The sequence below is a fragment of the Pseudosulfitobacter pseudonitzschiae genome, assembly GCF_900129395.1.
Lineage (GTDB): Bacteria > Pseudomonadota > Alphaproteobacteria > Rhodobacterales > Rhodobacteraceae > Pseudosulfitobacter > Pseudosulfitobacter pseudonitzschiae.
Genome location: NZ_FQVP01000004.1, coordinates 1 through 54,964 on the forward strand (window position 1 = coordinate 1; position 54,964 = coordinate 54,964).

Annotated in this window: 60 protein-coding genes, 1 tRNA gene and 2 riboswitches (1 of these 63 cut by a window edge); of the genes, 36 read left to right on the forward strand and 25 right to left on the reverse strand. The window is 60.8% G+C overall.

Features of this window, described 5'->3' with window-relative positions; genetic code table 11:
• The first annotated feature begins 297 nt into the window (after positions 1-297).
• Positions 298-657, forward strand: coding sequence for a hypothetical protein (locus tag BUC08_RS24925; protein WP_143186729.1), 360 nt, complete (start codon positions 298-300; stop codon positions 655-657).
• Between the two features lie 252 nt (positions 658-909).
• Here BUC08_RS24925 and BUC08_RS11800 read toward each other — a convergent pair whose 3' ends face one another.
• Positions 910-1,134: a hypothetical protein gene (locus BUC08_RS11800; RefSeq protein WP_037922245.1), complete on the reverse strand. Its 225-nt coding sequence runs from the start codon at positions 1,132-1,134 to the stop codon at positions 910-912.
• Complete coding sequence (locus BUC08_RS25110) at positions 1,127-1,393, reverse strand: helix-turn-helix domain-containing protein (protein ID WP_037922247.1); 267 nt, start codon at positions 1,391-1,393, stop codon at positions 1,127-1,129. The genes BUC08_RS11800 and BUC08_RS25110 overlap by 8 nt, the downstream gene beginning before the upstream one ends.
• 86 nt (positions 1,394-1,479) lie before the next feature.
• Between BUC08_RS25110 and BUC08_RS11810 the strand changes: the two genes are divergently transcribed.
• The 5 genes from BUC08_RS11810 (at position 1,480) to BUC08_RS11830 (ending at position 5,659) form a co-directional block, all read left to right on the forward strand.
• Complete coding sequence (locus BUC08_RS11810; protein ID WP_037922250.1) at positions 1,480-2,097, forward strand: hypothetical protein; 618 nt, start codon at positions 1,480-1,482, stop codon at positions 2,095-2,097.
• 54 nt (positions 2,098-2,151) lie between these two features.
• Positions 2,152-2,763, forward strand: coding sequence for a hypothetical protein (locus BUC08_RS11815; protein ID WP_037922253.1), 612 nt, complete (start codon positions 2,152-2,154; stop codon positions 2,761-2,763).
• A complete protein-coding gene (locus tag BUC08_RS11820) occupies positions 2,760-3,284 on the forward strand; it encodes a hypothetical protein (protein WP_143186730.1) in 525 nt (174 codons plus the stop codon). Before BUC08_RS11815 ends, BUC08_RS11820 begins: the two co-directional genes overlap by 4 nt.
• A 67-nt stretch (positions 3,285-3,351) precedes the next feature.
• Positions 3,352-3,843, forward strand: a complete 492-nt coding sequence (locus tag BUC08_RS11825; protein WP_037922260.1) for a hypothetical protein — start codon at positions 3,352-3,354, stop codon at positions 3,841-3,843.
• A gap of 319 nt (positions 3,844-4,162) precedes the next feature.
• A complete protein-coding gene (locus BUC08_RS11830) occupies positions 4,163-5,659 on the forward strand; it encodes a tyrosine-type recombinase/integrase (protein ID WP_051693956.1) in 1,497 nt (498 codons plus the stop codon).
• Here the strand turns inward: BUC08_RS11830 and BUC08_RS11835 are convergent.
• Positions 5,656-6,450 carry a hypothetical protein gene (locus BUC08_RS11835; RefSeq protein ID WP_037922262.1) on the reverse strand — a complete coding sequence of 265 codons (795 nt, stop codon included), beginning with the start codon at positions 6,448-6,450 and terminating at the stop codon, positions 5,656-5,658. The two genes, BUC08_RS11830 and BUC08_RS11835, sit on opposite strands and share 4 nt — an antisense overlap.
• Positions 6,447-6,869: a hypothetical protein gene (locus BUC08_RS11840; protein WP_143186731.1), complete on the reverse strand. Its 423-nt coding sequence runs from the start codon at positions 6,867-6,869 to the stop codon at positions 6,447-6,449. The genes BUC08_RS11835 and BUC08_RS11840 overlap by 4 nt, the downstream gene beginning before the upstream one ends.
• 283 nt (positions 6,870-7,152) lie before the next feature.
• On the opposite strand from BUC08_RS11840, the gene BUC08_RS11845 reads away from it, so the two are divergent.
• On the forward strand, positions 7,153-7,497 hold the full coding sequence (locus BUC08_RS11845; RefSeq protein WP_051693957.1) for a hypothetical protein: 345 nt from the start codon (positions 7,153-7,155) through the stop codon (positions 7,495-7,497).
• A gap of 293 nt (positions 7,498-7,790) precedes the next feature.
• Here BUC08_RS11845 and BUC08_RS11850 read toward each other — a convergent pair.
• A tRNA-Lys gene (locus BUC08_RS11850) sits at positions 7,791-7,866 on the reverse strand.
• 106 nt (positions 7,867-7,972) lie between these two features.
• Here BUC08_RS11850 and dapF point away from each other — a divergent pair.
• Together dapF and mtaB are read left to right on the forward strand one after the other, a co-directional pair.
• Positions 7,973-8,806 (forward strand): diaminopimelate epimerase, encoded by an 834-nt coding sequence (gene dapF, locus BUC08_RS11855; protein ID WP_081855328.1) that lies wholly within the window; start codon positions 7,973-7,975, stop codon positions 8,804-8,806.
• Positions 8,803-10,050, forward strand: a complete 1,248-nt coding sequence (gene mtaB, locus BUC08_RS11860; protein ID WP_037922272.1) for a tRNA (N(6)-L-threonylcarbamoyladenosine(37)-C(2))-methylthiotransferase MtaB — start codon at positions 8,803-8,805, stop codon at positions 10,048-10,050. Before dapF ends, mtaB begins: the two co-directional genes overlap by 4 nt.
• 83 nt (positions 10,051-10,133) lie before the next feature.
• Here mtaB and BUC08_RS11865 read toward each other — a convergent pair whose 3' ends face one another.
• The 5 genes from BUC08_RS11865 to BUC08_RS11885 all read right to left on the reverse strand — a co-directional run bounded on the left by BUC08_RS11865 (position 10,134) and on the right by BUC08_RS11885 (position 14,421).
• Entirely contained in the window at positions 10,134-10,982 is an 849-nt protein-coding gene (locus BUC08_RS11865; RefSeq protein ID WP_081855315.1) for a cytochrome c1, read from the reverse strand.
• A 13-nt stretch (positions 10,983-10,995) separates the two neighbouring features.
• Positions 10,996-12,342 (reverse strand): cytochrome b, encoded by a 1,347-nt coding sequence (gene petB, locus BUC08_RS11870; protein ID WP_037922289.1) that lies wholly within the window; start codon positions 12,340-12,342, stop codon positions 10,996-10,998.
• A 14-nt stretch (positions 12,343-12,356) separates the two neighbouring features.
• Positions 12,357-12,938, reverse strand: coding sequence for a ubiquinol-cytochrome c reductase iron-sulfur subunit (gene petA, locus BUC08_RS11875; protein ID WP_037922291.1), 582 nt, complete (start codon positions 12,936-12,938; stop codon positions 12,357-12,359).
• Positions 12,939-13,131: 193 nt separating this feature from the next.
• Complete coding sequence (locus BUC08_RS11880; RefSeq protein ID WP_037922293.1) at positions 13,132-13,731, reverse strand: glutathione S-transferase; 600 nt, start codon at positions 13,729-13,731, stop codon at positions 13,132-13,134.
• 63 nt (positions 13,732-13,794) lie between these two features.
• Positions 13,795-14,421 (reverse strand): FMN-binding negative transcriptional regulator, encoded by a 627-nt coding sequence (locus BUC08_RS11885; RefSeq protein ID WP_037922296.1) that lies wholly within the window; start codon positions 14,419-14,421, stop codon positions 13,795-13,797.
• Between the two features lie 64 nt (positions 14,422-14,485).
• Positions 14,486-14,634, forward strand: a riboswitch (FMN riboswitch).
• A 75-nt stretch (positions 14,635-14,709) separates the two neighbouring features.
• Between BUC08_RS11885 and BUC08_RS11890 the strand changes: the two genes are divergently transcribed.
• Positions 14,710-15,156, forward strand: a complete 447-nt coding sequence (locus BUC08_RS11890) for a 6,7-dimethyl-8-ribityllumazine synthase (protein ID WP_037922298.1) — start codon at positions 14,710-14,712, stop codon at positions 15,154-15,156.
• On the opposite strand, the gene BUC08_RS11895 is transcribed toward BUC08_RS11890, so the two are convergent.
• From BUC08_RS11895 to BUC08_RS11910, 4 genes are all read right to left on the reverse strand, one after another.
• Positions 15,153-15,845, reverse strand: coding sequence for a thiamine ABC transporter ATP-binding protein (locus BUC08_RS11895; protein WP_037923350.1), 693 nt, complete (start codon positions 15,843-15,845; stop codon positions 15,153-15,155). The genes BUC08_RS11890 and BUC08_RS11895 overlap by 4 nt on opposite strands.
• Positions 15,829-17,388: an ABC transporter permease family protein gene (locus tag BUC08_RS11900; protein ID WP_037922301.1), complete on the reverse strand. Its 1,560-nt coding sequence runs from the start codon at positions 17,386-17,388 to the stop codon at positions 15,829-15,831. Before BUC08_RS11900 ends, BUC08_RS11895 begins: the two co-directional genes overlap by 17 nt.
• A complete protein-coding gene (thiB, locus tag BUC08_RS11905; protein ID WP_037922303.1) occupies positions 17,364-18,350 on the reverse strand; it encodes a thiamine ABC transporter substrate binding subunit in 987 nt (328 codons plus the stop codon). The genes BUC08_RS11900 and thiB overlap by 25 nt, the downstream gene beginning before the upstream one ends.
• A gap of 37 nt (positions 18,351-18,387) precedes the next feature.
• Positions 18,388-18,489, reverse strand: a riboswitch (TPP riboswitch).
• A 37-nt stretch (positions 18,490-18,526) separates the two neighbouring features.
• Entirely contained in the window at positions 18,527-19,816 is a 1,290-nt protein-coding gene (locus BUC08_RS11910; RefSeq protein ID WP_037922306.1) for a hydroxymethylglutaryl-CoA reductase, degradative, read from the reverse strand.
• A gap of 109 nt (positions 19,817-19,925) precedes the next feature.
• On the opposite strand from BUC08_RS11910, the gene aroC reads away from it, so the two are divergent.
• The 5 genes from aroC (at position 19,926) to BUC08_RS11935 (ending at position 24,133) form a co-directional block, all read left to right on the forward strand.
• A complete protein-coding gene (aroC, locus tag BUC08_RS11915) occupies positions 19,926-21,041 on the forward strand; it encodes a chorismate synthase (RefSeq protein WP_037922308.1) in 1,116 nt (371 codons plus the stop codon).
• A gap of 91 nt (positions 21,042-21,132) precedes the next feature.
• Entirely contained in the window at positions 21,133-21,513 is a 381-nt protein-coding gene (locus BUC08_RS11920) for a hypothetical protein (protein ID WP_051693962.1), read from the forward strand.
• A gap of 38 nt (positions 21,514-21,551) precedes the next feature.
• Positions 21,552-22,493 (forward strand): DMT family transporter, encoded by a 942-nt coding sequence (locus BUC08_RS11925; protein ID WP_037922309.1) that lies wholly within the window; start codon positions 21,552-21,554, stop codon positions 22,491-22,493.
• A gap of 3 nt (positions 22,494-22,496) precedes the next feature.
• Positions 22,497-23,090 (forward strand): cob(I)yrinic acid a,c-diamide adenosyltransferase, encoded by a 594-nt coding sequence (gene cobO / locus BUC08_RS11930; RefSeq protein WP_037922312.1) that lies wholly within the window; start codon positions 22,497-22,499, stop codon positions 23,088-23,090.
• Between the two features lie 86 nt (positions 23,091-23,176).
• On the forward strand, positions 23,177-24,133 hold the full coding sequence (locus BUC08_RS11935) for a cyclase family protein (protein ID WP_037922314.1): 957 nt from the start codon (positions 23,177-23,179) through the stop codon (positions 24,131-24,133).
• An 87-nt stretch (positions 24,134-24,220) separates the two neighbouring features.
• Here the strand turns inward: BUC08_RS11935 and BUC08_RS11940 are convergent, their stop codons facing one another.
• Positions 24,221-25,090 carry a branched-chain amino acid aminotransferase gene (locus tag BUC08_RS11940; protein ID WP_037922316.1) on the reverse strand — a complete coding sequence of 290 codons (870 nt, stop codon included), beginning with the start codon at positions 25,088-25,090 and terminating at the stop codon, positions 24,221-24,223.
• A gap of 158 nt (positions 25,091-25,248) precedes the next feature.
• On the opposite strand from BUC08_RS11940, the gene BUC08_RS11945 reads away from it, so the two are divergent.
• The 5 genes from BUC08_RS11945 (at position 25,249) to dxs (ending at position 29,602) form a co-directional block, all read left to right on the forward strand.
• A complete protein-coding gene (locus tag BUC08_RS11945; protein ID WP_143186732.1) occupies positions 25,249-25,761 on the forward strand; it encodes a MarR family winged helix-turn-helix transcriptional regulator in 513 nt (170 codons plus the stop codon).
• Positions 25,758-26,459, forward strand: a complete 702-nt coding sequence (locus BUC08_RS11950; protein WP_037922318.1) for a response regulator — start codon at positions 25,758-25,760, stop codon at positions 26,457-26,459. The genes BUC08_RS11945 and BUC08_RS11950 overlap by 4 nt, the downstream gene beginning before the upstream one ends.
• A 93-nt stretch (positions 26,460-26,552) precedes the next feature.
• Entirely contained in the window at positions 26,553-26,795 is a 243-nt protein-coding gene (locus BUC08_RS11955) for an exodeoxyribonuclease VII small subunit (protein WP_028955764.1), read from the forward strand.
• 3 nt (positions 26,796-26,798) lie between these two features.
• The gene (locus BUC08_RS11960; protein WP_037922320.1) at positions 26,799-27,659 is read left to right on the forward strand and encodes a polyprenyl synthetase family protein; all 861 of its coding nucleotides are present in this window, start codon (positions 26,799-26,801) and stop codon (positions 27,657-27,659) included.
• A gap of 14 nt (positions 27,660-27,673) precedes the next feature.
• The gene (gene dxs / locus BUC08_RS11965) at positions 27,674-29,602 is read left to right on the forward strand and encodes a 1-deoxy-D-xylulose-5-phosphate synthase (protein ID WP_037922322.1); all 1,929 of its coding nucleotides are present in this window, start codon (positions 27,674-27,676) and stop codon (positions 29,600-29,602) included.
• A 7-nt stretch (positions 29,603-29,609) separates the two neighbouring features.
• Here dxs and BUC08_RS11970 read toward each other — a convergent pair whose 3' ends face one another.
• Positions 29,610-30,197 carry an exopolysaccharide biosynthesis protein gene (locus tag BUC08_RS11970; RefSeq protein WP_037922324.1) on the reverse strand — a complete coding sequence of 196 codons (588 nt, stop codon included), beginning with the start codon at positions 30,195-30,197 and terminating at the stop codon, positions 29,610-29,612.
• Between the two features lie 7 nt (positions 30,198-30,204).
• Positions 30,205-31,056: an SDR family oxidoreductase gene (locus tag BUC08_RS11975; RefSeq protein WP_037923365.1), complete on the reverse strand. Its 852-nt coding sequence runs from the start codon at positions 31,054-31,056 to the stop codon at positions 30,205-30,207.
• A gap of 76 nt (positions 31,057-31,132) precedes the next feature.
• Here BUC08_RS11975 and BUC08_RS11980 point away from each other — a divergent pair, with 76 nt between their 5' ends.
• Complete coding sequence (locus BUC08_RS11980; protein WP_037922326.1) at positions 31,133-31,759, forward strand: class I SAM-dependent DNA methyltransferase; 627 nt, start codon at positions 31,133-31,135, stop codon at positions 31,757-31,759.
• Here BUC08_RS11980 and BUC08_RS11985 read toward each other — a convergent pair.
• From BUC08_RS11985 to BUC08_RS12000, 4 genes are read right to left on the reverse strand one after another with little or no spacing between them, the layout of a single operon-like run.
• Positions 31,756-32,535 carry a carnitinyl-CoA dehydratase gene (locus BUC08_RS11985; protein WP_037922328.1) on the reverse strand — a complete coding sequence of 260 codons (780 nt, stop codon included), beginning with the start codon at positions 32,533-32,535 and terminating at the stop codon, positions 31,756-31,758. The genes BUC08_RS11980 and BUC08_RS11985 overlap by 4 nt on opposite strands.
• A gap of 3 nt (positions 32,536-32,538) precedes the next feature.
• Entirely contained in the window at positions 32,539-34,554 is a 2,016-nt protein-coding gene (locus tag BUC08_RS11990; protein WP_037922330.1) for an acetate--CoA ligase family protein, read from the reverse strand.
• A gap of 47 nt (positions 34,555-34,601) precedes the next feature.
• Positions 34,602-35,762, reverse strand: a complete 1,161-nt coding sequence (locus BUC08_RS11995) for an acyl-CoA dehydrogenase family protein (RefSeq protein WP_037922332.1) — start codon at positions 35,760-35,762, stop codon at positions 34,602-34,604.
• A gap of 13 nt (positions 35,763-35,775) precedes the next feature.
• Positions 35,776-36,528, reverse strand: coding sequence for a class II aldolase and adducin N-terminal domain-containing protein (locus tag BUC08_RS12000; protein ID WP_037922334.1), 753 nt, complete (start codon positions 36,526-36,528; stop codon positions 35,776-35,778).
• A 104-nt stretch (positions 36,529-36,632) separates the two neighbouring features.
• On the opposite strand from BUC08_RS12000, the gene BUC08_RS12005 reads away from it, so the two are divergent.
• Entirely contained in the window at positions 36,633-37,553 is a 921-nt protein-coding gene (locus BUC08_RS12005) for a LysR family transcriptional regulator (protein ID WP_037922336.1), read from the forward strand.
• Here the strand turns inward: BUC08_RS12005 and BUC08_RS12010 are convergent.
• Together BUC08_RS12010 and BUC08_RS12015 are read right to left on the reverse strand one after the other, a co-directional pair.
• Positions 37,505-37,942 carry a VOC family protein gene (locus BUC08_RS12010; RefSeq protein WP_037922338.1) on the reverse strand — a complete coding sequence of 146 codons (438 nt, stop codon included), beginning with the start codon at positions 37,940-37,942 and terminating at the stop codon, positions 37,505-37,507. The two genes, BUC08_RS12005 and BUC08_RS12010, sit on opposite strands and share 49 nt — an antisense overlap.
• 35 nt (positions 37,943-37,977) lie before the next feature.
• Positions 37,978-38,403: an arsenate reductase family protein gene (locus tag BUC08_RS12015; protein WP_037923368.1), complete on the reverse strand. Its 426-nt coding sequence runs from the start codon at positions 38,401-38,403 to the stop codon at positions 37,978-37,980.
• An 87-nt stretch (positions 38,404-38,490) separates the two neighbouring features.
• Here BUC08_RS12015 and ade point away from each other — a divergent pair, with 87 nt between their 5' ends.
• The 7 genes from ade (at position 38,491) to BUC08_RS12050 (ending at position 46,028) form a co-directional block, all read left to right on the forward strand.
• Positions 38,491-40,293 carry an adenine deaminase gene (gene ade, locus BUC08_RS12020; RefSeq protein WP_037922341.1) on the forward strand — a complete coding sequence of 601 codons (1,803 nt, stop codon included), beginning with the start codon at positions 38,491-38,493 and terminating at the stop codon, positions 40,291-40,293.
• The gene (locus BUC08_RS12025; RefSeq protein WP_037922344.1) at positions 40,290-41,753 is read left to right on the forward strand and encodes an AMP nucleosidase; all 1,464 of its coding nucleotides are present in this window, start codon (positions 40,290-40,292) and stop codon (positions 41,751-41,753) included. The genes ade and BUC08_RS12025 overlap by 4 nt, the downstream gene beginning before the upstream one ends.
• A gap of 151 nt (positions 41,754-41,904) precedes the next feature.
• Entirely contained in the window at positions 41,905-42,192 is a 288-nt protein-coding gene (locus tag BUC08_RS12030; RefSeq protein WP_028955749.1) for an HU family DNA-binding protein, read from the forward strand.
• Between the two features lie 162 nt (positions 42,193-42,354).
• The gene (locus BUC08_RS12035; RefSeq protein ID WP_037922347.1) at positions 42,355-43,224 is read left to right on the forward strand and encodes a DMT family transporter; all 870 of its coding nucleotides are present in this window, start codon (positions 42,355-42,357) and stop codon (positions 43,222-43,224) included.
• Positions 43,225-43,300: 76 nt separating this feature from the next.
• Complete coding sequence (locus BUC08_RS12040; protein ID WP_037922348.1) at positions 43,301-43,705, forward strand: thioredoxin family protein; 405 nt, start codon at positions 43,301-43,303, stop codon at positions 43,703-43,705.
• 56 nt (positions 43,706-43,761) lie between these two features.
• The gene (locus BUC08_RS12045; RefSeq protein ID WP_037922350.1) at positions 43,762-44,733 is read left to right on the forward strand and encodes a GlxA family transcriptional regulator; all 972 of its coding nucleotides are present in this window, start codon (positions 43,762-43,764) and stop codon (positions 44,731-44,733) included.
• Positions 44,734-44,774: 41 nt separating this feature from the next.
• On the forward strand, positions 44,775-46,028 hold the full coding sequence (locus tag BUC08_RS12050) for a glycosyltransferase family 4 protein (protein ID WP_037922352.1): 1,254 nt from the start codon (positions 44,775-44,777) through the stop codon (positions 46,026-46,028).
• A 4-nt stretch (positions 46,029-46,032) separates the two neighbouring features.
• On the opposite strand, the gene BUC08_RS12055 is transcribed toward BUC08_RS12050, so the two are convergent.
• Complete coding sequence (locus tag BUC08_RS12055) at positions 46,033-47,112, reverse strand: polysaccharide biosynthesis/export family protein (RefSeq protein WP_224769714.1); 1,080 nt, start codon at positions 47,110-47,112, stop codon at positions 46,033-46,035.
• 138 nt (positions 47,113-47,250) lie between these two features.
• On the opposite strand from BUC08_RS12055, the gene BUC08_RS12060 reads away from it, so the two are divergent.
• From BUC08_RS12060 to BUC08_RS12085, 6 genes are all read left to right on the forward strand, one after another.
• Complete coding sequence (locus BUC08_RS12060) at positions 47,251-48,084, forward strand: NAD-dependent epimerase/dehydratase family protein (RefSeq protein ID WP_073194248.1); 834 nt, start codon at positions 47,251-47,253, stop codon at positions 48,082-48,084.
• Positions 48,081-48,719, forward strand: a complete 639-nt coding sequence (locus BUC08_RS12065; protein WP_037922356.1) for a sugar transferase — start codon at positions 48,081-48,083, stop codon at positions 48,717-48,719. Before BUC08_RS12060 ends, BUC08_RS12065 begins: the two co-directional genes overlap by 4 nt.
• 197 nt (positions 48,720-48,916) lie before the next feature.
• Complete coding sequence (locus BUC08_RS12070) at positions 48,917-50,821, forward strand: polysaccharide biosynthesis protein (RefSeq protein WP_037922358.1); 1,905 nt, start codon at positions 48,917-48,919, stop codon at positions 50,819-50,821.
• Positions 50,822-50,957: 136 nt separating this feature from the next.
• Positions 50,958-53,120: a YjbH domain-containing protein gene (locus BUC08_RS12075; protein WP_051693965.1), complete on the forward strand. Its 2,163-nt coding sequence runs from the start codon at positions 50,958-50,960 to the stop codon at positions 53,118-53,120.
• A complete protein-coding gene (locus BUC08_RS12080; protein ID WP_037922361.1) occupies positions 53,117-53,800 on the forward strand; it encodes a YjbF family lipoprotein in 684 nt (227 codons plus the stop codon). The genes BUC08_RS12075 and BUC08_RS12080 overlap by 4 nt, the downstream gene beginning before the upstream one ends.
• A gap of 151 nt (positions 53,801-53,951) precedes the next feature.
• The gene (locus BUC08_RS12085; RefSeq protein WP_037922364.1) at positions 53,952-54,194 is read left to right on the forward strand and encodes a hypothetical protein; all 243 of its coding nucleotides are present in this window, start codon (positions 53,952-53,954) and stop codon (positions 54,192-54,194) included.
• A 73-nt stretch (positions 54,195-54,267) separates the two neighbouring features.
• Here the strand turns inward: BUC08_RS12085 and BUC08_RS12090 are convergent, their stop codons facing one another.
• Positions 54,268-54,801, reverse strand: a complete 534-nt coding sequence (locus BUC08_RS12090; protein WP_037922367.1) for a glutathione peroxidase — start codon at positions 54,799-54,801, stop codon at positions 54,268-54,270.
• Between the two features lie 150 nt (positions 54,802-54,951).
• On the opposite strand from BUC08_RS12090, the gene msrB reads away from it, so the two are divergent.
• Positions 54,952-54,964: the start of a peptide-methionine (R)-S-oxide reductase MsrB gene (gene msrB, locus BUC08_RS12095; RefSeq protein ID WP_037923372.1), read on the forward strand. It continues 437 nt past the right edge of the window; only the first 13 of its 450 coding nucleotides appear in the window; it begins with the start codon at positions 54,952-54,954; the stop codon falls past the right edge of the window.

Below are 54,964 nucleotides of genomic sequence, written 5' to 3' on the forward strand. Positions count from 1 at the left end.
CAAACATGGGCAACGGCGGGATGACCCCCGCCCAGAAACTGAGAATGGCCGCGTAAATTCTACGACCAAGCCCCCGCAAAAACGGGGGGATTACCCCATTTTGGTGAATCGGTTTTCACCATCTTCTCATATCTTGTCTGTATGGAAGAAAAGTGCTTCGCCATCTCAGTCAGGATCGAACACCGCTCGATGGGACGCGCATAATCTGTGCGGTGCCATGATCTGCGTCTCGGTTACGTCCCTGGATATGTCGATCAGGAACGTATTGCAGAGAACTCCACAACCTTGGAACCGGTAATGCCCTCAGCACTGCGGCGGATCTGTTTGAAGGCATGTGAACAGGAAGTCACAGAACAGGTCGAGGGCATCAAAGCTGCTGTGGAGGCCCTAAAAGCGGGGACGGTCACTCGGGGGGAAGATGGCAGGCCTGTGGTGACAGATGCCGCACACGCGGCGATCCTGCGACCCGTGTGGCGGTCTCTTGGACCTCTCGTCATGGCCCTTGCAGATATGCGCGCAGAATTGTCCACCGGCCTGCTGCGCTTCCGTGATCTGTTCCGCCGCAACGAACTGCAGCCCGAAATCATCGAAGACGGCAGGGACCTGTTAGACGGGATGGCCCCGTACCAGCCGATCACCGCCAACAGGTCGCCGTGAGATTGCTTGGGTAGAAAATTCTGAAAATGCAGGCTTGTTGGATGAGCATTTACGCGAGCATCAAGTTGCCGTCATCAAGGCCTGCCCCACATCAGGTATCCTGAGAAGGCCGAAATCCATAGACACACCGCCAAAAAAGTAAATAAACCATAGAGTGCGTTTCCTTCACCACGGCGCGGCCACAGAGCTTGCGAATAAGCTTTCAACTTCGATAGCAGTGCGTTCACTTTCCTGCTTTCCACATGTTTCAGCTTAGAAAATCTTCAACTGACTGTTCTTGAAGTCAGCCAGCGCGGCTCGGAGAGCGTCTTTTCCAGTCTGGAACAACTCATCCCAGACGAAGCTGGTTCCATTCGAATTGACAATTTCGAGCGTCCACGACGTTTCCTGTCCACGGTAAATCTGGATGTTGAAGCGATGTCCCTCCACCGTCACTGACTGGCTAAGCGGGCTCTCGATTATCTTGATGTCAATCATCGCTTGCACCATTTGTCGATGCTGGCGAGGTCACGGCAACACCAGGTCCAGCTGCAACTTCCCCACCGTCTAAGAACTGGATTCCTTGGCCTTCTAGGGCCTTGCGGATCGCATCATGCGTATCAGCGTACCCGGCCAAAGGGCCATTCTTGCTTTCTAGCCGCTGTATGGTTGGGTAGCTGACCCCGCTTACTTCAGCAAGCTTACTTGCTGACCATTTGAGCAAGGCCCTTGCCGCTCGAACTTGTTCGCCTGTCATTCACCTGCCCAACATGATAGAAATTCTATTGACTTCGATTGCGCTCAACTTTATAGTATTTCTATCATCTTAGGAAGGCAATCGCTATGACAACCGCAGCCACATTCAATCGCACCGCCATTATGACCCACGCATGGGAAACCGTCCGCCGCGCCAATGTGGCGCTCTATGGATTGCGCACGATCCTGCGCCGCGCACTTCGTGCCGCATGGAGTGAGGCCAAGCACAAGCTGGCAATCGCGCAAGTCGAACAGCAGTCGAAAGCGCAAAGCCCCGAAGTTGCCCGCACCCGTGAAGCCATTGCTGCGCTCGAAGGCAAGGACCGCTGGACGCAGGCCGACTATGCCCGCATCGGTGTTCTGCGCGCAGCACTTCGCGCCGCCGAGGATCACGAAGCCGCAGCGCCCGACTACAACGAAAAGCGCAACTTGATCGCCTCTGCCGGTGGCCGCTTCTGTGCCGTTACCTTCACCAAGGCAGATGGCACCGAACGCACGATGCAGGTGAAGCCAGCGACCCTGCAACACCACATCAAAGGCGATAATGCCACAGACGCCGGAAAACGGGCCGCACAGACGCGCAAAGCCCGCCACCCTCACCTGCAGCCTGTCTGGGATGCAAATGCCCGTGCGCCCCGATCCGTAAATCTGGCGACTATCTTACGAATCGCGGTTGACGGGATTGTCCACGAATACCGCGCTTAACTTACCAACGACCATACAACCGTGGCCGAACGCTACAATTGAAAGGAAAAACTCATGAGTAACCTTAAACTCGCACTTCGCGCTTTATCCGACGCCCACGCCGCCCATATGGCTGCTATCGTTGCGGAGGAGGCCGAACAGACCGCAAACGGGGACAAGTCCCCACCCGCGAAAGATTTGGCCGTTGCAGCAGCGGCAGAGGCCGTCCGTGACGCAGAACGCGACCTAGAGTTGATCAAGCCGCAAAGTCCCATCGACGCCCTACGCAAAATCAAAGCATTACTTTGCGAAGGCACCACAGATGAAGCGATTGCATCTATCCTAGCAGACATCGAGCGTCTGACCGATCCTGATTGCGACCCACTTGTGCGCCTCGATGCCCGGTGCCGCCCGTTGCGCAAACTCATCAACAACACACACGGCAGTGATCCGCTGCTGGAAGACATGATTGAGGAATTGCACCAGCTCGAAGCCAAAATGCTGCAGCACGTGCCAACCACTGCCGATGGGCTTGCCGCACTGGCCAACTTGCATTGGGAATCAGAGGGGCCATGCTCACATATGGGATCGCCAGATTGGCAGGACTCAATGCGCAATCCTGCCTACATCGCCATGCTCAACCTGCGCACAGGCGCGCGGCTTATCGCTGGGGAGGCAATCCAATGACCATGACCCTCACGCAAACCATTGCCAGTGCATACGACGTCAGCAGCCTGTTGCGTGTCTGCATTCGTTCCCTCGAATGCGGTGCTACGGACTTGCCCGGCGACGGAGGGGCAACAGCAAACACCGTGAAGATGGCAAGTGACAAGACTGATGGCCTGATCCTCGCGCTCGAACAGCTGGAAGAAACGGCAAATCGCCGGATGCGAGACAACAGCCATGCTGATGGTGCAGCCAAGCTGTTCGGCCAATGGAAAGCCGCCCGCACAGGCCGTGACGCCGTTCTCAAAGCTTTTGTGCCGAAGCACTCGGGTGAGCCAGAAGAACTCGTGGTAATTGACGAGCTAATCGGGCGGCTGGGTGAGCAAATTGCATGCTCCACACCTCAAAGCGACGCAGACGCTGCGGCCATGTTGCAATGGTGCGTGGAAGACTGTGCAGGTGAGTGCTTTGACCCTGATTACTCGAAAGCACTGCGGGCCGTGCTTGCCTACCTGAGAAAGGAGGGAGCAGAGGCCAACTAAACCCGCCCTTCGACGCCCGCACCCTATTTGATGGTGCGGGCGATTACCGCGACAGGATTTTGAAACAATGAATTGCTACACCCACAATCGGAATTGGTCCGACAGGTTTTTGCCTGAAATCAAGCAACTGATCGGGGGCTATCTGTTGGAGACGGCCCCCGATCCTGCTGACCACTTCCATGCCACCGACCTGATGATGTTGGATGCCCGCGATATGCGGGTTGCAGCACGTGTTCGGCGTCCAGGCTATGCACAGCGGTATCCCCACCAGTTCACTATCCGCTCAGCGGTCTCATCAGGGGCGCAGACAGAGCTTTCCAAGATTGTGAACGGTAACGGCGACTGGATGTTCTACGGCCACTCCAACGCGTCACAGACGGGCTTGGAGGCATGGTCACTGATTGACCTGCGGGCGTTCCGGGCAGGGCTGATCCGGCACCGCGCCAACGCGCCCAGCATAGTTATGGGCGACCAGCGCAACGCAGACGGGACGCGTTTCAAGTGGTTCGATATGAGGTCGTTTCCAGCAGATCCACCCTTGGTGGTGGCGCACAGTTGATTCTCTTTCGGAGCCAATTGAATGGGGTTTACCATTTGGTAACCTTTTTCGCTGACCATGCCCTTTTCAAGGAGGCGCAAGGTGACCCAAGCAAAGCGGATAAGAATGCTCGAAAGAGCTTTGATAAGGTACGTCGAAATGTATGGATTAACTGAGGAGGCGCGGGTCTATTTCGAACTCCCCTCGCAGCCGACGCAGACGGCGCGGGAAAGGCTTCTGAACTTTGTTTGGCGCAGAAACCGTACTTCGTGAAGCCTCGCATATCTTTTAGCGCGAGTCTGCGGCAGGCTTCGTCAGCTTTCCACTCTGGAGCCTGACAATGATGAACACCCTTGAGCAGACCGCCCACGCAACTGGTGAAAATGGCACCGTAACAAACTGCCCTTTTCAATCGACCGCACAAATCACCGGCCTTGATCACAGAGAATATCCGTACTGGCATGTGTTGCTCAAAGGCAGGCACATCGGGGTACACAGGCCTGACGACAGAATCTGCAACTGGGTTGCTCGAACGCTGCGCACTGATGGCAAATACCGTCAGAAATGCCTCGGCCCCGCGCTCGACCTGAGTAAGCCGTCAATCACATATGACCTGGCAATCTCACGTGCGTTCGAGTGGTTTGAAACCGGTGCCGTATCCGCTTTGTCCGTGACGCCAGAGCAAGTGGGTCGCGTCACGAGACTTTGCGTCTGCCCAATCGGAGATACCTATACGGTAGGTCACGCGATGGCAGATTATTTGGAATGGTCAAAGCTGGCCCGCTCACCAGGGGGCCACTACAATAATTTGACCCTGATGAATTACCATCTGGTGCCCGAAATCAGCGGCATCCCAATCGAAGAATTCAGCGCAAGGCACCTTCAAGCATTAGCACAAACTGTGCTGGAGCGCCCGCCCAAGCGCGGCTTCGAAAACCCTCGCTCAAGAGTTGACCCGGACACGCTCACAACTGATGAGATCCGAAGGCGCAAACGCACATTCAATTCGTTAGTCACGATTCTTAGGACCGTGTTCCGATATGCTTGGGAGAGCGGACGCCTGCAATCGGAACGCTCATGGAAATGCCTCAACAGGGTCTCCGTGAATCATCAACCGCGCACCATCTTTCTGACGCGAACCGAGTGCGCCAGCCTTATCGAAGCCTGCGGTCCCTCATTGCGTCAACTTGTGCTGGCGGCACTCTACACCGGTTGCCGCGTGGGTGAGCTTGGCGAGTTGCGGGTCGAAGACGTGGCGCGGGATGGATTCGGCATATCCGTGAAGGCGTTCAAGAGAGGCCCGGCAAGGTTTGTGTTTTTGCCCGCTGAAGGCATGACCTTCTTCCTGAACGCCTGCCAAGGGAAAGACCCCATGAGCCACATTTTCTTGTCCACAGAGCAAAAGCCTTGGAAGCGGCAGCACACCTTACAGTTCCGCACCGCAGTCGCGAAAGCGAAGCTCCCAAAGGAATTCGTGTTTCATGGCCTCCGACATACCTATGCCAGTGATCTTGTTGCTAACGGCGCGTCGCTCGACACAGTTGCCAAACAGTTGGGGCATGCCAACACGTTGACCGTGATGAACACATATGGGCACCTCGCTGAGGCGGTGAGAGAAATGCAGGTTCAGCAGTGCTTCTCACAGCTGTCGCCTGAGCGTGATGATTGTTCAGAGCAAAACATTGCGAGATTTAAAGCGATTCGTGATAAGGAGGACCCAAAAAACTGGCGGGAGAAAGGAAGACCAACAACCGACACAACTCTCCCCAGATCCCCTCTTGCAAGGCCAAGTGCTGAGGTCATGCAGGTATTCTCTAAGCTACCGGGTGAGCATTAGCATTTTTTTGGCGGCAGGTTAGCTTCGATGGATAGTTCAATAGCACGTTTTAAGCGAGGATCGGATATACCATCCAATATAAAATACGACTGCGAAAGGTTGTTGTAAGACGCCCATTCGCTCTCCAAAGTCGCGAAGAACTGCTTTGAGAGATATTCGAATTTTGTCTCTACGGTACAGAAGGTTCCCCCAAGAGGCCGACTCATCTCCTTGGAGATAATGTCCCCTAAAACATGCAAGTTTCGGCACATATCCACAGCGATAGGGAGTGGCTTACCATCGATATGAGCAACAAGCGCGGTCCTCCCAGCTTCGGGTATGCTGGTTTCTATGAATTCAACTTCACATTCAATTTCAAGGCGGGCCTTCGCGAGTGCAACGAACTCTGCAGGATCACGACAAATCAAATCAGTCGGAGGAAGTATATAAAGGTTAACATCAGCATGCAGAAATGCGTGGAGGTAATTTTTCCAATAGCCCGATGCCAACGCTTGCAAAACTGCCACTCTTTGGCGGCAAACGACGAAGAGGTAAGGCCAAGATAGACCAATGAAAAAAATTGACACTTTAAGAAGGAAGTCTTGAAGGTCTTCGTCAACCCTAAGCTGTCTCTCCAAAGTAGCAGAGAGAGATGACGCCCAAACCAGCCCCGATCCATCTAAGAGCCTCACGGTATAGGCGCTGATAGATACGACGAAACCTAGCACTGCGAAGGTAAGCAAGGCCAACCAAATCAGGCGTTGGAGCTTCAGCCATTCGGAAGCCCTACAGAGACGCGCCGAAAAACTCACAGTACCTTCATGACTAAATCGAACTTTCCAGGACGGCTTTCGTCCAGATAACAGTCGCCATACTGCCTTCCCAACCTTTCAACTACAGCCTTCAAACTTTTGCGCTTTTTAGCATATGCGTCAACTACTTCGGCCCTTTCAGATGAAACAGAAGCAATGCTTGTCATTCTCACAATTTTTTGGGCTATGGTCGTATCAAAATCGGCCGCCGCCACCTCAAATGCTCTCACCAAGTAATCAAGGCCTTCTGGCGGGTAGACCATTCCGCTTATCCAAATCTCGCCACTTCTCGCTTCAGGTTGGAAGCTGAGGAAAAGCCCATCCTCTCCCACGGCAGAAAACTGCAGTGAAAAGTCATCCTGTCGGTACCTGATGCTCGGATCAAATTCTGACGTGATCCACGGAAAGTTAGATGTCACAGCTTTCGGCCTCGATGAGAGTACTGGGTGAACGAAGCAGCCAAGAATGGAAACAGGGCCGTTTTGACAGAAGCATACGAACACTACCCAGCCTTGTCATCCTTCGCATGGCTGGACAACTACGCAGCTGAGCATGGTTGTCTTCATGTGTAGCTTCTCAGGTTCCGACACAACAGATCAGCGCCGTTGGCCATAGTCGCATTGCATTGGTGATGGCTTACGTAGTTTAGTGCCTTTATCCAATATGACATATTGGGACCCATCCAACTGCGATTGAAAAGACATGACCAACAATCCAGACAAGCTACTGCTCAAGAACGGAGAGCCGCTCTCGCTGATAACCATCGATGGTGTGAAAGATTGGCTCGCAAAAGGCATACGGTTCCATTGCGACTATGATTTGATCGGCTTCACGCAAGATGGCAAGCCCCGGTATCGGTGCATTTATGTGCTGCCCGATGCTGACAAACCCTTCGTCCTGGTTACGACGCGTATTGGGAAACACGGCCCAGAAGTCCGACTATTCAACATTTGGCCTGGCCTGTTCAAGCACCATCATGAGTTCGGTGACGGGCGCATGATTTGCTTCGATGGGAGTTTTGGCCTAGCTCTCGCACAAGTCGACTAGCCCTAATTGCGTAAGCATTGTCGCCAGCTCGTTTCTGATTGACGAAACGTCCCGTGCCAAGACAACTGCCCAACGCAGCGCACGACGGAAGCCCATGTGTTAATCTGAAATGCAAAACCCGCATTCGTCCATCTATGAAGCGCCTAACTGGACCTGATTCGTCGCGTGCAGATCAAAACCGATATACCCGGGCATAATCCCACCACTTGTCCCCCATATGTCCCCCAAACAGCGGTGCATGGCGGATTGGCATCAGCTAGCACCCCGTAAGGGATTGATATGGTGGGAGAAAGTGGTGAGCCGTGTTGGGTTCGAACCAACGACCTACTGATTAAAAGTCAGTTGCTCTACCAACTGAGCTAACGGCCCACTAGGCGGCCTAACTAGAAAGAGTTGGCGGGGTGGTCAAGCCCTATTCACCAACTTTATTTGCCGAGTACTGGATTCATTTCAGGTGCGGGGTTATATGCGCGAAATGGCACAGGATTCTCGAACAAATTTGCCCTTCATGAAGATGCACGGGCTGGGCAACGACTTTGTGGTTGTTGACGCGCGTGCGCATGACATGGCGATCACGCCTGCATTGGCCCAAGCCTTGGGTGACCGGCACCGTGGTGTGGGATTCGATCAGTTGGCCGTGATCGGCAACGGGGCGGGTGACGCGCACCTGACCTTTTACAATTCGGACGGATCGCTGTCCGCCGCCTGCGGCAATGCGACACGCTGCATCGCGCGCTACCTGATGGACGAATCCGGCGCCAAGACACTGCACCTGACCACGGATCGTGGCGATCTGGCCGCGCGCGACATGGGCGACGGAATCACCTCGGTCAACATGGGCCACCCACAACTGGATTGGACCGAGATTCCGCTGGCCCACGAGATGGACACGCTGGAGCTGCCAATTGATGGCACGCCCACGGCCACCGGCATGGGCAATCCGCACTGCACCTTTTTCGTGGACGACGCCGAAGCCGTGGATCTGACGGAACTTGGCCCCCGCATCGAACACCACCCGCTGTACCCGCAACGCACCAACGTCCAGGTTGCGCAGATCACCGGTCCCGACCGCATCCGTATGCGTGTCTGGGAACGTGGCGTGGGGCTGACACTGGCCTCTGGCTCATCCTCCTGCGCCACCGCAGTGGCAGCGGCACGTCGTGGCCTGACAGGGCGTGATGTGGTCATTGACCTGGACGGCGGGCAACTGCGCGTCGAATGGCGCGACGATGGCGTCTGGATGACCGGTGCCACCATGCACGTCTTTTCGGGCGAACTGACGCAGGCGTTTCTGGACAGCCTGACATGAGCGCCCCGATCTTCTCGAATCACGGCTGCCGCCTGAACGCTTACGAACTTGAGGCGATGAAGGAACTGGCCGAGGGTGCAGGGCTGCAAGACGCCGTGGTGGTCAACACCTGCGCCGTCACCGCCGAGGCGGTGCGCAAGGCCCGTCAGGACATCCGCAAGCTGCGCAAGGCCAATCCGAACGCCCGCCTGATCGTCACTGGCTGCGCGGCCCAGACCGAGCCAGACACCTTCGCCAACATGGCCGAGGTCGACGCGGTGATCGGCAACACCGAGAAGATGCAGGCGAACACATGGTCCGGCCTTGCCGGCAACTTTGGCACCGAACCTGTGCAGGTTGACGACATCATGTCGGTGACCGAAACCGCAGGCCACCTGATCGACGGCTTTGGCACCCGCAGCCGCGCCTATGTGCAGGTCCAGAATGGTTGTGATCACCGCTGTACCTTCTGCATCATCCCCTACGGTCGCGGCAACTCGCGTTCGGTGCCTGCGGGGGTCGTGGTGGACCAGATCAAGCGTCTTGTGGACCGCGGCTATAACGAGGTGGTGCTGACTGGCGTTGATCTGACGTCCTGGGGCGCCGACCTGCCTGCCGCGCCACGTCTGGGCGATCTGGTGATGCGTATTCTCAAACTGGTCCCCGACCTGCCCCGCCTGCGCATCAGCTCGATTGATTCGATTGAGGTGGACGAGGCATTGATGCAGGCGATTGGCACGGAACAGCGGTTGATGCCGCACCTGCACCTGTCGCTGCAACACGGCGACGACCTGATCCTGAAACGGATGAAGCGCCGACACCTGCGCGGTGATGCCATCCGGTTTGCCCAAGAGGCGCGCGCACTGCGGCCAGACATGACCTTTGGTGCCGACATCATCGCGGGCTTCCCGACCGAGACCGAAGCGCATTTTGAAAACGCGCTGGCACTGGTCGAAGAATGCGACCTGACGTGGCTGCATGTCTTTCCCTATTCGCCGCGCCCCGGAACCCCTGCGGCGCGGATGCCGCAAGTGAACGGCCGCGCGATCAAGGAACGTGCCGCACGGCTGCGAGAGGCCGGTGCAGCGCAGGTTCAGCGCCACTTGAGCGCACAGATGGGCCGCACCCACCAGATCCTTATGGAAAGCCCGCATATGGGCCGCACGGCGCAATTCACCGAAGTGCATTTCGACGCGCCCCGGACCGAAGGCAGCATCGTCACCGCCCGCATCACAGGTATGGCGGACAGTCACCTGCTGGCCTGACACACCTCACCGAACGCCAGACAACGAAAACCCCCGCCCTGTTGCCAGCGCGGGGGTTTGTCATGTCGTCCAAGGCGTCAGGATCAATCCTTGCGCTTGTACTTTTTCTTGACCGGCGCCCAGATGCGCTTGTTGGTCAGGTACAGCAGAACCGACAGCAGCGTCAGGAACACAACGCCGACAAAGCCAGCCTGTTTGCGCTGCGACAGCTTGGGTTCAGCGGTCCACATCAGGAACGCCGCAACGTCCTGCGCTTCGTGGTGCAGTTCGTTCGAGTGGCCATCGGCAAACTCGACATCCTCGCCGCTCAGCGGTTGGGCCATGGCGATCCAGCTGCCCGGGTACATATGGTGCCCGTCCTCGTCCTTGCACTCTTCCGGATAACCACCTGCCGTAAATGCGGTGTTGTAGTGTCCGGGGAAATCCGCAGGGGCGCAGCTGGGTGCGTCTTCGTAGCTGATCAGCAGGGTGGCAATATATTCAGGGCCACCGATGCCGTTCATCAACTGGTTGATCCCCAGGTTATAGGGACCATGGAACCCCGCGCGCGCCTTGGCCATCAGGCTCAGGTCGGGCGCGTTCTCCAATGCGGATACGGGGAAGTGATCCACCGGCTTGCCGGGGCGCATGTCGTCCAGTTCAGGATCAAAAACCTCGAACTGTTCGGAATAGGCGCGCACCTGATCTTCGGGCAGATGAGGCCCGCCCTCATCCGCCAGGGTCCGCAGCGGCACGAACTTCAGACCGTGACAGGCCGAGCATACCTCGGTGTAGATCTGAAGGCCGCGCTGCAGCTGGTTGGTGTCGTAGGTGCCAAACGGACCGTCGAACGGGAAATCGAAGTTCTCGACATGCCCTCCGCCGCCAGCGGCATAAGCGCCCCCTGCCAGACCAAAGGCCACAGCAGCGCCAAGTGCGATTTTCTTGAACATGGTGCTCATCCTCTTATTCCGCAGGCTGCGACGCGGCGTCGGCCTTGGCCGAACCGGTCTTGGCCACTTTTGCGGCAAAGTCGTCTTCGATTGTCGCGGGCTGTGCATCGGGTTTTTCAATCACACCCAGCAGCGGCAGGATGATCAGGAAATAGGCGAACCAATAGGCCGACGCGATCAGCGAGAAGCTGGCGTAGGGTTCTTCCGCAGGCATCGACCCCAGCCACATCAGTGCGAGAAAGTCGACGACCAACAGCGCGAACCACATCTTGAACATCGGGCGATAGCGGCCCGACCGTACCGAAGATGTATCCAGCCACGGCACCAGCGCCATAACGGCAATCGCACCGAACATCGCCAGAACACCAAAGAACTTGGCGTCGATGATGCCGCCGGTCACGAAGGACGCGATCTGAACGACCCACACTTCCGAAGTGAACGCCCGCAGGATCGCGTAGAACGGCAGGAAGTACCATTCGGGCACGATGTGCGCAGGTGTCGAAAGCGGGTTGGCTTCCAGGTAGTTGTCCGGGTGGCCCAGGTAGTTCGGCATAAAGCCGACGACCGCAAAGAACACCACCAGAATGACGGCCAGCGCGAACAGGTCCTTGATCACGAAATAGGGCCAGAAGGGCAGCGTGTCTTTCTCGGCTTCTTCTTTCGATCCTTTGCGCACATCAACGCCCGTGGGGTTGTTGTTGCCGGTCGAATGGAAGGCCCAGACGTGAACGATGACCAGACCCGCGATCAGGAACGGCAGCAGGTAGTGCAGGCTGAAGAAACGGTTCAGCGTGGCGTTGTCCACCGCAGGCCCGCCCAGCAGGAAGGTTTGCAGACCTTCACCAATGAACGGAATCGCGCCGAACAGGCCGGTAATAACCGTGGCGCCCCAGAACGACATCTGACCCCAGGGCAGAACATAGCCCATAAAGCCGGTTGCCATCATCAGCAGATAGATCAGCATACCGATGATCCATGTGATCTCGCGCGGGGCCTTGTAGGACCCGTAGTACAGACCGCGGAAAATGTGGGCATAAACAGCCACAAAGAACAGCGAAGCGCCGTTTGCGTGCAGGTACCGCAGCATATAGCCGCCGTTCACGTCACGCATGATATGCTCGACGCTGGCGAATGCCATGTCGACGTGCGGTGTATAGTGCATCACCAGAACGATACCGGTGACGATTTGCAAGACCAGGCAGAACACCAGAACGATGCCCCAGATCCACATCCAGTTCAGGTTCTTGGGTGTGGGGATCATCAATGTGTCGTACAGCAAACCGACAACGGGCAGACGGCTGTGCAGCCATTTTTCTCCGCCGGTTTTCGGTTCGTAATGGTCGTGAGGAATTCCAGACATTGCGTTCCCTTCCCTTAACCCAGTTTAATCGTGGTTGCGTCCACGAATTCAGCCACAGGAACCGGAAGGTTCTGCGGTGCTGGCCCTTTGCGGATACGGCCCGCTGTGTCGTAGTGTGAACCGTGGCAGGGGCAGAACCAGCCGCCAAAGTCGCCCGCGTCGCCCAAGGGCACACAGCCCAGGTGCGTGCAAACGCCCATCATCACCAGCCATTCGCTGTCGGCATTTGCGTCGCCGCCGACCGGAACCAGCGACCGGTTCGGGTCGGTGGCGGGCGCATCAGCCGCGATGTTCGCGTTGCGCGCAATCGGATCGGGCAGCGTTGCCGGATCAACCTCGTTCGCCGCGGCCACTTCGGCCTCGGTGCGCAGACGGATGAACACGGGCTTGCCCAGCCATTTCACGGTCAACTGTGTGCCCGGCGCCACGCCTGACACGTCCACGCGAATCGACGACTGCGCCTTAACGTCCGCCGAGGGGTTCATCTGATTGACCAGCGGCCAGACGGCAGCACCTACCGCTACTGCACCTGCACCCGCCGTTGCGTAGTACAGGAAATCGCGCCGGTTGCCGTCGTGTTCATCTGTGTGGGACACGGGGTTTTCTCCAACTCTCTTGACCCTCGGGGGTCATTCGCCAATGGGGCCACGCAACAAAGCGCGGCCTTCCTCGGGGCGTATCTAACGGGGTGAACCTGTCCAGTCCAGCATCATTGATGTCGCATGTCGCCACATGTGGGAACTTTATCAGCCTGTGACGCACAGAAACGCAGGATTCGCCCCTTGTGCCTTAGGGTACAGTCGCTTGCATCGAATCGCGCGCGTTGAATTTGGCGGCCCAAGCGGCCAAAGCATCGCGGCCCTTGCGCCAGTTGCGATCCTCGTGGCGGAAGTCCAGATAGCCCAGCGCACAGCCGACTGCGATATGACCAATATCCAATGGCCCGTGCAGATGCGCCATCCAGCGGTTGTCCAGCGCATCCAGCCCGCGCGACACCTTTTCCCACTGGTTTTCGACCCATGTGTCCGACTGCTGCGCGGGATCGCGCAGGCGCCGCTCGTAAACCATGCTGACCGCTGCTTCCATGATCGCGTCGCCGGTGGCTTCCAGCGTCAGCGTCTCCCAGGGGTTTGTCGCGGGATAGAGGCCCGCCTTGGCCCGGTCGTCCAGAAACCGCGTGATAACCCGGCTGTCATACAGCGTCGCACCGCCGTTGCGCACCAGCGCCGGGATCTTGCCAATCGGGTTCGCCGCGGCCAGTTCGGCAGGCGTGGCACCGGGGGCAGTGGTCACATTGACGATCTCGACATCGTCCAGTTGCTGCGTCTCGCGCAACACCACCAGGACCTTGCGGACAAAGGGCGACGCCCCGGACATCAACAGCTTCATTCGGCTCTCTCCCTTGAATGTTGCGTCACCCTAACGAAGGCCGCGCGACAGTCAAACGCGCATCTAATCACCCGAGCCCGCACCACGCATCAGCGCGGCCAGTACCGCCAGATCGCTGCCCACGCCAAAGGCCTCGACCCCGCCCGCTGCGCGCAATCGCACGTCATCAGGTTTGTTCTGGCTCAACTTCCATGTGCCATCCACACCGGTTACCGTGATCCGGCATGGCACGATCTGGCGCATCATCCGCTCCAGCGCGGTGGCGTCCATCTTGTCCGTGGTCCAGGGTGCCTTGGGCTGCAACCGATCTTCGAAATGCGCCGACTGTAGGTCCAGCAGCGCGCGCAGCTCGTCCTGCGGGCGCAATTCCAGCATTCCAGTCAGATGCACGGCGACGTAATTCCACGTCGGCACCTGATCGGGCACCTCGTACCAGTCGGGCGACACATAGCTGTCGCCACCACTGACCGCCAAACGCACCGGCTGCGGGCTGGCCAGCAGCCGCGCGATGGGATTGGAGCGCACCAGATGCAGTGCCACGCTGGCCCCGTCATCGGACAACACGAAAGGTACGTGGCTGATCAGCGGCCCGTCGGGCGCATTCATCGCCAGCACGCCAAAACCACGGTCACGGGCAAAGGCCAGATTGCGCGCCGCGTCAGCGTCGTGAAAAACCGGATTAGGGTGCATGAATAACGTCCCGTTCAAAAGCCACGGTTCCTATTGCAGCCTTTGCCTGCTTTTGACAATCTAACCCTGTTCTCAGGGCGGGGTGCAATTCCCCACCGGCGGTATGCGGGCATGACCCGTAAGCCCGCGAGCGGCGCTTGCATCGCAGGCGTGTCAGCAGATCCGGTGAGATGCCGGAGCCGACGGTCATAGTCCGGATGAAAGAGAACGTGTCATGTCTGTGCTCTGTGGCGCAGCTGTGGCATGTAATCGCCTTGGGTGACGTGTCTGTTACGATAGGAGATTACTATGACACACACCCGCATCGCTTATGTTCAGGCTCGTTGGCACGCCGATATCGTCGACCGCGCGCTGGACGGATTTTCCGAGGTTATCCCCCGCGCCCAGATCGACGTGATCGACGTGCCCGGCGCGTTCGAGATGCCGCTGATGGCGCGCGATCTGGCAGCGACGGGCCGCTATGATGCCGTCGTCTGTGCCGCGCTGGTGGTGGACGGTGGTATATATCGTCACGACTTTGTCGCCAGCGCCGTGGTCGACGGGCTGATGCGCGCAGGAATGGACACCGGTGTGCCCGTCCTGTCGGTGTCGCTGACGCCACACCACTTTCAGGAAACCGATCATCACAAGGCGATCTACGCCGATCACTTCGTGTCCAAGGGCCGCGAGGCCGCGCACGCAGCTTTGGGCATCCTCAAGGCGCGCAGCAGCCTGCGTAGTGTCGCGGCGGCTTAGCCCAGATAGGCCCTCAAAGCAGGCGGCGGGTTGTCCATCAACGCCCCCGCTGCCTGTGGTGCATGGGCCATGCCCCCTTCGACAAAGATCACATCATCGGCAAAGCGGCGCACGTCTTGTGGCGCGTGGGTGACCATCATGACCGCAGCGCCCGTGTCGGCGGCGACGGTGCCGACCAGATCCAACATTTCATCCCGCAACGCAGGCCCGAGTGCCGCGAACGGTTCGTCCAGCAGCATCAGCGGCTTACCCTGCACCAACATCCGCGCCAGCGCCGCGCGGCTTTGCTGACCCCCGGACAGGTTGGCGGGCGTGCGATCCTCGAACCCCGCCAGCCCGACCCGCGTCAGCGCATCGCGCACCTGCCCCTGCTCCTCCGCCGTCAGGCGCAGCGCGGGGCGCAGGCCCAAGCCCACGTTCTGCGCCGCCGTCAGATGCGGGAACAGGTTGCCGTCCTGAAACAACATCGCCATGCCACGTTTGTCGGGGGCGACATGCGTCATATCCTTCCCCTGCATCGTCACGGTGCCCCGCGCCAGCGGCACGAAGCCCGCCACCGCCCCCACCAGTGTCGACTTGCCCGCACCCGATGGCCCGATGATCGCCACCTTGCGCCCCGCAGGCACCGACAGGTCGGCTCGCAGGCTGAAATCGCCCAGTTCGATCAATACGTCATTCAGATACAGCACCACGTCGCCCCCAAGCATCACACATCCAGAACGCCCCGAAGGCGAGCAATATCAACAACAGCGCGGCCCCCGCCGCCGCCTGCATCTGATAGGCCCCCATCAGACGGTACATCTGCAAGGGCAGCGTCGCATGGTCCTGATCGGCAAACAGGGCGATCACGCCCAGATCCCCCATCGACAGCGCCGCCGCCAGCCCCGCGGCAAAGCCCACTTGCGGGCGCACCCCCGGCAGGATCACCCACAGCCACAGCCGCCAGCCGCGCAGGCCCAGCGCCGCGCTCAGCCGCCCTTGGGTCGCCAAAACGTCACGCACCCCCGGCACCAGTATGCGCAGGGCGAATGGCAACGCCATCAACGCGTTGACCAGCGCAGTGACTGGCAGGGCCAGCGATGCCGGCGCGGCAAAAGGATAGATCAGGATAAACCATCCGGTCCCGATCATCAGCGGCGACGCGGCAAAACCGAGCAGCCCAGCCGCCTCGACCCCGCCGCGACGGCTGGTGCCGATCCAGCCCGCCATCGGCAGGGCCAGCGCCAGAAGCACGCAAACGCTGACGCAGGACACCCAGATCGAAGACCACGCCGCGCGATACACATTCGCGGACAATGCCGTGATCCCCGGTAACCCGGACAGTACGACAGACAGCAGTGGCACCAGCAGGAACCCCGCCGCCAGCCCGATCAGCGCCGCATCGACCCAACGCAACACCCCCGTCGGTGCATCCCAACGGCGTACCATCCGGCCCATACCTCCCGTCAGCGACACTTGCGGCACCAGCCACAGCGCCAAAACCGCTGCGGCGCCCGCCATGCCAAGCTGCATCAGCGACAACATCGCCGCTCGGCCAAGGTCGAAATCGAACAGAAACGCCTGATAGATGGCCAGCTCGATCGTGGTCGCGCGTGGCCCTCCGCCCAGCGTCAGCGCCACGGCAAAACTGGCCAGACAGATCACGAATATCAAAGCCAGCGCGCCCGGCACCACGCGCAACAGCACCGGCCATTCCAGCACCCGGAACACCATGCGCGGGGTCAGCCCCAATTGCGCCGCCAACCGGAAGCGTTCCGCCGGAATGCCTTGCCAGCCTTGCAGGATCAGCCGCGTCGCCAGCGGCAGGTTGAAAAACACATGGGCCAGAAGCACGCCGCCCAACCCGTAGATCGACAGCGGAGCGAAACCCCAATGCCCCAGCAGCTGGTTCACCCAACCGCCACGACCAAAAACCGCCAGAATCCCCAGCACCGCGACAATCACCGGCAGGATAAACGGAGCACCCAGCAGGGCAATCAGCACCCCGCGCCCGGCAAACCGCCGACGGGCCAGCGCGCGCGCCACCGGCACCGCCAGCGCGACCGAGATCAGCGCCGACAGAAACGCCTGCCACAGGGTGAAACGCACCGCAGCCCAATCGGCAGGCCCAAGGGAATATCCCCCCTCGGCCCGCCACGCCACCGCGCCCAGCGCGGCAGCGATCAGCGCCACGACCAATGTCGCAGCGCCAATACCGCCTGTGCGGCTTATTTGGACAGGGCTTGCAGCCATTCCTGCAACGCTTCGTCCCGCAGTGCAGGCGCTTCATCCGACGGCACCAACAACGCCGTTTCGGGGGTGATCAGTGTTTCAAACCCTTCGGGCAGACCGTCCTTGGGCGTTACAGCGGGATACATCCAGTTGGTGGTGGGAATGGCAGCCTGAAAGGCATCCGTGACCATGAAATCCAGAAACTTATCTGCCAGCTCCGGCTGGTCGCTTGCGGCCAATTTGCCCGCCACTTCGACCTGCAGGTAATGCCCTTCCGAGAACGAAGCTGCCATTTTGGTGGCGTCCTCTTCGGCAATCAGGTGATAGGCAGGCGACGTAGTGTAGGACAGCGCCATATCGGCCTCGCCCTCAAGAAACAGACCATAGGATTCGGACCAGCCTTTGGTCACCGTCACGATGTTGTCGGCAAGCCCGGCCCAGATTTCAGGCGCCTCGTCGCCATAGGCCGCCTTGACCCACATCAGCAGGCCCAGACCGGGCGTGGACGAACGCGGGTCCTGAATGACGATCTTCAGGTCGCTGTCCGCCAGTTCGCGGAAATTCTTGGGCGGCGTGATCCCGTCGTTATAGACAAAGGCAAAATAGCCCCAGTCGAAAGGCACGAAATTCGGGTCTGTCCATTCCATCGGCACGTCATAGGCCACATCGACCGAATGCGGCGCAAACAGGCCCGTGGCGGTGGCGGCAGCGGTCAGGTTAGTGTCGAGTCCCAGCACGACATCAGCATCCGACCGCGCACCTTCCAGCTTGACCCGCGCCAACAGCGCGGCGCCGTCGCCCGTACCCACGAACTGCAAATCGCAGTCGCACACCTCTTCAAAGGCTTTTTCGATCACGGGACCGGGGCCCCAGTCAGATACAAAGCTGTCATAGGTATAGACAGTCAGAACAGGCGTTTCGGCCTGCGCCGTGGTGGCAACGGTTGCTGCAAGAACTCCCGCTGCAAGATGGATCGGCTTCATGGCATCCTCCAATTTGCTGGCGAAAGGGCAAAGCGTGGAGTGATGTCCAGACCTTCCCTCCGCCGGTGTTAACCGGTTCAGGTTCAACGGGTCCGCGATCATTCGCATCTCAGCCACAATGGCCCCCCGAGGTGTTGCAATAGCTAGGGTGTGTGGGCTGCCGAGGCAAGCCGTATTCAGGTTTCGTCCAGAATGGTGCGTGCGTGGTCTACCGTAATGTCACCTGCCGCGACGATGGCACGGGCCACACGGTCGATGTCTGCACCGGTCGCCCCGGCGGTGATCGCGATGTTGCGCGCATGCAGCGCCATGTGCCCACGCTGGATGCCTTCTGTCGCAAGGGCCCGCAGCGCCGCCATGTTCTGCGCCAGACCCACGGCGGCAACCAGCTGCGCCAGTTCGGTTGCCGTCTTGACCTTCAGCAACCGCAACGCCGCCTGCGCCGCCGGATGGGTGCGTGTGGCCCCACCCACAAGGCCCAGCGCCATCGGCAACTCGATACTGCCACTCAGCCCGCCGCTGGCGGTGCGCTCCCACCGTGTCAGCGCGGTATAGCGTCCGCTGCGCGCGGCAAAGGCATGTGCCCCCGCCTCGACCGCGCGCCAGTCGTTGCCGGTGGCGATCACCACCGGATCAATGCCGTTCATGATCCCCTTGTTGTGGGTCGCTGCGCGGTACGGATCAATCACCGCCAAGGCACAGGCCTCGACGATACCTTGCGCCACATCCGCGCCGTTCAGAACATCGGTGTCCAGCGCGGCCGCTTCCAGTTCAACACGCGCCCGAACCAGCCGCAGATCGGCCAGATTGGACAGGATGCGCAGCCGCACGGTGCCGCCCGTGATCGTCTCGACCTTGGGGGCCAGCAGTTCGGCCATGGTGTTGACCGTGTTCGCCCCCATCGCATCGCGCACGTCGACGATCAGATGCAGCACCACCATCGGTCCCACCGGCGTGTCGTCAAACACATGCACCTCGATGTCCTTGCAGCCGCCGCCCAGACCGGTCAGCACCTTGTCCTTTGAATTGGCCAGCGCCATCAGCTCGTCGCGGTGTTCCAGAATCCGCAGCCGCGCCGCCGCAGGGTCGCTGACACCCAGCACCTGCACCTGCGCGCGCATCACCGGATCATCCGCCGAAGCATGAAAACCGCCCCCGGCCCGCGCAATCCGTGCCATGTAGGACGCCGCCGCCACCACAGATGGTTCCTCGACCACCATGGGAATCAGGTAATCCTTGCCGTTGACGCAAAAGTTGGTCGCGACGCCCATTGGCATCTCGAACTTGCCCACCACGTTTTCGATCATCCCGTTGGCGGTGGCCAACGGCAGCGCCCCCGCGCCCGACAGCAGCGCGCGGTCGCTCTGATCCAACCCCGCCGCCGCACAAACCGCGTCCAGCCGTGCGGATGGTTCAAGATCGCGCAGCCCGGCAATGCGAGCATTTACAGGTGTGGGTTTTGTCATAGCGTCCTCCCGATGGCGTTTCAGAACGGTACAGGCTGAACCGCACCGGTCAATCACTCTTGAGCCGATGCGCGCGTGCCGTTATGGCCTTGGGCCAAAGGAGACCGCGATGTCGATCAACAGCTTTGGCCACCTCTTCCGCGTCACCACATGGGGTGAAAGCCACGGACCTGCCTTGGGTGCGACGGTCGACGGCTGCCCTCCGGGCGTGCCCGTGGACGCGGCGATGATCCAGCACTGGCTGGACCGCCGCAAACCGGGTCAGAACAAGTACACCACCCAGCGCCGCGAGGCCGACGAGGTCCGCATCCTGTCAGGCGTGTTCGAAGGCCAGACCACAGGCACGCCGGTGCAGCTGATGATCGAGAACACCGACCAGCGGTCGAAAGACTACGGCGACATCATGGACAAGTTCCGCCCCGGTCACGCCGACATCACCTATTGGCAGAAATACGGCATCCGCGACTATCGCGGTGGTGGCCGGTCGTCCGCCCGCGAAACCGCGTCGCGCGTGGCGGCGGGCGGTCTGGCACGCGAGGCGATCCGGGCGATTGCCCCGGACGTGCAGATCACCGGCTACATGACCCGAATGGGCGCCCACGAGATCGACCGCAGCCGGTTCGACTGGGACCAGATCGAACAAAACCCGTTCTGGTCTCCCGACGCCCAAACCGCCGCTGATTGGGCCGACTACCTTGACGACCTGCGCAAATCCGGCAGCAGCGTCGGTGCGATCATCGAAGTGGTCGCGCGCGGCGTACCCGCAGGCCTTGGCGCGCCGGTTTACGGCAAGCTTGATACCGATCTGGCCGCCGCCATGATGTCGATCAACGCGGTCAAAGGTGTCGAGATTGGCGAAGGCATGTCCGCCGCGATGCTGACCGGCGAGCTGAACGCCGACGAGATTTTCATGGGCAACGACGGCAAGCCGTCTTATTCCAGCAACCACGCGGGCGGCATTCTGGGTGGGATCAGCACCGGACAGGACATTGTCGTGCGCTTTGCCGTGAAACCGACCTCGTCGATCCTGAAAACCCGCAAGACCATCACCAAGGCCGGCGCGGAAACCGAGATTATCACCAAGGGCCGCCATGACCCCTGTGTCGGCATCCGCGCCGTACCGGTGGGCGAGGCGATGATGGCCTGCGTACTTCTGGACCATATGCTGCTGCATCGCGGTCAGGTCGGTGGGCAGATCGGCGAAAACCGCGGGCGCATCGGCTGAAATGTCACAGTATGGACGAACTGTGGGCGGCATCTGGGAATCTCTCAGGGCTGCACTACATATGTTCAAAGTTGTGTCGAAAGGATGCATCATGAACCGTCGATTTATCACCACCGCACTTGCCATCTGCGCCCTGCTGCCTGCGGCGCTGCCTGCATTCGCGCAGGACACGTCTGGCCGAGAAGGCACCTTTCAGGGGCGCAATGGCGTGACCGCCAGCGGCGTTGTCGTTGTGACGAACGCAGGTGTGTCACTGATGCGCGACTTTAAACTGGACGGCGCGACGGACGCACACGTGGGCTTTGGCCGCAACGGAACCCTCGACGCCGATACCGACATGGGTGCGCTGCAATCTGTCGAAGGCTCCCAAGACTATTCCGCCGGTCAGTCGTTCAATGTTTCGGACTATGACGAGGTCTGGATCTGGAACCCCGCCGACAACTCCGCACTGGCTGTCGCAAAACTAAACTGACCCTTGCAAACGGGTCACTGACCCATCAAGGGTGTCGCATGCCGATACCCTTGATCGAACATCGCCCCGGAACAGCTGTAGCATTGAAACTGCTGTCCGTTTTCCTGTTCATGGTGATGTCCGCAATGATCAAGATCGCGGTCCGCGAAGTGCCGTCGGGCGAAGCCGTGTTCTTTCGCTCGTTCTTCTGCATTCCGGTCATTCTGGCGTGGCTGTGGCAAACCGGCGAATTGCGCCACGGGCTGGTGACAAAGAACCCCATGGGACACGTCTGGCGCGGCCTGTTCGGCACGGCGGCAATGACGCTGACCTTTACCGGCCTTGGCCTGCTGCCCCTGCCCGAAGTGACCGCCATCGGCTATGCCACGCCGCTGTTCACCGTCCTGTTTGCGATTTTCCTGCTGAACGAGAAAGTACGCGCCATCCGCATGACCGCTGTCGGTCTGGGCTTGGTCGGGGTGCTGATCGTGATCTGGCCAAACCTGACGTTGGGTGCCGGCGACATGAGCCACGCAGCCCTGATGGGCGTTCTGGCCATTCTCGGCGCATCGCTGGTGCGTGGGTTGGTGCAAATCCACATCCGCCGTATGGTCCAGACCGAACACACCGCTGCCATCGTGTTCTACTTTTCCCTGACCGCCACCGTGCTGTCGCTGCTGACTGTGCCCTTTGGCTGGGTCATGCCGTCACCTGAAAACATCGCACTTCTGGTCGGCGCGGGCCTGATTGGTGGCGTTGCGCAAATCCTGATGACCAGCGCCTTCCGTTTCGGGGCGGCCTCGATGCTGGCGCCTTTCGACTATTCCTCGTTGATTTTTGCCACCGCCATCGGCTTTGTCATTTTCAGCGAAATCCCCACATGGTCCACGGTGGCCGGTGCAATGCTGGTGGTGACTGGCGGCGTGCTGATCATCTGGCGTGAACGACAACTGGGTCTCGAACGTGGCCGCGCCCGCGCCGTGACCGATCCAAAGGGCTAAGACATGACAGACGACCACAAATCCAAGATGCAGGAACTGCAAACGAAGCAACGCGAAAAGATCGCCCAGACCGAAGACCCCGGTCGCGGCCTGATCCTGGTTCACACCGGTGACGGCAAGGGCAAATCCTCGTCGGCCTTCGGCGTTGCCATCCGCGCGCTTGGCTGGGGCAAGACCGTCGGCGTAGTGCAATTCATCAAGGGCAAGTGGATCACTGGCGAACGCCAGTTCTTCAAGAAGCTACCCGAAGTGACATGGCACACCATGGGCGAAGGTTTCACCTGGGACACCCAGGACCGCGACCGCGACATTGCTGCCGCCACCGCTGCCTATGACAAGGCTTGCGAAATGATGGCCTCGGGTGACTATGACCTGATCCTGCTGGACGAAATCAACATCGCTTTGCGCTATGATTATCTGGACATCAACGCGGTCATCGACGGACTCAAGGCTCGCAGCGACCGCACCAGCGTGATCCTGACAGGCCGCGATGCCAAGCCTGAATTGATGGACTATTCGGATCTGGTCACCGAAATGACCGAGGTCAAACACCCCTTCCAAGCGGGGATCAAGGCGCAGCGCGGCATCGACTTCTGACGCTGCGTTACGTCGCCCGTAGATCAACCTGTGATAGGCTTTCCTGGCGTCACACGATTCTCGTGACGTTTCAGGGAGGACTAACAATGCAATTTAAAACAACATTTGCCGCTGTGGCAGCACTGGCGCTGACGGCAACAAACGTGCTCGCGGACGCCCACAGCACATGCGCCCCGTCGAAATGGGGTGCAGAAGACACCATCGGCGCCGCCAATCACATCAGCGCCGAACGCACGCTGGAAGCGGCCAAGCTGATCAAACAGGGCAAATCCATGCCGCTGGGGATCACCATTGACGCCAAGACACCCGCCTTTGCCCCGCGCTCGCTCAGCCTGCAAGTGGTGCAGCCGAACCAACAGGGCGGCGTCAAGCTTGAGGCTTTCGGCTATCCCGGAAACTACAACGACGACATCCTGTACACCTGGATCGGTATCGGGTCACAGCTGGACGGGCTGGGCCATCTTGGTGAAAATGGGCTCTACTATAACTGCCTGGACGAAAAAGAGGTCAGCGTCATCACCGGCCTGACCAAACTGGGCACCCATGACGTGCCGCCGCTGGTCGCACGCGCCGTGATCGTCGACATGGCCAAACACTTTGGCACCGACGTGATGCAAGCCGGTCAGGGCTTTGGCTCCGAGGACATCAAGGCCGCGATGGAGGCGCAGAACGTCACCATGAACCCCGGCGATATCATCATGTTCCACACCGGCTGGACCCAAGGCATGTTCGAACAGGACCCCACCGCCTGGGTGTCCGGTGAACCCGGCCTGACCAACGAAGGCGCGGAATATGTGGCGTCGCTGGACCCGATGGCTGTGGGCGCGGACACCTGGGGGCTTGAGGCCGTGCCAGCCGTAGAAGGCGATGGTACATTCTATGGTCACGTCATCTTCTTGCAAAAGAACGGGATCTACATTCTCGAGACGATGAACACAGGACCGATCCTGGACGACGGCGTGAATGAATTCATGTTCGTGCTGGGCCAGGCCCGCATCCGTGGCACAGTTCAGGCGATGATCAACCCCGTCGCCCTGTACTAAATTAAAACGGGCGCGGCCAAACCAATGGCGCGCGCCCGCATCTTCATCTTGCCGGATAAACTCCGGGGGCAGCGCCCCCTTAGGCGCTTAAGCGCGCACCAGCTTTTCGTAGCCTTCCGCGACTTCGCGGGTCAGCGCACCAACTTCAAAGTTGTAGTCGCCAATCTGGCCCACGGGGGTCACTTCGGCCGCCGACCCGGTCAGGAAACACTGTTCGAACCCTTCCAGTTCTTCGGGCATGATGTGGCGTTGGTGCACCTTGATCTGGCGGTCTTCCAACATGCCGATCACGGTCTGGCGCGTCAGCCCGTTCAGGATCGAATCCGCCAGCGGCGTATGCACTTCACCATCCTTGATGAAGAAGATATTCGCGCCGGTCGCCTCGGCCACATAGCCGCGATAATCCAGGAACATGGCGTCCGAACACCCTTTGGCCTCTGCCGCGTGTTTGGACATGGTGCAGATCATATACAGACCTGCCGCCTTGGCTGCGACGGGGATTGTTTCGGGGCTGGGGCGTTTCCACTTGGCGATGTCCAGCTTGGCGCCTTTCATCTTGGCGTCGCCGTAGTAGTTGCCCCACTCCCAGGCGGTAACGGCCATACGGATCGGGTTGCGCGATGCGGCAACGCCCATATCCTCGCCCGCACCCCGGAACGCCACGACGCGCAGATACGCATTGGTCAGCCCATTGGCATCCAGTGTCGCACGCTTGGCGGCTTCGATCTCGTCCACCGTATAGGGGATCGCCATATCCATCAGCTCGCCCGACTTCAGCAGGCGCTGCGAATGCTCGCGGCTCTTGAAAACCTTGCCGTCATAGCACCGCTCGCCTTCAAAGACCGAGGACGCATAATGCAACGCGTGGGTCAGAATATGGACATTGGCGTCGCGCCATTCGACCAGCTTTCCGTCCATCCAGATCTTGCCGTCACGATCATCATATGCGCCAGACATCGGTCACATCCTTTTCCTATTTTTCCTAATATTGCGATTTTACGTCCGGTGTGGACATTTTATTGCGCAAAACATGCGATTCGATAGCCCTTGGCACTTGGAATGTCAACAACACTGACGTAAGCTGCCCACGACACAGGACGAGCGAGGCCACGAATATGCGTGACACCGGCATGGGTGCGGGACTGGGCGGCGAAAGCCTTCTGTTCCTGACAGACGAACAATTGCGGCAGGGCATTGAGGCAATGTTCTTTGCCTATCGCGGGTTTACGGCCGATCCTGATCGCATCTTGGCGGACCTTGCCTATGGCCGCGCCCACCACCGCGCGGTCCACTTTATCAACCGCGCGCCGGGCACCACGGTCAACAACCTGCTGAACATTCTGGGCGTCACCAAACAGTCTTTGAACCGCGTCTTGCGCACCCTGATTGCCGACGGCCTGGTGGAAAGCCGCGTGGGCCAGCATGACAAACGCGAGCGTCACCTTTTCCTGACCGAGGATGGCCACGCCCTGGAACAGAAACTGTCCGATGCCCAACGCGCCCGTATGCGCACCGCCTTCCGCGAGGCCGGACCGGACGCCGTCGGCGGCTTTCGCCGTGTGCTCGAGGCGATGATGGACCCCGAAATGCGCCGCGCCTATGCCCGCCTGAAGGAAAACGGCGCATGAGCGATTTTGACGCGCATTTGCTGGTTGTCGATGACGATGAACGCATTCGGACGCTGTTGCAGAAGTTCCTGATCCGCAACGGCTTTCTGGTGACCGCAGCCCGCGATGCACAACACGCGCGGCGCATCCTGACGGGGCTGGACTTCGACATGATCATTCTTGATGTAATGATGCCGGGCGAAGATGGCCTCAGCCTGTGCCGGTCGCTGCGCGAAACCAAGACGACACCGATCCTGCTGCTGACCGCGCGCGGCGAAACCGACGCCCGCATCGAAGGGTTCGAAGCCGGGGCCGATGATTACCTGCCAAAACCTTTTGAACCCAAGGAACTGTTGCTGCGCATCAATGCCGTACTGCGACGTATGCCCGACACGCCTGCGCAGGACAGTATGCCGAAAATCCTGCAACTGGGCGACATCCGCTATGACATTGAACGCGGTGAGATGTGGCAAGGACAGGACATCGTGCGCCTGACCGGCACCGAAATGCTGCTGATGAAGATTTTTTCCGCCCAGCCCGGCAACCCCATCAGCCGTGCCAAGCTGGTCGAGGAACTGGGCCGCGACCGGGGACAGGCGCAAGAGCGCGCAGTCGACGTGCAGATCACCCGCTTGCGCCGCAAGATCGAAAGCGATCCGAAACAGCCGCGCTATCTGCAAACCGTGCGCGGCGCGGGCTATATGCTGGCTCCGGACTGACGGCAACTTTCTGCACAAAAACTGCGGTCCCGGCGTCTGGCATCGGGTGGCGAAGGCCGCTATGCTGACGCTTGCACAACCATGAGGCCCGCGATGACCGACACACCCGTGACCGAGATGAGCTTTGAACAGGCGATGGCCGAACTGGAACAGGTTCTGGGCCAGCTTGAGCGCGGCGACGTGGCGCTGGATCAGTCGATCACGCTGTACGAACGCGGTGCCGCCCTCAAGGCCCGCTGCGAGGCCAAGCTGAAAGAGGCCGAGGAAAAGGTCGCCGCGATCACGCTGGACAGCGACGGCAACCCCACGGGCACCACCCCCGCCGACATTCAGTAACCCATGTTCTCCGACCGGCTGGCGCAGGCCGCCACGCAGATTCAATCGCAATTCGACACCGTTCTGAACAGTCTGGACGATGTGCCCGTCACCCATGCGATGGCGCATGCCACCCAGGGCGGCAAACGGCTGCGCGGCTTTCTGGTGCTGGAATCGGCGCGGCTGCACGGGCTGGACGCCGCCACGGCAATATGGCCCGCCACGGGGATCGAGGCGATGCACGCCTATTCACTGGTCCACGACGATCTGCCCTGCATGGACAACGACGACATGCGCCGGGGCCAGCCCACCGTGCACGTCAAATGGGACGAGGCCACCGCCATGCTGGCCGGTGACGCGCTGCATGCGCTCAGCTTCGAACTGGTTACCCACGACACGGTCGGCCCGGCCCGCGCCGATCTGGCCCATACGCTGGCGCTGGCCGCCGGACAGCGCGGCATGGTGCTGGGTCAGGCACTGGACATCGCCGCCGAAACCGCCGACGTGCCGCTGACGCTGGACCAGATCGAATACCTGCAACGCGGCAAGACCGGCGCGCTGATCGAATGGTCGGCCTGTGCCGGTGCACGCATGGCCGGCGCAGACACCAGCCCGCTGCGGACCTATGCACAAGCGATGGGGCTGGCGTTCCAGATCGCCGACGATGTGCTGGACGTGACCGGCGATGCCTCCACCGTGGGCAAGGCCACCGGCAAGGACGCCGATGCCGGCAAGGCCACATTCGTGTCGCTGCTGGGTCTGGACGGGGCGAAACGCCGCGCGGCAGAACTGGTGCAATCTGCCTGCGACGCCCTAGATACATATGGACCGGATGCCGACGTGCTGCGCGAAACTGCCGCATTTGTCATCCGCCGCGAGAAATGACAGAAGGCCGCCCCATGACGGACCGTCCAAACACCCCGCTGCTGGATACCATCCAGCGCCCCGCTGACATGAAACACCTCAGCGACGGCCAGCTGTTGCAACTGGCCGACGAGCTGCGCCGTGAAACCGTGTCTGCGGTGTCGGTCACCGGCGGCCATCTGGGCGCGGGTCTGGGTGTGGTCGAGTTGACCGTGGCCCTGCACGCCGTGTTCGACACGCCACGCGACAAGATCGTGTGGGACGTGGGCCACCAGTGCTATCCGCACAAGATCCTGACCGAACGCCGCGACCGCATCCGCACCCTGCGCCAAAAGGACGGGCTGTCCGGTTTCACCAAGCGCAGCGAATCGCCCTATGACCCGTTTGGCGCAGCGCATTCCAGCACCTCGATCAGCGCCGCCCTTGGCCTGGCCGTGGCGCGTGATCTGGGCGGTGTAACGCCCGAGGGACTTGGCGACGCAATTGCAGTGATCGGTGACGGCAGCATGAGCGCGGGCATGGCCTATGAGGCGATGAACAACGCGGGCGATCTGGGCAAGCGTCTGATCGTGATCCTGAACGACAATGAAATGTCCATCGCCCCGCCCGTGGGCGCGATGTCGTCCTATCTGTCCCGCCTTTACGCCGAGGAGCCGTTCCAGGACCTGAAAGCCGCCGCCAAAGGGGCGGTCAGCCTGCTGCCGCCCCCCTTCCGCGAAGGGGCACGCCGGGCCAAGGACCTGCTCAAGGGCATGACCGTGGGCGGCACCCTGTTCGAACAGCTGGGATTTTCCTATATCGGCCCCATCGACGGGCACGATCTGGACCAGCTTCTGCCCGTGCTGCGCACAGTCAAGGCGCGCGCCACCGGCCCGATCCTGATCCATGTGCTGACCAAGAAGGGCAAGGGCTATGGCCCCGCCGAACAGGCTGCCGACAAGGGGCACGCCCGCGCCAAGTTCGACGTGATCACCGGCGAACAGAAAAAAGCACCCAGCAATGCGCCCAGTTACACCAGCGTCTTTGCCCAGCATCTGCTGAAAGAGGCCGCCGCCGATGACCGGATTTGCGCGGTGACTGCTGCCATGCCCGATGGCACCGGGCTGAACCTGTTTGCCGAACGTTATCCCAGCCGCTGCTTTGATGTCGGCATCGCCGAACAGCATGGCGTAACCTTCTCGGCCGGGTTGGCTGCGGGCGGTATGAAACCGTTCTGCGCGATGTATTCGACATTCCTGCAACGCGGTTACGACCAGGTGGTGCACGATGTGGCGATCCAACGCCTGCCGGTGCGGTTTGCCATCGACCGTGCGGGGCTGGTGGGCGCCGACGGGGCCACCCATGCGGGCGCCTTTGACGTGGCATTTCTGGCGAACCTGCCCGGTTTCGTGGTGATGGCCGCCGCGGACGAGGCAGAGCTGGCGCATATGGTCGCCACCGCCGCCGCCCATGACGACGGCCCCATCGCTTTCCGCTTTCCGCGAGGCGAAGGCACCGGCGTCGAGATGCCAGAACGCGGCACCCCGCTTGAGATCGGCAAGGGACGCATGATCCGTGAAGGTCGGCGCGTGGCGATCCTGTCTTTTGGCACCCGCCTGAGCGAGGTCGAAGCCGCCTGCGAAAGCCTGGCTGCCAAGGGGATCACCCCCACCGTCGCAGACGCCCGTTTTGCCAAGCCACTGGACCGTGACATGATCCTGCAACTGGCCGCCGATCACGAGGCGCTGATCACCATCGAAGAAGGTGCCGTTGGCGGCTTTGGCAGCCATGTCGCACAGCTTTTGTCGGACGAGGGCGTGTTCGACGATGGGTTAAAGTTCCGGTCGATGGTGCTGCCCGACATCTTCATCGACCAGTCCAGCCCTGCCGACATGTACGCAACCGCACAACTCAGCGCCAAGGACATCGAGGCCAAGGTGTTGAACGTTCTGGGCGTGTCACAGATCGGTGCGGAACGGGCGTGAACAGGCTTTACCCCGGCCTGGCCCAGACCGCGATGCTGGCCAGAACCGCAACCTGCACATAGCCTGCCAGCACCCACAGACCGTCGCGGGTGATGACGCCGAATGCGATCATCGCAATCGCGCCGGCGCAGAATGACGACACAAAGGGCAGGATTTCCAGAAACGGAAAGGTCGCAGCTGTCAGCATGCAGACCACCAAGGTTAGCGGTCGCAGCATACCAGAGGTCAGGACCCGCAAACGGGGCCGCGAATGTGCATCCAGCCAGGCACAGGGCCTGCGCAACCACCCCGTCGCTGTCAGAACCCGATGCGCCGCCAGCTCGCGCCGCAGCAGGATCTCGGGCAGCCACAAATGCCGCCGCCGCCCAAAAGCTTGCGCCATCAGCACCAGCAGGATCACCGACGACAGCGTCGGCACCGTGGGAATGCCCGACAACGGGGACACGATCAGGATCGAGACCGCCAGCACCAGGGGCATGATGGACCGGTCACCGATGGCGGCCAGTATCTCGCGCATGCACACAACTGTCCCGTCCGCAGCCTCGTCAATCGCATCCAGCAGATGCGTCAACGTCTTGTCATTGGATTTCGACATTCCAGAATCAGCCGTCTTTCAAAAGGGCGGCCAGTCCTTCGCGGTATGTGGGATAGCGCAGCCGTACACCCAACGCAGACTTGATCCGTTCGTTCCGCACGCGTTTGCTTTCCGCATAGAAACTGCGCGCCATCGGGGTCATTTCTGCCTGTTCGATGGGAATTGCAGGCGGCACAGGCAGCCCCAGCAGCGTCGCGGCATGGGCGATCACCTCTTGCGGTGGCGCGGGGTCGTCGTCACAGACGTTATAGGCCGTGCCTGGCGCAGGTCGGGCAATCGAGGCCGCCAGAACCTGTGCGATATCCTCGACATGGGTGCGGGAAAACACCTGACCCTGCTTGATGATACGCCTTGCCGTGCCCTGGCGCACCTTCTCGAACGGTCCGCGACCGGGGCCATAGATGCCAGCCAGCCGGAAGATATGCAGGGGCAAGCCGGGGATCGCGCGCCATGCCTCCTCTGCGTCCTTGCGCATCTGTCCGCGTCTGGTGGTGGGGGTCAGCGGCGTTTCCTCATCCACCCAATCGCCTGCGTGGTCCCCATAAACGCCCGTAGTCGACAGATAACCCAGCCATTCCAGTTCGCTGGCCTTGGATGCGATTGCCGCGTGCAACGCGTTCAAAACCGGATCGCCATCCGCCGTCGGCCCTGCCGAGATCAACACATGCGTGGCCTCGGCCAGCGCGGGCATCACATCCCCGCCCGGCCAGATCAGCGGCTCAACACCTGTCGCCGCGATAGCATCGGCCTTTTCCGCGGTGCGCGTGGTGCCGATCACCCGCCATCCCTGCGGAATCAGCACCGCCGCCAATGCCTGCGCCGAATAGCCGTGTCCGAATGAAAGCAATGTCTTGTTCATCTGCAATAGGTGCCCCGCCACAGTGCCACGTTCAAGCCCCTTGCACCCAAAGCACGCGCACGCCAGCATGTACCGCATGAGCGATGATCCAGACCTGAACGCCGCCTATGCCCTGCAAACACCCGAGGATTCGCGGCAACTGTATGCCCGCTGGGCCAAAACCTATGACACCACATTCGCCAGCGCGAGCGGCTATGTTTTGCACATGCAAGTGGCCTCGCTGTTCGTGCTTCACGGCGGCACGGGGCCGGTTCTGGACGTGGGCGCAGGCACCGGCCTGTGCGGTGCGGCACTGACGGCCCAGGGAATCACACCTGTCGATGGCACCGACATTTCGCCGGAAATGCTGGAAGTTGCGGGCACCAAGGGCATCTATCGCAAGCTTTTCACCGGCGACATTCTGAAGGGGTTGGATATCGCCGACGCCACCTATGCGGGGGCCACCAGCAGCGGCACCTTTACCACCGGCCACGTCGGCCCAGATGCGTTGGACGAGGTGATACGCGTCGTCCGACCCGGCGGCCGCATCACCCTTTCGATCAACGCACAGCACTTTGCAGCCCAGGGCTTTGCCGCGAAATTTGCCCTGTTAGAGCCTGATATTCAGGATCTGACCCTGACAGACGTCCCGATCTACAGCCCAGAGACCACCGGCGTCCACGCCCGCGACATCGCCCGCGTCGCCAGCTGGATCAAGCGTTAGCGCCCCTTCCAGACGGGATCACGCTTCTCGGCAAAGGCTTTCGCCCCCTCAAGCTGATCCTCGGAGGCATAAAGTGCATCCACCGTGTGCAACTGCCGACCCGTGATCCGGTTCATCGCATCCTGGAACTTGGCATCCTCGGCATCGCGCACGATTTCCTTGATCGCGGCATAGACCAGCGGCGGGCCTGACGCGAGCAGCCGCGCCAGCTCCCATGCGCGGTCCGCCAGCGCATCGGCGGGCAACACCTCGTTCACGATCCCCCAACGATGCGCCTCGGCCGCATCAAACCAGCGCCCGGTCAGCAGCAGTTCCATCGCGATATGATAGGGAATCCGCTTGGGCAGTTTGACGCTGGCCGCATCCGCAACCGTGCCAGACCGGATCTCGGGCAGCGCAAACTGCGCATGATCCACCGCCAGGATCATGTCGGCACTCAGCGCCAGTTCCAGCCCGCCACCGCAGCAAATCCCGTTCACGGCTGCAATCACCGGCTTGTTCATCCCGCGCAGCTCCTGCAAGCCGCCGAAGCCACCGACGCCATAGTCCGCGTCCACGGCATCCCCGTCCGCCGCCGCCTTCAGGTCCCAACCGGGGCAAAAGAACTTGTCCCCGCCGCCAGTGATGATCGCGACACGCAATTCAGGATCATCGCGGAAATCGGCGAAGACATCCCCCATGATCCGGCTGGTCGCCAGATCAATTGCATTGGCCTTGGGGCGGTCCAGCGTCACGTGCAGAATTGCGCCTTCACGGCGGGTCTTGATCGGGTCCATTGGTCAGTCCTTTGCAATTCGGATCAGCGCGTCGGCAGCAACGGCGCGTGTCGGGGTACAGATCAGCGGGTTGATCTCAACCTCGCTGATCACATCGGCCTGTGCAATCACATAGGATTGCACCGCCATGACAGCGGCCACGATGCTGTCAATGTCAGCGGCAGGTTTGGCACGATAGCCAGACAGCAACGGGGCACATTTTAGCTTTGTTAGAGCCTGTTTCACTGCGCCTTCGTCCGAAGGCACCAGCAAGGAAACGGTATCGGCCAGTATCTCGGTAAACACGCCACCGGCGCCCAGCGTCAGAACAAACCCGTGCGCCGGATCTCGGGTCACCCCCACCAACAACTCGGCCACACCATCGGTCACCATCTCTTCGATGATTGCACCTGTGCCCGGCAGGTCCGCAAGGACCGCGCCCACCTGCTCCGCGGCTACGTTCAACCGCACTGCGCCTGCCTCGGTCTTGTGGGCCAGCCCCAGCCCTTTGACGGCAAAGGGTGGGATCAGCCCGGTCAGATCAGGGACAGATTTCCCTTGTGCAGAGACTGATTTTGGCACAGCCACGCCGTGCTCGGCCAGGGCCACCTTGGCCTGTGCCTCGCTCAATGTCTCTCCGTCCCGCGCGGCCCCGGATCGCAAAGGGACCACCGCAACAGGCGCGCCCAGATGCGCCGCAATCTCGGCGGCGGCTATTGCCTCGGTCAGCCCGTTCATCGGCACGACCCCACCTGTTATCAGTCTCTGCGCGACTTCCAGCGGCATCAGCTCGGGCAAGGTCGCAACCACAGCCACGGGCCGTCCCGTCTGTGCTCGCACGCCCAAAGCCGCAAGCGTCGCGCATTCCCAATCCTTCGCATCGGTGTGCGGATAATCCACGATCAGCAGGGTCAGCCCGATATGATCCGCCGCCATCGGTGCCCAGGCCCGCGTCATAGCCTGCGCATCGCGCCAGATGTACGTGTTGTAATCCAGCGGATTGGACAGCGCGACCATCGAACCCAATGCCTGTTGCAAAGCGGACCTTTGCCCCTGTGTCAGAGCCGGAAAGGATACCGCTCGGCCGTGCGCCGTATCGGCGGCCAGGCTCGCTTCGCCGCCAGAACAGCTGACAGACGACAGCGTCGGCGCATCCAGCCGCCCCGCCACATGCAACAGCTTCAATGTCTCGACAAAGGTCGGCAGATCGCGCGCGCGCCCGATCCCCAACCGCGCCAGCAAGGCCCCGGCGCCCGCATCGCCCCCCGCAAGCGACGCCGTGTGGGACACCGTCGCCCGCTGCGCCTGCTCGGACGCGCCGACTTTCAGCGCAATCAGCGGCACGCCGCGTTCCGCTGCCAGAACAGCCAGCCGATGCCACGCAGCGGTATCACCGAACCCTTCGATATGCAGCCCGATCGCCGTCACACGCGGATCATCCAGCAACCCCAGCGCAATTTCGGCCTGCGTCGTCTGCGCCATGTTTCCACAGGCCACGACATAGGACACCGGCAACCCGCGCTGCTGCATCGTCAGGTTGATCGCGATATTCGAACTTTGTGTCAGGATCGCCACACCGCTGTCCACGCGCGGACATCCATGTTGGTCAGGCCACAACAACGCACCGTCCAGTGCGTTGATGTAGCCATAACAATTCGGCCCTAACACGGGCATATCACCCGCTGCGGCCACCAGTTGCGCCTGTAAATCCGTCCCGCTGGCATCCTCTGCCGCGGCCTCGGCAAAGCCTGAGGCAAAGCATACCGCCCCGCCCGCGCCCATCCGGGCCAGCCGCCCCACGACGTCAATCGCAACATGCCGGTTCACACCCACGAAAACCGCGTCAGGCACCTGTGGCAAATCCTCGACCGTAGGCACCGAAGCGATCCCCTCGATGACCGCTCCCCTGGGGTGAACGATATGAATATCGCCCGAAAACCCCATAAGCAGAGACTGTTTTACGACCTGCGCGCACCAGGCGCCACCGCCCACGACGGCAATCGACCTTGGTCGCAACAACCGCGACAGATCACGCGCCATACTGCACCCTCTTTTGTCTGGATGTACCCCGGGGGCCTGCCCCCCGTTTACGCACCCAGGGCACGCAACAGCTCGCGGCTGATGATGTGACGCTGGATCTCGCTTGTCCCGTCCCAGATCCGTTCGACCCGCGCGTCGCGCCAGAACCGTTCCAGCGGATAGTCGTCCATCAACCCCATCCCACCGTGCACCTGTATCGCGGCATCTGTCACCCGCCCCAGCATCTCGCTGGCGAACAGCTTGGCCGAGGCGATCTCGCGGTTCGCAGGCAGCCCCTTGTCCAGCCGGTCGGCGCTGGCGAGTGTCAGCAGGTCGGCGGCGTCGATCTCGGTGATCATGTCAGCAAGCTGAAAAGACACGCCCTGAAACTTGCCGATCTTCTGCCCGAACTGTTCCCGCTCGGCGGCGTAGTTCAGCGCATAGTCGAACACGCGCCGCGCGCGGCCCACGGACATGGTCGCGACGGTGATTCGGGTGGCGTACAGCCAGGTGTTCATCACCTCGAACCCGCCATGCACCTCGCCCAGCACCTGCGCGTCGGGCAGCCGGCAATCGTCGAACTCGAGGATCATGTTCTTGTAGCCGCGATGCGAGACCGATTTATAGCCATCGCGAATGGTGAAACCCGGCGTTCCCCGATCCACCAGAAAGGCCGTAATCCTCTTTTTAGGGCCTTTTGGCGTCTGGTCCTCGCCCGTGGCGATGAACACGATGATGAAATCCGCATGGTCCGCGCCCGAAATGAAATGTTTGGTGCCGTTCACCACCCAATCACCGCCATCGCGCACCGCGTTGCACTTCATCCCGCGCACGTCCGACCCGGCCCCCGGCTCGGTCATCGCCAGCGCGTCCATGCGTTCCCCACGCACGGCGGGCATCAGGTAACGGTCGATCTGCTCGCCTTCGCAGGCCATCAGGATGTTCTGGGGCCGCCCGAAGAAATGGTTCAACGCCATCGACCCGCGTCCCAACTCGCGCTCGACCAGCGCAAACTCAACATGGTTCAACCCCGCGCAGCCGACGCTTTCGGGGAAGTTGCAGGCGTAGAATCCCAGATCCAGTGTCTTTTGCTTGATCTCCTGCGCAATCTCGGCGGGCACTTCGCCCGTGCGCTCCACCAGTTCCTCGTGCGGGTAAATCTCGTGCTCGACAAAGCTGCGGACGGTGTCCGCAATCATCGTCTGCTCGTCCGTCAGACCGTAAATCATGTGTGTATTCCTATCAGCTCGCGTAGTTCGAGCCTTCTTCGTCAAGGATGGCTTTCAGCTCGGCCAGATGGCGCAAATCCTGCTCGGGATAGTCTTCGACCTCTTGAGCAGTCTTTTCCGCGACCTCATCCGACAGAACCCGCAAGGGCTGTCCGGTTTGCAGCGCGCGAATATAGGTTTCGGCGGCGCGTTCGAAGTAATAGAGCCTGTTAAAGGTTTCCGCGACTGTATCGCCAATGATCATCACGCCATGGTTGCCCATGATCATGACCTTTTTCTTCGGATCATCAAACAGGCGCGCACAGCGTTCGCCTTCGTCCTCGAATGCCAGGCCGTTATAGCCATCGTCGATCACATAGCGGTTGAAGAAAGTCGCACAGTTCTGGTCGATGGGCGGCAGGCGGCTGTCGGCCAATGATGCCAGCACCGTGGCATGGATCGAATGGACGTGCATCGCGCAGCGTGCGTGCGGGCAGTGACGGTGGATGCCGCCATGCAGGCCCCAGGCGGTCGGATCTGCATCGACGCCGACCATGCTGTCGGGATCATTTGCATCCATCTCGATCAGGTCCGACGCTTTGATGCGTGAAAAATGCATCTGGTTGGGGTTCATCAGAAACTTTGTCCCGTCGTCGTTCACTGCCAGCGAAAAATGGTTTGCCACCGCTTCGTGCAGGTTCAGCCGCGCGGTCCAGCGAAAGGCGGCGGCAAGGTCCACGCGCTCCTGCATGTGTTCCATATTGGGGCGTATCTGGGTGACGGACATGGGTCAGTTCTCCGGTTGTGGTTTTGCGTATGGTGGCGAGGGCGGGACCGGATGGCCAACGAAAAAACTGTCGCCATAGCATTAGCAATGCTAATGACTGGATTATGAATACCCGCGCCCTGCCCCCTCTGAACCAACTGCGCGCCTTCGAGGCGGCGGCGCGGCACCTGTCGTTCACCGCAGCGGCGGGCGAGTTGAACATGACGCAAAGCGCGGTCAGTCAGCAGATCAAATCGCTTGAGAGCTATCTGGGACAGCCGCTGTTTTATCGCCGCCCACGGGCGCTGGAACTGACGGTGACCGGGTTGAATTACCTGCCCGTTGTGCGCGACGCCTTTCAGACGCTCAGCCGGGGCACGCGGATGCTGGTCGATGGCGATGCGCGGGATGCCTTGCAGGTCCAGTGTAACCTGACCTTTGCGACCTGCTGGCTGGCGCCACGCCTGCCACGCCTGTATGCGCGCCACCCCGACCTGCACATGCAAATCAACACCGCGATCTGGGACCCGATGGAACGCGGTGACATGGCAGATATCGAAATCCGGCTCCTGATGGCCCCCGCCCGCGACCGGCCCGCGACGCGGCTGACCTGGGACCGTTTCTACCCGGTTTGCGCGCCCGGTTATCAGGTGTCGCTGGCCGATATCACCCGGCACCGCCTGTTTTACTGCACCGCGATGCTGACCACATGGGACGCATGGGCCGAAGGCGCGGGCCTGCCCACCGCGCAGGGTCCGCGTGTCACCCATGCGCAGGTTCTGGCCACCGCCATGGCCGCCGCCGAAGCAGGCGCGGGACTGGCGATGACCCATGATTGCGCCGCGTCCCACGCGATTGCACAGGGCCGCCTTGTGCGTCCGTTTGCCGAATCTGCACGGATGCACGAGGCCTACTACCTGTCACTGGGGCCGCAGGCGGAGAACAACACGCAGGCGCACGCCTTTGCCGCGTGGATCAAGGCAGAGATGGCTGCAGATTACCCTTTGTCAGGCTCTGATATCGGCCCCGACGGCACCCAGGCATAGCCGTCGGCGCACAGGATGTATGCCTCGCGCAGTCCGTGTGGTTTGTCGGTCGCGGGTTGCAGGATCGTGGCCCCGACGCCCTGCGCCCGCAGAACAGCCGCATCCGCATCGGTGTCGTAGAGACGGATTTCCAACCCTGCGCCGCGCGGCGGGTTCTCGGGCAAAAGCCCTTGCAGCGGGTTGGAATGATAGGTGCCGTCACTGTGCAGCTGGAACAGCTGGTCACCGTATACCATGATCGCGAAATCACTCGAAACACGGTGCGCAGTCATTTCGAAAACAGTCTCTAAGAAGGCCACATGCGCCCGCACATCCCGCACCAGCAGGTTCAGGCCCATGCCCCGCAAGCTGCGGCCAAAGGTGTCGGCGTCAACGGTTTCATAATCCATACCGCACCGTCACCAAGCCGCGCCGACGCGTCAAGTCATTCCGGAAGGCGCACACCGTCGGCGTCGATCAACATATCGCCGTTTTCCTTGGCATAGGGTGCGTGTGGCCAGTTGGGCAGCAGGTCCAGAACCTTACCGGATGGACGGCACAGCCGCACGCCGCCCGCGCAGGCAACGATGGGGCGATTGACAAGGATCGGATGGGCCACCATCGCGTCCAGCAACGTGTCGTCGCTGACCCCATCCTCAAGCAGCCCCATTTCAGCCGCCGGAGACTTGGACACGCGCAACGCGTCACGCGGCGTCAACCCGGCAGCGGCAAATAGCGCCAGCAGTTGCGGGCGGGTCCATCCGGCGTCGAGATATTCGATGACGGTCGGGTCATAGCCCGCATCACGGGCAATCTGCACCACATTCCGAGAGGTGCCACAGGCGGCGTTGTGAAAGATGACGATATCCATGAACAGCCTTTGCCGCAGTTTCATGACGTTTTCAAGAATGCGAATACAGCCCCTTGCACCCGCCCGCGACTTTGGAACAAATGGGGCATGGAACATATCCCCTTCCCCTCATGGCCCGATGTGGCCGCCGACCTGATCGCCGTGGCCGCGGGCCGCACGCCTGCGCAGACCGTTATCAAGGGTGGCAAATGGGTCAACGTCCACACCCGCGAGGTTCTGGATGGTCATGACATTGCCATCACCCACGGACGCATCGCCTGTGTGGTGCCCGACGCCAGCTATTGCACCGGCCCCGACACGGAACTGATCGAAGCCAACGGGCGCTACATGATCCCGGGCCTGTGTGACGCGCACATGCACATCGAAAGCGGTATGCTGACGCCAGCGGAGTTTGCTCGCGCTGTCATCCCGCACGGCACCACCAGCATGTTCACCGACCCGCACGAGATTGCCAACGTGCTGGGCCTGGAGGGCGTGCGGATGATGCACGACGAGGCGCTGTTGCAGCCGGTGAACATCTTTACCCAGATGCCCAGCTGTGCGCCCAGCGCACCGGGCATGGAAACCACCGGCTTTGAAATCTCGCCCGAGGACGTGGCCGAGGCGATGGCGTGGCCTGGCATCATCGGTCTGGGCGAAATGATGAACTTTCCGGGTGTCAGCAATGCCGACCCCAAGATGCTGGCCGAGATTGCCGCAACCCAGCGGGCGGGCAAGACCGTCGGCGGGCATTATGCCTCGCCCGATCTGGGGCCGGCCTTTGCGGGCTATGTGGCGGGCGGCCCGGCCGACGACCACGAGGGCACCTGCGAGGCGGACGCGATTGCGCGGATGCGGCAGGGGATGCGGTCGATGATCCGGCTGGGCAGCGCGTGGTACGATGTGCAAAGCCAGATCACCGCGATCACCGAAAAAGGGCTGGACCCGCGCAACATGATCCTGTGCACCGACGATTGCCATTCCGGCACGCTGGTGAACGACGGACACATGAACCGCGTTGTACGCCATGCCATCGCGTGTGGATGCGATCCGCTGGTGGCCTTGCAGATGGCGACGATCAACACCGCCACCCACTTTGGCCTGGAGCGCGAAATCGGCTCGCTGACGCCAGGGCGGCGGGCGGATGTGATCCTGACGTCGGACCTGAAAACTCTGCCGATTGAACAGGTGATCGCGCGGGGCAAAACAGTCTCTATCAATGGTGAAATCACGGTTGATTGCCCGCATTACGACTGGCCTGACACCGCACGACAGACGGTGAACATGGCGCGCGACCTGACTGCGGATGACTTTCGCATTGCCGCCCCCAAGGGTGCCAATGCTGTCACTGCCAACGTGATCGGCGTGGTCGAAAACCAGGCCCCGACCAAGGCCCTGCAATTCGAACTGCCGGTCACCGAAGGTCGGGTTCAGGCCACGGGTGAGGTGTGTCAGATCGCGCTGGTCGAACGACACCGGGCTACCGGCGGTGTGGTGAACGCTTTTGTCTCGGGGTTTGGGTACGCGGGTCCAATGGCCATGGCATCGACCGTGGCACATGACAGCCACCATATGATCGTGGTCGGCACCGACGCCGACAACATGGCACTGGCCGCCAACCGCTTGCGCGAGGTTGGGGGTGGTATCACCGTGTTCAAGGACGGCACCGAACTGGCGCTGGTGGATCTGCCGATTGCCGGTCTGATGTCCGACAGCCCCGCGCAAGAGGTCGCCGCCAATGCCGATGCGATGATGGAGGCCATGCGCGCCTGTGGCTGCACGCTGAACAACGCCTATATGCAGCATTCGCTGCTGGCGCTGGTGGTGATCCCCGAACTGCGCATTTCGGACCGTGGCCTGGTCGATGTGCGTACCTTTGAATTCAAGCCCGTGATAGAGACACATACATGACCCGCATTCTGACACCGGACGATGGCCACCCGCGCAGCTTTACCGATGCGACCGCCGCCGTGGACTATCTGCAAGAGCTGTACACCACTGCCACAACCTTCCTGCGTGCGCAGTTCCTGAGTGCGATGTCCGACGGAGCACCCGATGCGCGCGTGCGGGCGTTCTACCCCGAGGTGCGCGTGACAACGCTAAGCTATGCCCAGATCGACACGCGGCTGAGCTTTGGCTACGTCCCCACGCCTGGCACCTATGCCACGACGATCACCCGGCCCGACCTGTTCCGCAATTACCTGATCCAGCAGATCGGCCTGCTGATCGACCATCACGGCCAGCCCGTGCACATCGGGGCATCGGACACGCCGATCCCGGTGCATTTCGCCGTTGGCTCGGATGCCGCCATTCAGGTGCCGCAACAGGGGGCGGCCAGTTTCACTCTGCGCGACGTCTTTGACGTACCGGACCTGTCGACCACCAGTGACGACATCGTGAACGGCACCTTTGCCCCCAGCGATGGCGTCGGCCCGCTGGCCCCGTTCACCGCACAGCGCATCGATTATTCGCTGGCGCGGCTGGCCCATTACACTGCAACCGATCCCGAGCATTTCCAGAACTTTGTCCTGTTCACGAACTACCAGTTCTATGTCTCGGAATTCGAAGCCTTTGCCCGCGCGCAACTGGACGACCCCGACAGCGGCTATACCGCCTTTGTCTCGACCGGCAACGCCCAGATCACGGCGGGTGACCAGCCGCTGACCGAACCGGCCAAGCTGCCGCAAATGCCGACCTATCACCTCAAACGGAAGGACGGCAGCGGCATCACGCTGGTGAACATCGGCATCGGCCCCTCGAATGCCAAGACCGCCACCGACCATATCGCGGTGCTGCGTCCGCACGCGTGGCTGATGGTCGGGCACTGCGCCGGTTTGCGCAATTCGCAGGCCTTGGGTGATTTCGTGCTGGCCCACGCCTATCTGCGCGAAGATCACGTGTTGGACGACGATCTGCCAGTCTGGATTCCGATCCCGGCGCTGGCAGAAATCCAGATTGCGCTGGAACAGGCGGTGGGCGAGGTGACCGCGCTGGAAGGGTTCGACCTGAAGCGGATCATGCGTACTGGCACCGTTGCAACCATCGACAACCGCAACTGGGAACTGCGCGACCAATCCGGCCCGGTCGCCCGCCTGTCGCAATCGCGCGCCGTTGCGCTGGATATGGAAAGCGCCACGATTGCCGCCAACGGCTACCGGTTCCGCGTGCCTTACGGCACCTTGCTGTGCGTGTCGGACAAGCCCCTGCACGGCGAGCTTAAGCTGCCCGGCATGGCGTCCGAGTTCTATACGACACAGGTGCAACGCCACCTGATGATCGGAATTCGCGCCATGGAACGGTTGCGCAAGATGCCCTTGGAACGTATTCACAGCCGGAAATTGAGGTCTTTTGACGAGACCGCCTTCCTCTGATCGGCGAAATCCGGGGAAAATCGGCAGAAACAAGCGAAAAAAGAACGATTACCGCTTGTCTTGAACCGCTATTCGTTGTGTTCATATACAACATTCCGTTACTCTACGGGCGTGAGGCCCTATAATTCGGGCGGACGAAGGAGACCATAAAATGGCAAAACCAATGACAAAGACCCAACTCGTCGCCGCACTGGCCGAGGACATGGGGACAGACAAGAAATCCGCAGGCGCAGCACTGGATGCAGTTTGCGCGCTGATCACACGTGAAGTGTCCGGCGGCGGTGCCGTCACCCTGCCCGGCGTTGGCAAAATCTATTGCCGCGAGCGCCCCGAGCGCATGGTGCGCAACCCTGCCACCGGCGAGCAGTTCAAGAAAGAAGCCGACAAGGTTGTCAAAATGACAATCGCCAAAGCGCTGAAAGACAGCGTGAACGGCTGATCTTGTCTGAGACATGATTTCGGCAAAGGGTCGCCCTCGGGCGGCCCTTTGTTGTTTCGGGGCATAAGGCATCAAACTGCATTACTCAGCCTGCGCCTTGCCCCTTGGCCGCAATTGGGAAAAGGTCGCCAGAACGGACAACCACAGGACGCGACACCCAACATGGACTTCAAAGCAATCCTGATGGGCGTCGTGTTCGCCTTTATCTGGTCCTCGGCCTTTACCTCGGCGCGGATCATCGTGACCGATGCGTCACCGCTGGCGGCGCTGTCGTTGCGGTTCTTTCTGTCAGGCATCATCGGCGTGATCATCGCCCGGATGATGGGCCAAAGCTGGAACCTGACCCGGAACCAGTGGCGGGCAACCTTTGTGTTCGGCCTGTGCCAGAACGCCATCTATCTGGGGCTGAACTTTTACGCGGTGCAGACCGTGCAGGCGTCGCTGGCGTCGATCATCGCGTCGACCATGCCCCTGATGGTCGCGGCGGCCGGCTGGATCGTGTTTCGCGACAGGCTGCCGCTGTTCGGGGTGATCGGGTTGCTGATGGGCATTGTCGGCGTCGTCATCATCATGTCGGCACGCATGGACGCCGGTGCGGACATGCGCGGGGTCGCCTTGTGCATCCTCGGAGCCGTCTCGCTGACCGTCGCCACGCTGTCGATGCGCGGCGCGTCGTCGGGCGGCAACCTGATGATGGTCGTCGGCCTGCAAATGTTCGTGGGCGCCGGTGTGCTGGCCGTGGCTTCGGCACTGACCGAAACGCTTCGATTCAATCCGACACCCCAGTTCTTTGCCGCGTTCGCATACACCATGTTCGCGCCCGGGCTGCTGGCCACTTACATCTGGTTTTCGCTGGTCCAGCGCATCGGTGCCGTCAAGGCGGCAACCTTCCATTTTCTCAACCCGTTCTTTGGCGTGGCTGTCGCCGCTGTCCTGCTGGGCGAAAAGCTGGGCGCGCATGATATTCTGGGTGTGGTGATCATCGGACTGGGCATTCTTGCGGTACAACTGTCACGCGCGACAAAAACCTGATCCGGCTGTATTGCGCACCATTGAGCCCCGCGCGTCGCTGCCGTTAGACTGTTTGCGTATTCAACCGGAGCCTTTGATGAACCGCCGCGCCTTTCTGACCGCCACTGCTGCCACATTTGCCTTGCCTGGCGTCGCTTCTGCCTTTCAGGTCCGCACCTTCAGCCCCGCGCTGTGGGACGAAGTGCGCGCCAGCGATCAGGTGGTGATCCTGAATTTTCGGACGAACTGGTCCCTGACCTGCCAGATCAAACAGGAGCTGATTGCCGAGGCGATTTCGGAAAATCCCGAATACAGCGCCCTGCAGTTCATTGACGTAAACTGGGACACCTATGGGCGTTCGCGCATGGCCGAGCGGATGAAAGTCGCGCGACGGTCTACCCTGTTGGTGATGAAAAACGGCAACGAAATCGCGCGTTTGGTGAACGAACCCGACGCCAGGAAGATCCGCGGCCTGATGGACGCCGCCCTGGCTGCCGGTTGAACCATAGGTCGTTTTCAGAACAGTCACCGCCCTGATGCCCGCGCTAGCGTCGGGTCATGACAATCGTTCCACGGCGCTATGTGTTCCTGCTGATCCCTGGCTACAGCCAGCTTGGCTTTGCCTGCGCGCTCGAGGCGCTGAGTCTGGCCAATCTGCACCCATCGGGACAGACCTATTACACGTGGATGGTGCTGAGCGCCGATGGCGCGCCGGTGCCTGCCTACAACGGGATCACCACCGTGGTGGACGGTCCGCTGACCGAACTGCACCACGACGATACGCTGGTGGTCTGCGCTGGCGAGCATGCGGGCGCGGGCAGCACAAAAGCCGTGCTGAACTGGTTGCGCCGCGAAACCCGACGCGGCATTGATTTCGGCGCGCTGTCGTCAGGGGCCTATACGCTGGCGCTGGCCGGGCTGCTGGCAGGCAAACGGGTGGTCACCCACTGGCAGTACCGCGATGCGCTATGCGAACTGCTGCCCGATGTGACCATCGAAAAGGGTCTGTTCGCGATCGACGGCCGCGTGTTCACCACTGCGGGCGGGGCCGCGTCGATGGATATGATGCTGGCGCGTATCCGCGAAGAATACGGGCAGGATTTGGCGACATGGGTGGCCGATCAGATGGTCTATACCCATCCACGCCAAATGGAACATGCCCAGCGCATGTCGGCAGGCGGTCCGGCCGAGGCGCGCAATCCCAAGCTGGCGCTGGCCTTGCAAGCCATGGCCAACAACCTTGAGGACCCGCTGCGCCCCGACGAGATTGCCGATCTGGTTGGCCTGTCCACCCGCCAGCTGGAGCGGCTGTTTGCAAAATACCTGTCCGTATCACCCAAGCGGCATTACCTCAGCCTGCGACTGGAAAAGGCGCGTGGGCTGTTGCGACAGACCTCCATGACCGTCACGGACATTTGCGTGGCTTGCGGGTTCCAGTCGCTGTCGCATTTCTCGAAATGCTACCGCAGCAACTTTGGCCTCAGCCCCGGTCAGGAAATGCGGGGGAGCCATTTGTTGTGGACCTCGTGAAGCCACGCTAAACCTTGGGGGAACAGACCCAAGGTATTTCAATGAAACTGCTTTTTGTGCACCAGAACATGCCGGGCCAATACCGCGAATTTGTCCAGTGGCTGGCCGACACCCGCGATCACGATATCATTTTCCTGACCCAGCGCCGCAAGCCGCCCTTGATGAAGGGTGTGCGCGAACTGGTTTACAAGGCTCACCATCAGGCGTCCGATGACACCTATGGGCTGGTCAAGACGTGGGAAAATGCCGCCGGTTCCGGCTTTGGCTGCGCGATGGCCGCCCAAGGCTTGCGCGACAAGGAAGGGTGGACTCCCGATATCATCATCGGTCATGTCGGCTGGGGCGAGTTGACCTTTATGAAGGAAATCTACCCCGATGTGCCGATCATCGGCTTTTTCGAATATTACTACAGCGTCACCGGCGGTCCCGTCGGCTTTGATCCCGAAAGCCCGGTCAGCGACCATGCACCCTTCATCATGCAGGCACACAACACCGTGCCGCTGGTCAACATCGACCGCGTGGATCTGGCGCAATGTCCGACGGAATGGCAAAAGAACCGCTTTCCAACTGCCTTTCATGACAAGATGTACGTCTGCCATGACGGCATCCGCACCGACACGCTGCTGCCAAATCCTGATGTAGAGCTGCGCCTGGGCCGGATCGACCGTCCGCTGACACGTGCCGATGAAATCGTGACCTATGTGGCGCGCAACCTGGAAACGACCCGCGGTTTTCATCAGTTCATGCGCGCGCTGCCGGGCATCCTCGAGGGGCGGCCCAACGCCCGCGTGATGGTGGTGGGCGGCAACGACACGTCCTATGGCGGCAAGTCCGAGCACCCCAACGGCCTGCGCGGTCAGATGGAGGCCGAAGTCGGCGATCGCGTGGATTGGTCGCGTGTGCATTTTCTGGGGCAGGTGCCCTATGACGCCTATCAAAAGCTGATCCAGATCAGCCGCTGCCATATTTATCTGACCATGCCCTTTGTGCTGTCATGGTCGCTGCTGGAATCCATGTCGATGCAGGCCACCATCGTGGCCAGCGACGTGGCCCCCGTGCGCGAGGCGATCACCCACGGGGAAACCGGGATGCTGGTGGATTTCTTCGACCCCGAAGCACTGGCGGCGCAGGTCGTTGATGTGCTGGCGCGCCCAGATGCCTATGCGCATCTGGGACCGAACGCGCGGGCGCATGTGGTGAAAACCTATGATTTTCTCACTGTCTGCCTGCCCGAGCACCTGCGCCAGATCAACGCGCTGGTGCCAGCGGACAAGGCCATAGCCCTGCCCGCCTAGATCATCAGTTGGCGGCGTTGTTGGCGGTGTTGAAGACGCCAAAGACCGAACCAACGAGGCCCAGAACCGTGCGGGCACCGTTGATCGGGCTTTCGGTGACCAGAACCACGTCGCCCGAGTTGATGCTGAAATTGCGAGCCGAAAACAGCCCGTCGGCATTGGTCAGGTCCAGTGTGAACACGACGCGCGGCTGACGCGGCCCGCGCACACCGGGACGTACGGCGCTGGCCGGATATTCACGCAGGATCAGGATGCCCTTGGGGTTGGCCCGTGCCGCGTTCACGCCGCCCAGAATGGCCACGGCATCCGTGGCCGAAATCTCGTCCTTGGTGAACGGGTACAACGACTGTGTGCCCGCAGCCCCCATCGACACGAAATACCGTTCATCTGCCTCGACGATAACCTTGTCGCCACCGCGCAGCCGCGTGTCGTGGCCCGGGTTTTCGTACAGGCGGTTAATCGATGTGCCATACATCTTGCCGCCCCGCATCAAACGGATCTGCGGGTTTTTCAGGCCACTATCGACGCCACCGCCGGCGGCAATCAACGACAGCACCGAAAAGTTCTGGTCCGGCATCGGGAAGGAACCGGGCGCACGCACGCCGCCCACCAGATCAACGGAGTTCATCCGCCCTTCGGCCATCGAGACCTGTACCTGTGCCGATGGCACAACTGCTTCGAGGCTGTTCTGAATGGCGGACCGGGCGCTGTCGGGCGTACGGCCCGCCACGTTGATCTTGCCCACGTAGGGAATGAAAACAGTGCCTGCACCGGTGACGCGCACCTCGGTCAGGTCGGCGACCGGCGATCCGGGACCGGTCAGAAGCGAGTTTTCGCCCGAATCCCAGATGCGGATGTTCAGCGTATCGCCCGGCGAAATCACCTGCGAGCTGTACCCCTTGGTCGCACCGATCCAGTTGTACTGTTCGTCGCCGACCTTCGGCCAGCTTGCGATCGACGGCAAAAATGCCCGCGTGACGGGGTAAATTGCAAAATCGGCTTCAACGTCGCTCGAGGTTTTTAGAATTTCCTTGTCGACGGCAGCGCCGCGCGGCAGCTGCGAACAGGCCACCATAAACATCATGACACAAAGCCATCCGATAACGCGCAAATGTACGGTCATGCTTGTTTGCCCCCAGGCAGCTATTTTTCTTTCGGATCAGCTGGCAGATTAACGCTGAAACGTTTGAATTTTCTGCTGCGCAAGATACTGGATGGGGTCATGCCGTCAACGCCAACACGCCCTGATTTCAACAATAAGCGCCTCGTGGTTCTGGGCGCGACGGGGCGGCTGGGCGGTATTCTGCGCAAGCAGTGGAAAACCGACGCCGTTCGCTGGCAGGCCCGCATCGAAAGGGACGGATTTCACCGCGTCGATATTCTGAATGATCCCAAAGCGCTACGTGACCTGTGCAGCGGTGCCGATGCCGTTTTATGTCTGGCAGGCGTCACAAGGGGCAATCCTGCTGCCTTGCAACACAACACCGATCTGGCGCGCGCCGCGATCACTGCGGCAAATGGCGCGCGTGTCTTTTTGGCGTCCTCGGCGGCGGTTTATGGCGCAGGCGGCAAGGATTTGCGCGAAACCGATGCCGTGACGCCCCTGTCACCCTACGGACAGGCCAAGCTGGCGATGGAACAGGCTGCCCTTTCCTCTGGCGCGCCCGTCACCTGTCTGCGCATCGGAAACGTCGCCGGGGCTGATGCAATATTGGGCGGCTGGCACAGTGAAATGGCGCTGGACACTGACGCAGAAGGGCGAACCCCGCGCCGCAGTTACATCGGGCCACAGGCCTTTGCGCGCACACTGGCCCATGTCCTAGCCACCGACACCCCGCCGCCGGTGCTGAACATCGCGGCACCCGGCCTTGTCGAAATGGGTGCGCTGCTGGATGCCGCCGCCCTGCCGTGGCATGCGACTGCGCCAACCCGCCCCGTCATCTGGGATGTGGGCCTGAATACGGATGCGCTTGCCTTGCTTGCCCCATTTGCACCACAAGACAGCACAGCCGCAGGCATCGCCGCCGAATGGCATCACGCAAGAGACCCGCAATGACCTGGCGCAAGCGCATTTTCGATCTGTTCTTTGCCAGCTTGCTGGTGATCATCCTTGGCCCCGTCATCCTGTGGCTGGTCGTCTATATCCTGATCAAACAGGGCCGCCCGCTGTTTTACGTGGCCGAACGCATGAAAACCCCGACCCAGTCCTTTGGTCTGTGGAAGTTTCGCACCATGTCGGTTGTCGACGAGGACGCAGGGGTGTCGGGCGGGGACAAAAGCGCACGGATCACCCCGCTGGGCGCGAAACTGCGCGCCAGGCGGCTGGACGAATTTCCACAGCTTTGGAATATCCTGAAGGGCGACCTGAGCTTTGTCGGCCCGCGCCCGCCCCTGCGCGAATATGTCGAGCGGTTTCCACATATCTATGGTCAGGTGCTCAAATCGCGGCCGGGCGTCACTGGGTTGGCGACCATCCGGTTTCACAAACACGAAGACAGGCTGCTGGCCCGCTGCAAGACACCAGAAGCCACGGACGACATTTACACGCGCATCTGTGTCCCGCGCAAAGCACGGTTGGACCTGATCTATCAGCGCAATCAATCAACCTGTTATGACTTTGACCTTGTGTTCCAGACCATCGGGAACCTCTTTCGCAGGCGGTCGTCCGCCACCAGACCACCACGACGCTGACACGAGGTGCGAATCGCTTGAAACTGGCTTAAGGTTTCGCAAAGCGACTATTTTTTAGAAAGAATTAACCAAACGTCATTGATAAATGCCGTTGCATGGTCTTTTTCACATGCAGAATCTCAATCTTAGGTTGGCGATTGGCAAAAGCGTCCTAATTGAGGTGCCAAGTGATCAAGAATGTATTTCAGGGGCGATAAGTGCTGAATTTCATCAAATCGCTCTCGCGATCGCAAAAGCGTAACATCATGCTGTTCATCGACGCCATGCTGGTGCCGATTGCGCTGTTCTTTTCGTTCTCGCTGCACGCCAACGGCGAGGCCTTGGTCATGATGTTGGCCTATCTGCCGGTCCTGCCCTACCTGCTGATCATCGGCGGTGCGCTGTCGGTTCTTATGGGCATTTCGACCATTCAATTGAACGCCTATGAAACCGGCGCCATCGGCCTGACCGGCGCGTTTTCCGTGGCCCTCGTGATCGTATCCTACCTACTGACCACCGCGGCGCGGATTCCGATCACGATTCCGACGCATATTGTCTTTGGCATCAGCTTTTTCATCTTTTCGATCATCAGCCGTGCGGTGCTGTTGCAGATCGTGCTGGCCATCTATCGCCGGTCGTCCCTGCGCTGTCGCGTCCTGATCTACGGGGCGGGCACCACTGGCACACAGCTGGTGTCGGCCTTGCGCAGCCACGAACATATCGAACCCGTCGCCTTTGTGGATGACAGCAAGGCATTGCACGGGCTGATCGTGGCGCGGCTGCCGGTCTATTCGCCTGTCCGCATCGCCGAGATTGCTGCGGAAAAACGGATCGATCGTGTCCTGCTTGCGCTGCCCTCGCTCAGCCTGCCCAAACAGGCGCAAATCTCAAGGCGCCTGCAAAAAATGGGGCTCGAGGTTCAGGCGCTGCCCTCCTTCGCCCAGCTCGTCGGAGAGGAGGCGCTGGTTGACAAGCTGACCGATGTCGAACCCAAGCTGTTTTTGAACCGCGACGAGGTGGCGACCGAAACCGGCGCAAGCGCGATTGCCAGCTACCAAGGCAAAACCGTGCTGATTTCGGGCGCGGGCGGGTCCATCGGGTCAGAGCTGTGCCGGCAGGTCATGCAATGCAGTCCTGCGAAAATGGTCCTGTTCGAGCTAAGCGAGGTCGCGCTGTACAAGGTCGACATGGAACTGCGTCAGATCGCCGAAGACACGGATATCGAGATCGTGCCGGTGCTGGGCACGGTCACCGACGCGCGTCAGGTGCGGGGCGTTCTGTCCGATCACAACGTTCAGGTGGTGCTGCATGCGGCAGCCTACAAACACGTGCCCCTGGTCGAGACCAACCCACTCACAGGGCTGGCGAACAACGTACTGGGCACACACACACTGGCGACCGAAGCCGCAAAGACAAATGTTGAACGTTTCATCCTGATCAGCTCGGACAAGGCGGTGCGCCCCACGAATGTCATGGGGGCGTCGAAACGTCTGGCCGAACTGGTGGTGCAGGATCTGGCCAGCCGCGTTTCTGCGGGCGATGCGCCGATCTATACGATGGTGCGCTTTGGCAATGTTCTGGGCTCGTCCGGGTCGGTTGTCCCGCTGTTCCAGGAACAGTTGCGCCGGGGTGGCCCCGTGACCGTGACCCACCCCGAGGTGTCACGCTATTTCATGACGGCACAAGAGGCCGTGCACCTGGTGTTGCGCGCGGGTGCAATGGCCAAGGGTGGCGAGGTTTTCGTTCTGGACATGGGCAAACCGGTTCACATTGAAAAACTGGCGCGCCAAGTCATCGAAAGCGCGGGCTACACGGTGCGTGACGCCAAGAACCCCGATGGCGATATCGAGATTGAATTCATCGGCCTGCGTCCCGGCGAAAAGATGACCGAAGAGCTGACCCTGACCGGCAACCTGATCGGCACAACCCATCGCAAGATTTTCTCGGCGGACGAAATGGCGCTTTCGGAAATCGAAATCGCAAGCGCACTGCGGGCCTTGCGCGCAGCCCTCGCATCCAACGACGAACAGGCCGCCAGGGAAGTGGCCCTGCGGTGGGTCGAAGGTTATTCAAATTCTCGTCACGAACAGCTGGCCGACGCGACACAATTCACTCCGGTTTAAGAGCCGTGCGCGCCCGATTGTCACCCGAATGCCGCGGTTGCGCGCCAAGCCCCGCAAACCGAGGCAATCCGGTTGATCTGACCCAGCGCCGCATGGTCTAGTCCCTCAAACAGTTCAACAACAGATCGGGTGCAGCGTGCAGCGAGCCATTCTCCGCAAAACAAGCTTTGCTGCCGCCTTTGTCGCGCTGGGCACGGCGGCATACGCCCAAAGCGATGACGGCACACCGCACTTCAAAATGCCGGTACAACCCTCGTTGAACTTGTACGGCAGCCCCGGCGTGATCGACATGCCCACGGGCGAAGCATTGCCCGACGCGCAATTCGCCGTCAGCTACTCCTATTTCGGCGGCATCAGCCGCACCGCGATGACCTTTCAGTTCTCGCCCCGCATTTCGGCGACGTTCCGCTATGTCGGCATTCAAAACTGGAACGACAACGGTTTCGACACCTACCGTGACCGCAACTTTGACGTCCGCTTCCTGCTGCGCCGCGAATCGCAATACTTGCCCGCGATCACGCTGGGACTTCAGGATTTCGCGGGCACCGGCATCAATGCGGCCGAATACGTTGTTGCCACCAAAACCTTTGACCGCCCGCTCAGCCTGCCCGGTAGCATGAAGGTGTCGGCGGGTCTGGGTTGGGGCAGGCTCGCGTCTTCCGGGTCCATCGGTTCGCTGTTCGGCAGCAACCGCCCCAAATTCGACCCCAACAGCAAGGGCGGCAACTTTGCCACCGACCAATGGTTCCGCGGACCCACAGCACCCTTCGCGGGCATCGAATGGCAGATCGACAATCGTTGGGCGCTCAAGGCTGAATATTCATCGGACGCTTATGAACCCGAGACCTCGCGCGGGGTGTTCACCCGCAAGAGCAGGATGAACTTTGGTGCGGAATATCAGTATTCTGAAAACCTGCGCCTGGGTGCATATTGGATGTACGGCTCAGAATTCGGCATAAGTGCCCAGTTGCAGGTCAACCCAAAACGCGCGACCACGCCGATGATGGTCTCAGGTCCGCGCACCATCCAGCAACGTCCGACCCGCGCAGAGAATCCCGCCGCCTGGTCCGAGGACTGGAGCACAAGCGCCACAGCCCCGACAACCATTCGCGACGCCCTGCGCCCCGAGCTGGAAAAAGAAGGGCTGACGCTGGAGTCATTGTCCGTCAGCGCCAACAGCGCCGAGCTGCGCTTCATCAACCGCCGCTATTCCGCAGACGCGGCCGCCATTGGTCGTGCTGCACGCGTGATGGCGTTGATCCTGCCGCCGTCGGTTGAAACCTTCCGCCTTGTGCTGGTCGAGGACAACTTGCCGCTCAGCACCGTGACCCTGCGCCGCTCGGACCTCGAGGCACTGGAATTCCAGCCAGACAACACAGACGCCCTGCTGGCGGTCACCGGGTTCAGCGAAGCGGCACCAAATCTGCCACATGCGGTGAAAAACCCCGATCTGTATCCGTCGCTGAATTTTTCTGTGGGTCCATATCTGTCCCCCAGCTATTTCGATCCCGAAAGCCCGGTGCGGGCCGACGCAGGCGTCAGCGCCGAATTCCGTTATCGGTTCGCGCCAGGCTGGCTGGTCGCGGGCGAAATGCGCCACCGTCTGATCGGGAACATCGCCGACAGTGATCGGTTCTCGAACTCTGGGCTGCCGCGCGTCCGCACCGATTCCCTGCGATATGCGCAGGCCGCCGACACCACCCTGCACAAGCTTTATATCAGCAAGCAGTGGAAACCCGGAGCCAACACCTATGCCCGCGTCACCGCCGGTTATCTGGAGCAGATGTTCGGCGGCGTTTCAGCAGAATTGCTATGGAAGCCGGTGAACAGCCGTCTGGCACTGGGTGTCGAGGCCAACTATGTCAAACAGCGTGAATACGAACAGCGGTTCGGCTTTCAGGACTATTCCGTCGCCACGGGCCATGTCTCGGCCTATTACGAATTCGGGCGCGGCTACATGGGCCAACTGGACGTAGGCCGCTATCTGGCAGGCGACGTGGGGGCCACCGCGACCCTGACCCGCGAATTTGCAAACGGATGGCGTGTCGGCGGTTTCTTTACGCTGACCGACGTCTCCGCGGCCGAGTTCGGCGAAGGCTCCTTTGACAAGGGTATCATCCTGCAAATCCCCGTAAGCTGGTTCACCGGTCAACCGTCGAAACGCACCGTGTCGACGACAATCCGTCCGATCCAGCGGGACGGCGGCGCACGTCTGGACGTGCCGGGGCGCCTGTATGAACAAGTGCGCAACGGACACCGCAATGACATTGTCGCCGACTTCGGGAGGACCTGGGAATGAAACTGCGCCATATCTGTCTAGCCCTGTGCGCCGGTCTGGTCCTCTCCGCTTGCAGCGGTGGCACCGAAAAGGCCAGTTCGCAGTCGTCCACCCTGTCCGAGGTCGCGAACTCCATTGTTGCGGGTCGCAAAGCCAAGCGGAATCCGCCGGAATTGCCGACACTGACGCGGCCCTTGCTGGACAACCTGACGGTCGGCTCGCTCGAAGTTATTGCGTCCAAGCGCGGGCAGACCGCCTATTTGATCCCCGAGGCAAGGCGCAGCGGAAACCTGACGGTCTGGCGCACAGGCGGCAACAGCCAGGTCATTCTGCGTGACGGCGTGTTGATCGGCACCAAGGGATTGGGCAATGACCTTGCCTCTGCCGACGCGTCCCCCGCGCTGGCGGCCGTCCGCAGCCGTGGCGGCAGTGCAGGCCAACGCGTGATGTACATCCGCAATGACGTGAACGGCGTCGACCGCATGTCGCTGAGCTGCGAGGTGCACAATCTGGGTGCCGAAAACCTTGAGATCGTCGAACGCAGTTTCCCGACCGTTCACCTGCGCGAGGATTGCGTCAACGAAACCGGGAAAATCGCCAACCATTACTGGGTGGACCGCCGCGACGGCACGGTCTGGAAATCGCGGCAATGGGCAGGCCCGCAAACCGGCTATCTGGATATCCGGTTGCTGAAAAAATAACGCCAGGCGTGGCCGAGCTCCCCTGAGGACGTGTCTTTGGTTCGGCAACAAGGCAACAAGCGATGCGGTTTTGACCCGATCAAAGCCAAGTCTGTTGAGACAACAATGGTTCTGGGGTACTCAGACAACATCTGATCCATGGAGCCATATTATGACCAAAGCATTGAAATTCTTCTCGGCGGCCGCCCTGTCGGCTGCGATGACGCTGCCCGCGTTCGCCGATGACATCCCTCTGAATTCGACAGTTTCCGGCGGTGCAGGCCAGGCCAATGTTGACGGTCAAACAACTCTGGTTGGTGGCGAGTTAGAGACGGGAATCGCCCTTGGAGCGACGGCGGCGGTTATCGTTGCGCTCGCCGGGTCCAACAATGAAACCGTGACATCGACGCCGTAAACCGCCTTTGCCAAACCGGATGCCATCAAGCGTCCGGTTTTTTCGGCTGACGCGTTCAAACAGGGCAATGTGCTTAGTCCAACAGCCCCTCGATCGCGTGAACCACTGGTTCCGACAGCGGTTTTGTCCCTGATCCCCAGGTCGCCACAACCTCGCCGTCCGGCCCGATCAGCACCTTTTGAAAATTCCACTTCGGCTCGAACCCGGTCTCGCGGCGGACTTGCGCATAGAACGGATGCGCATCCGCACCCCGCACGTGGGTGATGTCCGTCATTGGCAGGTCCAAACCAAAGGTCAGCTCGCAGAACTCCTTGACCTCGGCGGCGCTGTCCAGCTCTTGGCGAAAGTCGTCCGAGGGCACGGCCAGCACCACCAGCCCGCGCGCCCTGTAGCGATCATAAAGCGTCTGAAGCTCGGTGTATTGCGGGGTGTAGGCACATTGCGACGCGGTGTTGACGACCAGTACCGGGCGACCCGCCCAATCGTCCATCGCCAATTGGCCCCCGTCGATACTTGAAAACCGCTGACCGCTGACCCCGGCAAACGCAGCCGTTCCAAATGCAAGGCTGGCGAACAGCGCGGCGAACATATGGACAAGGCGTTTCATGGCAAACCTCCTGGTGCAACTGCTAAGATATACACTGGAACGCGCCGAACGGATCACATTTCCTTTCCGTGACCATGCTGTAACATCCCTTTGATTTTTCCCCGCCCACACCATCTTATGCTCAAAGAAACCCTGACCGAAGGAGGCAAAATGGCCACCTATA

Coding starts and splice junctions, on each gene's coding strand:
- BUC08_RS24925 (WP_143186729.1), top strand. CDS start 298: ATGCCCTCAGCACTGCGGCGGATCTGTTTGAAGGCATGTGAACAGGAA.
- BUC08_RS11800 (WP_037922245.1), bottom strand. CDS start 1,134: ATGATTGACATCAAGATAATCGAGAGCCCGCTTAGCCAGTCAGTGACG.
- BUC08_RS25110 (WP_037922247.1), bottom strand. CDS start 1,393: ATGACAGGCGAACAAGTTCGAGCGGCAAGGGCCTTGCTCAAATGGTCA.
- BUC08_RS11810 (WP_037922250.1), top strand. CDS start 1,480: ATGACAACCGCAGCCACATTCAATCGCACCGCCATTATGACCCACGCA.
- BUC08_RS11815 (WP_037922253.1), top strand. CDS start 2,152: ATGAGTAACCTTAAACTCGCACTTCGCGCTTTATCCGACGCCCACGCC.
- BUC08_RS11820 (WP_143186730.1), top strand. CDS start 2,760: ATGACCATGACCCTCACGCAAACCATTGCCAGTGCATACGACGTCAGC.
- BUC08_RS11825 (WP_037922260.1), top strand. CDS start 3,352: ATGAATTGCTACACCCACAATCGGAATTGGTCCGACAGGTTTTTGCCT.
- BUC08_RS11830 (WP_051693956.1), top strand. CDS start 4,163: ATGATGAACACCCTTGAGCAGACCGCCCACGCAACTGGTGAAAATGGC.
- BUC08_RS11845 (WP_051693957.1), top strand. CDS start 7,153: ATGACCAACAATCCAGACAAGCTACTGCTCAAGAACGGAGAGCCGCTC.
- dapF (WP_081855328.1), top strand. CDS start 7,973: ATGGCACAGGATTCTCGAACAAATTTGCCCTTCATGAAGATGCACGGG.
- mtaB (WP_037922272.1), top strand. CDS start 8,803: ATGAGCGCCCCGATCTTCTCGAATCACGGCTGCCGCCTGAACGCTTAC.
- BUC08_RS11865 (WP_081855315.1), bottom strand. CDS start 10,982: ATGTTCAAGAAAATCGCACTTGGCGCTGCTGTGGCCTTTGGTCTGGCA.
- petB (WP_037922289.1), bottom strand. CDS start 12,342: ATGTCTGGAATTCCTCACGACCATTACGAACCGAAAACCGGCGGAGAA.
- BUC08_RS11880 (WP_037922293.1), bottom strand. CDS start 13,731: ATGAAGCTGTTGATGTCCGGGGCGTCGCCCTTTGTCCGCAAGGTCCTG.
- BUC08_RS11885 (WP_037922296.1), bottom strand. CDS start 14,421: ATGCACCCTAATCCGGTTTTTCACGACGCTGACGCGGCGCGCAATCTG.
- BUC08_RS11890 (WP_037922298.1), top strand. CDS start 14,710: ATGACACACACCCGCATCGCTTATGTTCAGGCTCGTTGGCACGCCGAT.
- BUC08_RS11900 (WP_037922301.1), bottom strand. CDS start 17,388: ATGGCTGCAAGCCCTGTCCAAATAAGCCGCACAGGCGGTATTGGCGCT.
- thiB (WP_037922303.1), bottom strand. CDS start 18,350: ATGAAGCCGATCCATCTTGCAGCGGGAGTTCTTGCAGCAACCGTTGCC.
- BUC08_RS11910 (WP_037922306.1), bottom strand. CDS start 19,816: ATGACAAAACCCACACCTGTAAATGCTCGCATTGCCGGGCTGCGCGAT.
- aroC (WP_037922308.1), top strand. CDS start 19,926: ATGTCGATCAACAGCTTTGGCCACCTCTTCCGCGTCACCACATGGGGT.
- BUC08_RS11920 (WP_051693962.1), top strand. CDS start 21,133: ATGAACCGTCGATTTATCACCACCGCACTTGCCATCTGCGCCCTGCTG.
- BUC08_RS11925 (WP_037922309.1), top strand. CDS start 21,552: ATGCCGATACCCTTGATCGAACATCGCCCCGGAACAGCTGTAGCATTG.
- cobO (WP_037922312.1), top strand. CDS start 22,497: ATGACAGACGACCACAAATCCAAGATGCAGGAACTGCAAACGAAGCAA.
- BUC08_RS11935 (WP_037922314.1), top strand. CDS start 23,177: ATGCAATTTAAAACAACATTTGCCGCTGTGGCAGCACTGGCGCTGACG.
- BUC08_RS11940 (WP_037922316.1), bottom strand. CDS start 25,090: ATGTCTGGCGCATATGATGATCGTGACGGCAAGATCTGGATGGACGGA.
- BUC08_RS11945 (WP_143186732.1), top strand. CDS start 25,249: ATGCGTGACACCGGCATGGGTGCGGGACTGGGCGGCGAAAGCCTTCTG.
- BUC08_RS11950 (WP_037922318.1), top strand. CDS start 25,758: ATGAGCGATTTTGACGCGCATTTGCTGGTTGTCGATGACGATGAACGC.
- BUC08_RS11955 (WP_028955764.1), top strand. CDS start 26,553: ATGACCGACACACCCGTGACCGAGATGAGCTTTGAACAGGCGATGGCC.
- BUC08_RS11960 (WP_037922320.1), top strand. CDS start 26,799: ATGTTCTCCGACCGGCTGGCGCAGGCCGCCACGCAGATTCAATCGCAA.
- dxs (WP_037922322.1), top strand. CDS start 27,674: ATGACGGACCGTCCAAACACCCCGCTGCTGGATACCATCCAGCGCCCC.
- BUC08_RS11970 (WP_037922324.1), bottom strand. CDS start 30,197: ATGTCGAAATCCAATGACAAGACGTTGACGCATCTGCTGGATGCGATT.
- BUC08_RS11975 (WP_037923365.1), bottom strand. CDS start 31,056: ATGAACAAGACATTGCTTTCATTCGGACACGGCTATTCGGCGCAGGCA.
- BUC08_RS11980 (WP_037922326.1), top strand. CDS start 31,133: ATGAGCGATGATCCAGACCTGAACGCCGCCTATGCCCTGCAAACACCC.
- BUC08_RS11985 (WP_037922328.1), bottom strand. CDS start 32,535: ATGGACCCGATCAAGACCCGCCGTGAAGGCGCAATTCTGCACGTGACG.
- BUC08_RS11990 (WP_037922330.1), bottom strand. CDS start 34,554: ATGGCGCGTGATCTGTCGCGGTTGTTGCGACCAAGGTCGATTGCCGTC.
- BUC08_RS11995 (WP_037922332.1), bottom strand. CDS start 35,762: ATGATTTACGGTCTGACGGACGAGCAGACGATGATTGCGGACACCGTC.
- BUC08_RS12000 (WP_037922334.1), bottom strand. CDS start 36,528: ATGTCCGTCACCCAGATACGCCCCAATATGGAACACATGCAGGAGCGC.
- BUC08_RS12005 (WP_037922336.1), top strand. CDS start 36,633: ATGAATACCCGCGCCCTGCCCCCTCTGAACCAACTGCGCGCCTTCGAG.
- BUC08_RS12010 (WP_037922338.1), bottom strand. CDS start 37,942: ATGGATTATGAAACCGTTGACGCCGACACCTTTGGCCGCAGCTTGCGG.
- BUC08_RS12015 (WP_037923368.1), bottom strand. CDS start 38,403: ATGGATATCGTCATCTTTCACAACGCCGCCTGTGGCACCTCTCGGAAT.
- ade (WP_037922341.1), top strand. CDS start 38,491: ATGGAACATATCCCCTTCCCCTCATGGCCCGATGTGGCCGCCGACCTG.
- BUC08_RS12025 (WP_037922344.1), top strand. CDS start 40,290: ATGACCCGCATTCTGACACCGGACGATGGCCACCCGCGCAGCTTTACC.
- BUC08_RS12030 (WP_028955749.1), top strand. CDS start 41,905: ATGGCAAAACCAATGACAAAGACCCAACTCGTCGCCGCACTGGCCGAG.
- BUC08_RS12035 (WP_037922347.1), top strand. CDS start 42,355: ATGGACTTCAAAGCAATCCTGATGGGCGTCGTGTTCGCCTTTATCTGG.
- BUC08_RS12040 (WP_037922348.1), top strand. CDS start 43,301: ATGAACCGCCGCGCCTTTCTGACCGCCACTGCTGCCACATTTGCCTTG.
- BUC08_RS12045 (WP_037922350.1), top strand. CDS start 43,762: ATGACAATCGTTCCACGGCGCTATGTGTTCCTGCTGATCCCTGGCTAC.
- BUC08_RS12050 (WP_037922352.1), top strand. CDS start 44,775: ATGAAACTGCTTTTTGTGCACCAGAACATGCCGGGCCAATACCGCGAA.
- BUC08_RS12055 (WP_224769714.1), bottom strand. CDS start 47,112: ATGATGTTTATGGTGGCCTGTTCGCAGCTGCCGCGCGGCGCTGCCGTC.
- BUC08_RS12060 (WP_073194248.1), top strand. CDS start 47,251: ATGCCGTCAACGCCAACACGCCCTGATTTCAACAATAAGCGCCTCGTG.
- BUC08_RS12065 (WP_037922356.1), top strand. CDS start 48,081: ATGACCTGGCGCAAGCGCATTTTCGATCTGTTCTTTGCCAGCTTGCTG.
- BUC08_RS12080 (WP_037922361.1), top strand. CDS start 53,117: ATGAAACTGCGCCATATCTGTCTAGCCCTGTGCGCCGGTCTGGTCCTC.
- BUC08_RS12085 (WP_037922364.1), top strand. CDS start 53,952: ATGACCAAAGCATTGAAATTCTTCTCGGCGGCCGCCCTGTCGGCTGCG.
- BUC08_RS12090 (WP_037922367.1), bottom strand. CDS start 54,801: ATGAAACGCCTTGTCCATATGTTCGCCGCGCTGTTCGCCAGCCTTGCA.